This is a genomic window from Desulfosporomusa polytropa (genome assembly GCF_055380075.1).
This window is the reverse complement of record NZ_AP042400.1, coordinates 407,248-464,918: the sequence shown is the minus strand read 5'-3', so window position 1 is coordinate 464,918 and position 57,671 is coordinate 407,248. Positions and strand designations below refer to the sequence as shown.

At 46.0% G+C, this 57,671-nt stretch carries 55 protein-coding genes (1 of these 55 running past the window's edge); 8 read left to right on the top strand and 47 right to left on the bottom strand.

The features are described from left to right. Window positions 1–59 precede the first annotated feature (59 nt). The 9 genes from ACZ449_RS03750 to yqeB form a co-directional block, all read right to left on the bottom strand. On the bottom strand, window positions 60–923 hold the full coding sequence (locus ACZ449_RS03750; RefSeq protein ID WP_464259729.1) for an isocitrate lyase/PEP mutase family protein: 864 nt from the start codon (window positions 921–923) through the stop codon (window positions 60–62). 1 nt (window position 924) lies between these two features. Next, window positions 925–2,358, bottom strand: coding sequence for a glutamate mutase L (locus ACZ449_RS03745; RefSeq protein WP_464259728.1), 1,434 nt, complete (start codon window positions 2,356–2,358; stop codon window positions 925–927). A gap of 22 nt (window positions 2,359–2,380) precedes the next feature. Next, window positions 2,381–3,514 (bottom strand): PrpF domain-containing protein, encoded by a 1,134-nt coding sequence (locus ACZ449_RS03740; RefSeq protein WP_464259727.1) that lies wholly within the window; start codon window positions 3,512–3,514, stop codon window positions 2,381–2,383. Then, a complete protein-coding gene (locus ACZ449_RS03735) occupies window positions 3,514–5,361 on the bottom strand; it encodes a cobalamin-dependent protein (RefSeq protein WP_464259726.1) in 1,848 nt (615 codons plus the stop codon). Before ACZ449_RS03735 ends, ACZ449_RS03740 begins: the two co-directional genes overlap by 1 nt. Before the next feature lie 24 nt (window positions 5,362–5,385). Further along, complete coding sequence (locus ACZ449_RS03730; protein ID WP_464259725.1) at window positions 5,386–5,886, bottom strand: LeuD/DmdB family oxidoreductase small subunit; 501 nt, start codon at window positions 5,884–5,886, stop codon at window positions 5,386–5,388. 1 nt (window position 5,887) lies between these two features. Further along, on the bottom strand, window positions 5,888–7,093 hold the full coding sequence (locus ACZ449_RS03725) for an aconitase/3-isopropylmalate dehydratase large subunit family protein (protein ID WP_464259724.1): 1,206 nt from the start codon (window positions 7,091–7,093) through the stop codon (window positions 5,888–5,890). Between the two features lie 38 nt (window positions 7,094–7,131). After that, the gene (locus ACZ449_RS03720) at window positions 7,132–7,800 is read right to left on the bottom strand and encodes a class I SAM-dependent methyltransferase (RefSeq protein WP_464259723.1); all 669 of its coding nucleotides are present in this window, start codon (window positions 7,798–7,800) and stop codon (window positions 7,132–7,134) included. 448 nt (window positions 7,801–8,248) lie between these two features. Beyond that, window positions 8,249–9,844 (bottom strand): sigma-54 interaction domain-containing protein, encoded by a 1,596-nt coding sequence (locus tag ACZ449_RS03715; RefSeq protein WP_464259722.1) that lies wholly within the window; start codon window positions 9,842–9,844, stop codon window positions 8,249–8,251. Between the two features lie 4 nt (window positions 9,845–9,848). Further along, window positions 9,849–10,754 (bottom strand): selenium-dependent molybdenum cofactor biosynthesis protein YqeB, encoded by a 906-nt coding sequence (gene yqeB, locus ACZ449_RS03710; protein WP_464259721.1) that lies wholly within the window; start codon window positions 10,752–10,754, stop codon window positions 9,849–9,851. 175 nt (window positions 10,755–10,929) lie between these two features. Here yqeB and ACZ449_RS03705 point away from each other — a divergent pair, with 175 nt between their 5' ends. Continuing rightward, entirely contained in the window at window positions 10,930–11,817 is an 888-nt protein-coding gene (locus tag ACZ449_RS03705; RefSeq protein WP_464259720.1) for a LysR family transcriptional regulator, read from the top strand. Window positions 11,818–11,888: 71 nt separating this feature from the next. Here the strand turns inward: ACZ449_RS03705 and ACZ449_RS03700 are convergent, their stop codons facing one another. From ACZ449_RS03700 to ACZ449_RS03545, 32 genes are all read right to left on the bottom strand, one after another. Continuing rightward, window positions 11,889–12,740, bottom strand: a complete 852-nt coding sequence (locus ACZ449_RS03700) for an FAD binding domain-containing protein (protein WP_464259719.1) — start codon at window positions 12,738–12,740, stop codon at window positions 11,889–11,891. 35 nt (window positions 12,741–12,775) lie between these two features. Beyond that, complete coding sequence (locus tag ACZ449_RS03695; RefSeq protein WP_464259718.1) at window positions 12,776–14,191, bottom strand: L-serine ammonia-lyase, iron-sulfur-dependent, subunit alpha; 1,416 nt, start codon at window positions 14,189–14,191, stop codon at window positions 12,776–12,778. A gap of 45 nt (window positions 14,192–14,236) precedes the next feature. Further along, a complete protein-coding gene (locus tag ACZ449_RS03690) occupies window positions 14,237–15,133 on the bottom strand; it encodes an NAD(P)-dependent oxidoreductase (RefSeq protein WP_464259717.1) in 897 nt (298 codons plus the stop codon). A 54-nt stretch (window positions 15,134–15,187) separates the two neighbouring features. Continuing rightward, window positions 15,188–15,781, bottom strand: a complete 594-nt coding sequence (locus ACZ449_RS03685; protein ID WP_464259716.1) for an amino acid synthesis family protein — start codon at window positions 15,779–15,781, stop codon at window positions 15,188–15,190. A gap of 19 nt (window positions 15,782–15,800) precedes the next feature. Continuing rightward, complete coding sequence (locus tag ACZ449_RS03680; RefSeq protein WP_464259715.1) at window positions 15,801–16,646, bottom strand: UPF0280 family protein; 846 nt, start codon at window positions 16,644–16,646, stop codon at window positions 15,801–15,803. Then, window positions 16,633–18,156, bottom strand: a complete 1,524-nt coding sequence (locus ACZ449_RS03675; protein ID WP_464259714.1) for a DUF362 domain-containing protein — start codon at window positions 18,154–18,156, stop codon at window positions 16,633–16,635. Before ACZ449_RS03675 ends, ACZ449_RS03680 begins: the two co-directional genes overlap by 14 nt. 29 nt (window positions 18,157–18,185) lie before the next feature. Beyond that, a complete protein-coding gene (locus tag ACZ449_RS03670) occupies window positions 18,186–19,349 on the bottom strand; it encodes an amidohydrolase family protein (protein WP_464259713.1) in 1,164 nt (387 codons plus the stop codon). Between the two features lie 32 nt (window positions 19,350–19,381). After that, window positions 19,382–20,362, bottom strand: coding sequence for a xanthine dehydrogenase family protein molybdopterin-binding subunit (locus ACZ449_RS03665; protein WP_464259712.1), 981 nt, complete (start codon window positions 20,360–20,362; stop codon window positions 19,382–19,384). Next, a complete protein-coding gene (locus tag ACZ449_RS03660; protein WP_464259711.1) occupies window positions 20,359–21,612 on the bottom strand; it encodes a xanthine dehydrogenase family protein molybdopterin-binding subunit in 1,254 nt (417 codons plus the stop codon). The genes ACZ449_RS03665 and ACZ449_RS03660 overlap by 4 nt, the downstream gene beginning before the upstream one ends. Further along, window positions 21,605–22,099 (bottom strand): (2Fe-2S)-binding protein, encoded by a 495-nt coding sequence (locus tag ACZ449_RS03655; RefSeq protein WP_464259710.1) that lies wholly within the window; start codon window positions 22,097–22,099, stop codon window positions 21,605–21,607. The genes ACZ449_RS03660 and ACZ449_RS03655 overlap by 8 nt, the downstream gene beginning before the upstream one ends. A gap of 320 nt (window positions 22,100–22,419) precedes the next feature. Further along, complete coding sequence (locus ACZ449_RS03650; RefSeq protein WP_464259709.1) at window positions 22,420–23,217, bottom strand: methyltetrahydrofolate cobalamin methyltransferase; 798 nt, start codon at window positions 23,215–23,217, stop codon at window positions 22,420–22,422. A 60-nt stretch (window positions 23,218–23,277) separates the two neighbouring features. Next, window positions 23,278–23,916, bottom strand: coding sequence for a corrinoid protein (locus tag ACZ449_RS03645; RefSeq protein WP_464259708.1), 639 nt, complete (start codon window positions 23,914–23,916; stop codon window positions 23,278–23,280). 39 nt (window positions 23,917–23,955) lie between these two features. Continuing rightward, complete coding sequence (locus tag ACZ449_RS03640) at window positions 23,956–25,479, bottom strand: sodium:solute symporter family protein (protein ID WP_464259707.1); 1,524 nt, start codon at window positions 25,477–25,479, stop codon at window positions 23,956–23,958. Beyond that, window positions 25,480–25,752 (bottom strand): hypothetical protein, encoded by a 273-nt coding sequence (locus tag ACZ449_RS03635; protein WP_211289662.1) that lies wholly within the window; start codon window positions 25,750–25,752, stop codon window positions 25,480–25,482. Between the two features lie 98 nt (window positions 25,753–25,850). Further along, a complete protein-coding gene (locus ACZ449_RS03630; RefSeq protein WP_464259706.1) occupies window positions 25,851–27,299 on the bottom strand; it encodes a trimethylamine methyltransferase family protein in 1,449 nt (482 codons plus the stop codon). Window positions 27,300–27,656: 357 nt separating this feature from the next. Beyond that, window positions 27,657–29,744 (bottom strand): methyl-accepting chemotaxis protein, encoded by a 2,088-nt coding sequence (locus ACZ449_RS03625; RefSeq protein WP_464259705.1) that lies wholly within the window; start codon window positions 29,742–29,744, stop codon window positions 27,657–27,659. Window positions 29,745–30,240: 496 nt separating this feature from the next. After that, complete coding sequence (locus ACZ449_RS03620) at window positions 30,241–30,684, bottom strand: YmaF family protein (RefSeq protein ID WP_464259704.1); 444 nt, start codon at window positions 30,682–30,684, stop codon at window positions 30,241–30,243. 90 nt (window positions 30,685–30,774) lie between these two features. Continuing rightward, entirely contained in the window at window positions 30,775–30,909 is a 135-nt protein-coding gene (locus ACZ449_RS03615) for a hypothetical protein (RefSeq protein ID WP_464259703.1), read from the bottom strand. Window positions 30,910–31,089: 180 nt separating this feature from the next. Beyond that, on the bottom strand, window positions 31,090–31,563 hold the full coding sequence (locus ACZ449_RS03610) for a protease inhibitor I42 family protein (RefSeq protein ID WP_464259702.1): 474 nt from the start codon (window positions 31,561–31,563) through the stop codon (window positions 31,090–31,092). A gap of 35 nt (window positions 31,564–31,598) precedes the next feature. After that, window positions 31,599–31,778 carry a hypothetical protein gene (locus ACZ449_RS03605; RefSeq protein WP_464259701.1) on the bottom strand — a complete coding sequence of 60 codons (180 nt, stop codon included), beginning with the start codon at window positions 31,776–31,778 and terminating at the stop codon, window positions 31,599–31,601. Window positions 31,779–31,821: 43 nt separating this feature from the next. Then, complete coding sequence (locus ACZ449_RS03600) at window positions 31,822–32,214, bottom strand: DUF3592 domain-containing protein (RefSeq protein WP_464259700.1); 393 nt, start codon at window positions 32,212–32,214, stop codon at window positions 31,822–31,824. Between the two features lie 164 nt (window positions 32,215–32,378). Further along, the gene (locus tag ACZ449_RS03595) at window positions 32,379–32,828 is read right to left on the bottom strand and encodes an OmpH/Skp family outer membrane protein (protein WP_464259699.1); all 450 of its coding nucleotides are present in this window, start codon (window positions 32,826–32,828) and stop codon (window positions 32,379–32,381) included. Window positions 32,829–32,845: 17 nt separating this feature from the next. Further along, window positions 32,846–33,142 carry a hypothetical protein gene (locus ACZ449_RS03590; protein WP_464259698.1) on the bottom strand — a complete coding sequence of 99 codons (297 nt, stop codon included), beginning with the start codon at window positions 33,140–33,142 and terminating at the stop codon, window positions 32,846–32,848. Between the two features lie 14 nt (window positions 33,143–33,156). Next, the gene (locus ACZ449_RS03585; protein WP_464259697.1) at window positions 33,157–36,672 is read right to left on the bottom strand and encodes a two-partner secretion domain-containing protein; all 3,516 of its coding nucleotides are present in this window, start codon (window positions 36,670–36,672) and stop codon (window positions 33,157–33,159) included. 142 nt (window positions 36,673–36,814) lie between these two features. Beyond that, window positions 36,815–38,515, bottom strand: coding sequence for a ShlB/FhaC/HecB family hemolysin secretion/activation protein (locus ACZ449_RS03580; RefSeq protein ID WP_464259696.1), 1,701 nt, complete (start codon window positions 38,513–38,515; stop codon window positions 36,815–36,817). A gap of 100 nt (window positions 38,516–38,615) precedes the next feature. Continuing rightward, on the bottom strand, window positions 38,616–38,972 hold the full coding sequence (locus tag ACZ449_RS03575) for a hypothetical protein (protein ID WP_464259695.1): 357 nt from the start codon (window positions 38,970–38,972) through the stop codon (window positions 38,616–38,618). A 150-nt stretch (window positions 38,973–39,122) separates the two neighbouring features. Beyond that, window positions 39,123–39,797 carry a response regulator transcription factor gene (locus tag ACZ449_RS03570; protein ID WP_464259694.1) on the bottom strand — a complete coding sequence of 225 codons (675 nt, stop codon included), beginning with the start codon at window positions 39,795–39,797 and terminating at the stop codon, window positions 39,123–39,125. Continuing rightward, window positions 39,794–41,464: a sensor histidine kinase gene (locus ACZ449_RS03565; RefSeq protein WP_464259693.1), complete on the bottom strand. Its 1,671-nt coding sequence runs from the start codon at window positions 41,462–41,464 to the stop codon at window positions 39,794–39,796. Before ACZ449_RS03565 ends, ACZ449_RS03570 begins: the two co-directional genes overlap by 4 nt. Before the next feature lie 66 nt (window positions 41,465–41,530). After that, on the bottom strand, window positions 41,531–42,097 hold the full coding sequence (locus ACZ449_RS03560) for a hypothetical protein (protein ID WP_464259692.1): 567 nt from the start codon (window positions 42,095–42,097) through the stop codon (window positions 41,531–41,533). Window positions 42,098–42,230: 133 nt separating this feature from the next. Further along, window positions 42,231–42,674 (bottom strand): hypothetical protein, encoded by a 444-nt coding sequence (locus ACZ449_RS03555; protein ID WP_464259691.1) that lies wholly within the window; start codon window positions 42,672–42,674, stop codon window positions 42,231–42,233. 345 nt (window positions 42,675–43,019) lie between these two features. After that, window positions 43,020–45,506 (bottom strand): LuxR C-terminal-related transcriptional regulator, encoded by a 2,487-nt coding sequence (locus ACZ449_RS03550; protein WP_464259690.1) that lies wholly within the window; start codon window positions 45,504–45,506, stop codon window positions 43,020–43,022. Window positions 45,507–45,955: 449 nt separating this feature from the next. After that, the gene (locus ACZ449_RS03545) at window positions 45,956–46,840 is read right to left on the bottom strand and encodes a LysR family transcriptional regulator (RefSeq protein ID WP_464259689.1); all 885 of its coding nucleotides are present in this window, start codon (window positions 46,838–46,840) and stop codon (window positions 45,956–45,958) included. 72 nt (window positions 46,841–46,912) lie between these two features. On the opposite strand from ACZ449_RS03545, the gene ACZ449_RS03540 reads away from it, so the two are divergent. The 4 genes from ACZ449_RS03540 to ACZ449_RS03525 all read left to right on the top strand — a co-directional run bounded on the left by ACZ449_RS03540 (window position 46,913) and on the right by ACZ449_RS03525 (window position 50,097). Then, on the top strand, window positions 46,913–47,071 hold the full coding sequence (locus tag ACZ449_RS03540; RefSeq protein ID WP_464259688.1) for a hypothetical protein: 159 nt from the start codon (window positions 46,913–46,915) through the stop codon (window positions 47,069–47,071). A gap of 36 nt (window positions 47,072–47,107) precedes the next feature. Beyond that, window positions 47,108–48,082: a phosphate acetyltransferase gene (pta, locus tag ACZ449_RS03535; RefSeq protein WP_464259687.1), complete on the top strand. Its 975-nt coding sequence runs from the start codon at window positions 47,108–47,110 to the stop codon at window positions 48,080–48,082. Window positions 48,083–48,144: 62 nt separating this feature from the next. Then, window positions 48,145–49,092: an NAD(P)-dependent oxidoreductase gene (locus tag ACZ449_RS03530; RefSeq protein ID WP_464259686.1), complete on the top strand. Its 948-nt coding sequence runs from the start codon at window positions 48,145–48,147 to the stop codon at window positions 49,090–49,092. A gap of 144 nt (window positions 49,093–49,236) precedes the next feature. Next, on the top strand, window positions 49,237–50,097 hold the full coding sequence (locus tag ACZ449_RS03525) for an EamA family transporter (protein WP_464259685.1): 861 nt from the start codon (window positions 49,237–49,239) through the stop codon (window positions 50,095–50,097). 224 nt (window positions 50,098–50,321) lie between these two features. Here ACZ449_RS03525 and ACZ449_RS03520 read toward each other — a convergent pair whose 3' ends face one another. Both ACZ449_RS03520 and ACZ449_RS03515 read right to left on the bottom strand, forming a co-directional pair. After that, window positions 50,322–51,644, bottom strand: coding sequence for an MFS transporter (locus ACZ449_RS03520; protein WP_464259684.1), 1,323 nt, complete (start codon window positions 51,642–51,644; stop codon window positions 50,322–50,324). Window positions 51,645–51,768: 124 nt separating this feature from the next. Beyond that, window positions 51,769–52,956, bottom strand: coding sequence for a mandelate racemase/muconate lactonizing enzyme family protein (locus tag ACZ449_RS03515; protein WP_464259683.1), 1,188 nt, complete (start codon window positions 52,954–52,956; stop codon window positions 51,769–51,771). Between the two features lie 562 nt (window positions 52,957–53,518). Between ACZ449_RS03515 and ACZ449_RS03510 the strand changes: the two genes are divergently transcribed. The 3 genes from ACZ449_RS03510 to ACZ449_RS03500 all read left to right on the top strand — a co-directional run bounded on the left by ACZ449_RS03510 (window position 53,519) and on the right by ACZ449_RS03500 (window position 55,475). Beyond that, the gene (locus ACZ449_RS03510; protein ID WP_464259682.1) at window positions 53,519–53,737 is read left to right on the top strand and encodes a helix-turn-helix domain-containing protein; all 219 of its coding nucleotides are present in this window, start codon (window positions 53,519–53,521) and stop codon (window positions 53,735–53,737) included. 375 nt (window positions 53,738–54,112) lie between these two features. Then, a complete protein-coding gene (locus ACZ449_RS03505; RefSeq protein ID WP_464259681.1) occupies window positions 54,113–54,499 on the top strand; it encodes a helix-turn-helix domain-containing protein in 387 nt (128 codons plus the stop codon). A 310-nt stretch (window positions 54,500–54,809) separates the two neighbouring features. Continuing rightward, on the top strand, window positions 54,810–55,475 hold the full coding sequence (locus ACZ449_RS03500) for an oxidoreductase (protein ID WP_464259680.1): 666 nt from the start codon (window positions 54,810–54,812) through the stop codon (window positions 55,473–55,475). A 502-nt stretch (window positions 55,476–55,977) separates the two neighbouring features. On the opposite strand, the gene ACZ449_RS03495 is transcribed toward ACZ449_RS03500, so the two are convergent. The 4 genes from ACZ449_RS03495 to ACZ449_RS03480 form a co-directional block, all read right to left on the bottom strand. Then, window positions 55,978–56,382, bottom strand: coding sequence for a hypothetical protein (locus tag ACZ449_RS03495; RefSeq protein WP_464259679.1), 405 nt, complete (start codon window positions 56,380–56,382; stop codon window positions 55,978–55,980). After that, on the bottom strand, window positions 56,375–56,968 hold the full coding sequence (locus tag ACZ449_RS03490) for a GTP-binding protein (protein ID WP_464259678.1): 594 nt from the start codon (window positions 56,966–56,968) through the stop codon (window positions 56,375–56,377). The genes ACZ449_RS03495 and ACZ449_RS03490 overlap by 8 nt, the downstream gene beginning before the upstream one ends. Window positions 56,969–56,988: 20 nt before the next feature. Next, complete coding sequence (locus tag ACZ449_RS03485; RefSeq protein ID WP_464259677.1) at window positions 56,989–57,351, bottom strand: hypothetical protein; 363 nt, start codon at window positions 57,349–57,351, stop codon at window positions 56,989–56,991. A 110-nt stretch (window positions 57,352–57,461) separates the two neighbouring features. Beyond that, window positions 57,462–57,671, bottom strand: the 3' end of a protein-coding gene (locus tag ACZ449_RS03480; RefSeq protein ID WP_464259676.1) for a cobalamin B12-binding domain-containing protein. 420 nt of this gene lie beyond the right edge of the window; 210 of the gene's 630 nt are visible here — the last part of the coding sequence; the start codon falls outside the window, past its right edge; the stop codon is at window positions 57,462–57,464.

The following is a 57,671-nucleotide window of genomic DNA, read 5'->3' as shown; positions in this document are numbered from 1 at the left end:
GCGCCCGCTTTTTGCGGCAGGCGTAGAGACCGATATTCATCAATACATTCTGGCAAAAATTACTTCACATATACTCTTTCATACTCTCTAATTTGCGGCAATCCAATCAATTCGTTAAACTCGGTAAACTTAATCATTTCGTCCATCATACCGGCTGTTGTACCTGTTTGCTTCAGATTTTGCATCAAACGGGAAATAGCCAGACATACGCTATATGTTGAAGCCGTGGGATAGATGACAATATTAAATCCAATTTTTTCAAGTTCTTGGTTTAGCAGTAACGGGGTACGGCCTCCCTCAACCATATTTGCGAGTACCGGCACATTGAAAGATGAAGTTATCAGCTTCATTTCGTCAATGCTCTCCGGTGATTCTACAAATAACAAGTCTGCTCCCGCTTCCTCATAAGCTTTGGCCCGGTCGAGTGCTTCGTTAATTCCATGAACTGTCCGGGCATCAGTACGGGCAATAATAACTAAATCTTCATCGCGTCTGGCGTCAACGGCAGCCTTAATTTTACCTACCATTTCTTCTTTGGAAACAACTTGACGTCCAGTCATATGACCACACTTTTTGGGTGCAACTTGGTCTTCAAGCTGAATCGCCGCAACTCCGGCTTTTTCATATTCACGTACTGTACGCATAACATTTACCGCATTGCCGAAACCGGTGTCGGCATCAGCAATTACCGGAATGCTGACAGCCTCCACTATATTAGCGGCGCGAGCTACCATTTCAGTCATTGTCAACAGGCCGACATCAGGTTTACCCAGATGACTGGCAGCCTGTCCATAACCTGTCATATATACTGCCGGAAAGCCGGTCTTTTCAATTATTTTAGCCGTTAATGCGTCATGAGCTCCAGGTGTAACAATAATATTTTTCCCAGCTAGTAATTGTCTTAAAATAGTAGTTCTTTTCATACTACACATCCTTTTCTATTTTGAAATGTTTTTTTGCAAATTGTAAACTAACGTCACCGTATTTTTGGCCCAAAACGCCAATGGAATATAGTAGGTATTGCTCGTCAAAAATAAATACAGGTTCTATTGGCAAAAGAGAAATACCAGGGTTTTTAAAGGCTTGTTTAACCACAAATTGCTTTTCTTCCGGCGTACGATGCGTAAATAGTCCGCCAACAGCGAAAACATGCTTGACCCGCCGCAAATCTCTTCCGATTGGAATACCCGGTATAATCCCCATAACTGGGTTAAACTCTTGTGAAATATAACCCGCGTGTCGTTTTAATGCCACCTCAATAGCACAAATTGCTAAAGCCAGATCAAAATCTTTTTCCTGTGGAGACTGGCTTATATGTCCGGGGTTTTTTTCCAGAAAAACAGCATAATTGATTAATTGCTGCTCCAGTTCTTCGCCTTTATAGCCGATTTTACTTAGAACACCTAGTGGGCCGATAGTCTCAACAATGCCAGTCGCACTGATGCGTAAGCCAAGGTTACCTTCAACCGTGCGGTACGAGGGCTGTTTTTCGTTATTGATGACCAGCCCTTTTTCCTCAATGGTAAGTTTTTCGAGCCCCGGCATGACGGAATGAATATCGGTAGTCGCTCCGCCAATATCAATGACTAGGATATCCCCGATGCCCTCTTGTTCAAACGTTCCTTTAGCTAGCAGTTCTGCGCCCAGAAGCACCGCCCCCGGAGTTGGCGTGACCTTTTTGTCAGATACAACATTGAGCAGTTTATTTAAACCCTTTGCTACAGTAATTTGCTTGATAAACTGCTCATGAATCGCGTCCCTGGCCGGTTTGACTTTTAATTCATGAATGGTAGGCATAACATTCGGAACACGAATATTCGCGACACCACCGCTTGTTAATATCTCAGCTACTTCACCCTGGGCATTTTTATTACCGGCAATAATGATAACAGCGTTAATTTTGGATTTTACAATAATTCTCGCATTTTCAAGCATGGAATCCTGATCGCCACCGTCAGTACCGCCTGCCAGCAAGACAATATCTGGCTTTATTTCCCGCAATACCTGCAAGCGAAATTCAGGCAAATCCTCGCAACTGACGATCTCGAGTACCCTGGCACCCGCACTCATGGCTACCTCTTTGGCAGCCTTAGCTGTTACCCGTGGCATATATCCAAGAGCTACCATCCGCAGCCCCCCAGCTGCACTGCTGGTAGAAAAAGCAGCCGCCTCGCGGCAAACTTCCACTCCAGTTAATGCTAATGCCTGTTTAGCTGCCAATACTCCTATTTCAATATCATCAATCGTTGTCAAAGCCTGCGCTCGGGCAACAAAATCAAGTACCCCATCTGCCAACCAGAAAGCAGTCAACTTCGTATAAGTACTTCCCACATCAAAGACGATTATATTTGCCTGCACAGCTTATCACTCCTACTTTGGGCTACCCATTGCGCACAAATACATATCCTTCTAAAATACGGCGAGCCGTTCTGGCAAATGCTGCCCGTGACAAGTTACCATTCTCAAAAGCCGCTTCAATCTCAATGACCCCGGCAGGATGTCCAATCCGGATTATGTCGATTGATTCAATATGTGGAATAGCCTCATGCACAATTGTACCGGGGATTTTGGCCGCTGCCCCGGTGCAGGCGGTTCCGGTTCCAGGATACGTTTTATGAAGTACCTGCATGAACATCATTCTTGATAAGAAATCAACCTGCTCTTTTTTAATTGTTTTCCCTGTTGTAAAGTCAATATAATCCGCGGCAGGAGCGACAAAAGCAACCATCGGAAATGCCGGACTTTTGGCTGTTGCAGTAGCAATATCAGGTGCCATGCCGATCATTACCGTGGCTTGTGCACGGATTTCTTCCATTAGCGCTAACAGCTTCGGATCGCCATTAATCTCCTGCGGCGTTTCACGGCCTGTCATGCCTACATCTTTGGCACGTACGAATACGCAAGGATTGGATACATCGACAATAGAAATCTCTAGCTGCCCCACACTTGTTTGAATGGTATCCACTGGCTTGCCGGTAGGCAGAAGTTTGTTGGTTACAGAACCGACCGTACCCGAAAAATCCATCATAATTCTTGCCCCAGTTCCAGGGACACCGTCTATTTTACAGTCACCGTTTACCTTGGCACGGCCGTTCTCTGTCGGCACTTCAGCGATTAATATTTTGCCGGTGTTGGTATTGTGAATTCTCACTGTCGTAGTCGGTTCTGTGGCAGCAACAAAGCCTTCATCAATAGCGAACGGACCGACACCGGAAGAAATATTACCGCAATTGCCGGAGTAGTCGATGTAATGGGTATTGATACTGACCTGACCGAAGGTATAGTCCACATCAGCATTCGGATGGGACGAGGGGCCAATGATGGCAACTTTGCTAGCCAGCGGATCAGCTCCGCCAAGACCGTCAATTTGACGCACATCCGGGCTGCCGAATATTTCCAAAATCATGTTGTCCCGCTGTTCCTTATCTTGAGGCAGATGATTCGCTTTCAGATAAATTCCCTTACTTGTACCCCCACGGAGAATAACGCAGGGAATTCTTTGCATTTCATTCATTATAAACCCTTCCTCTCCAATGCTTTTATTGTCCATTCAACGCATTTTTCCGGATCAGTCCCCGGCCCAAAAAAAGCTTCCACTCCCAGGAAAGCGGGGCCTTCCTTAGACATTTTTTCCTCAAACAAGGCATGCTCCTCTTCTTTTTCTGCAATCCTGCCGCCGGCAAGGAGAACAACTTTATCACTCATACCAAGCTCAGTAATACGTTTCTGCACCCGCGGGAAAAGCTCTCTGCCCAGTCCTAATAAGTTAGCAACACCAATGATCTCAGCCTTGGCTTCAGCGGCTACTTCGGCCACCGTTTCAGGAAGATTCATACCGCGTAAATATATGACTTCATAACCCGCAGCTTCAAAGGCTTCCCGAATCATGTTAATCCCCATAACATGCGCATCTGCACCAACTGTTGCCAAAACCATTTTCTGTTTACGGGTGGGTTTTTTATCTTCCGGCACTACGACTGGCTCACTGGTTACAGCAAAACGCTCAGCAGCGAGGTTTAGCGGCGTAAATCCAGGAACATATCGTTTAATTCCGTCTTTATCCCGGTGAGTTTTTACATAACGTTTGAGATCCCATCCCCCGGCGCGTGGGCAGTCCATAATGCCAGCCTTGCCAGCATGAACAATCTTGTTAATCAGTTCGTCCTTATCGTATTTACGCCAGAAACTCTCCCTGATTTCATCTGGAGCAAGGGTGCGATTCACGCCGAGAACGCCTTCGAGCACAGCCATAGCTTCGCTTAATATTTCATTTTTGCGTTCCTCAATATAAGGATCGCGGATATCAACTTTAATAGTGTTTTCAAATACATTCTGTGTTCCCCAAATTGCTTTGGCCATAGAAGCACCAGTCGGTATCCCTACAGATTCTGCAGCCTTAGGACGATAGAAATGTGCTCCGCCCAGTTTAGCGCTGATTGCCATCCGAGCAAAATGCGCAGACTCAGCAACTAGATCACCCGGGGGATTTTGGAAAGTCTCCGGTACGGCGATAAGACTCTTACTCCACATTGTTTCTTTAAAGGCTTTCATTGTAGCTAGATCTGCCAACAAATTTAAACCGGTTACGTTCATCTGTACAGCGCTAAGCTCTGCCGGTAATCCAGCCAAAATACCCAAACCCTCTGCCAGCAGACACATAGCCAAGGCCATTCCATCTGTACCGCCAATATTGTTAAGATGTTTATGGGAATCGATCTGCACAAACATGTTATGCTCGCCGCAAATCTCGAGAGCCCGAAAACCATTAATCACCTTGGTCTTATAATCATGGATGCCCCGGCCGCCGTAATGTACATGGATAACTGGACCGATATCTGTACCGTCAAACCCGGCAAGCAGCGCGTTAATGATCGATAGGTGAGGCGTATCGCCAGTAGCATTGATCCGCATCGGATGGATCGAACCACCACCCAATTCAACTAGCTTTCTTTCACCAAAAGGTGTAATACCGCCTTTACCGCGCGATTGCTCAATTAACTCCCGGCCATTAAGCGGGTCAATATGTCTTGTTGCTTCAGAGTGTACAAAGTGAAACAACTGAATACCCAGTTTTTCGGCCATATTATACATTTCCAGCGCTTCTTTATAAGTCTCCTCTGCCGTGTTGCGACCAAGGATCGGGTTCTGTACCGGCATACCCGTTTTTTCCGCTTGTTGGGCTAATTCATAAATCCGATAACCGCTGCGCAGAACTCCGCAAACTTCGCGCGGATAAGGAACAGGGAGCCCGACAATTGATCCGTCTTTGCCAATTGTCGGCATGGGAACACCAAAAGTCTCAGCATATGCTTTAACTCTGTCATAGTCTTCAGTAATAATTTGAATTGTTTTTTCTTGCATTTTGCTTGGCACCTCCTGCTTAAGTTAGTTAATATTTCCTAATTTCAACTCTTGCCGCACCCGATTTATTAATCCGCCAGCCTTAATTGTCATCAGTACGTTATTAGATAACGCTTGGCCGACTAGGGTTTGGTCTCCTAGGCAAATAGTGCCTTGTTCGATATCAACCTCAATCACATCTCCCTGTCTAACGCAGTCCCGAATGTCGGCAAGCATGACCGGCAAGCCGATATTAATAGCATTGCGACGAAAAATGCGAGCAAACGACGAAGCAATAACCAGACCTACTCCCGCCTCTTTTAAGGCCACAGGAGCCTGCTCCCTGCTCGATCCACAGCCGAAGTTCTTACCGGCAACAATAATATCGCCTTGCTGTACCATCTTGGAAAAATCAGGGGTTTTGCTGCCAGCCATAGCATAACGCGAAAGTGTGGAAAAATCCTCTGCCATCGCATAACCAGGCAATATTTGGTCAGTATCTACATTATCGTCAAATATCCATGCACGACCTTTTATTGTACTCATTTTATATCCCCCCCCATTGCGATAAAGTTCCCGGACTGGTGATTTTACCGCGTACAGCTGTTTCCGCTGCTGTTGCCGGAGAAGTCAAGTATATATTGGCGGCACGGTGTCCCATGCGTCCAGGAAAATTACGATTGGTAGTCGATACTATCACATCGCGCTCAGTTCCTAAACCCTGATGCGCACCAAAGCAGGGTCCGCAGCCGGGATTTGTTATTACAGCACCGGCATCGCGTAAAATCCGGCACCATCCAGCCTCTTCCATGCTGTTTAATATGTTTCTCGATGCAGGAATAATCAATAGATTTACATCCGGATGAACTTTATGGTACTTTAATACATTGACTACTTTTTCAACGTCATTGAGACGCCCGTTTGTACAACTGCCTACAACAACCTGAGTTACCACTACATCACTGAGTTCAGCTACAGGCTGGACGTTTGCCGGAGAATGGGGACAAGCAGCTACTGCTGCTATTTCGTTTAAGGACAGCTCAACACTTTCTGCAACGGTATTGGCTTTTGCTTCCTCACTGAAGCAAGCTATCATTGCCCCCATTTCAATTCCCATGTTACAGATAGTCATCCGTTCCTCTATACTGATGCCAGCAATCCCCTGCCCAGTGAAGACTACTGCCTTATCAGTAAGACCATCAACACCAAAGCGTTTGATTAGCGTAAGGACAATATCCTTACCGCTGACATATGGTTTAATCTGTCCAGTCATATGAACCTCGACTACTAACGGCACTTCGAGATCAATCGTCCCAGTTGCCATCGCTGCCGCTAGTTCGGTAGACCCAACCGGGATAGCAATAACACCATAACCGCCGGCCGTACAGGTATGAGAGTCAGCACCTACCAAAATTTGTCCGGGCTGCAGTCGGTGGCTTTCCGACAACACCTGATGAATAACGCCCTGCCCCTTATCATATAAAGTTATCCCATATTTTTGGGCAAAGTCTTTCAGTATCCAATGCATAGTTTTAGCTTGAACTGTAGCTGCAGGGAAGATATGGTCAATCACCATGACTATCTTATGGGAATCAAAAACATGGTCAATACCAATCTGCTCGAATTGTTGAATAGCCATTGGCCCGGTAACATCGTGCGCAGCAACCAAATCCACCTTACATCGTATCTCCTGCCCCGCCGTTACCGTTTCTAAGCCTGCCGCTTTTGCCAAATACTTCTCAATAAAATTCACGTACAACTCCCCTTTATTTCACAATTGCAACAGTAAGCTCATTTGATACCATAGAAGCCTGCTTGCATTCCAGAAACCCAAAAAACTTCAACAGTCGAAAACCCAGTTTCCCTCAATAACTTAAGATGAGCATCAATGGTTATCGGCAAAAGTTCACTTCCATACCGCCCGATATGTTTATCTACGGCATCAGGTCTTTTTCCGTTCTGAATTTGGGCCGTACGCCAGCGTTTAAGACCGATTTGGATTGCGGCTTCTGTATTTGGTTTAATGGTTTCAAATGTAACATATATCCCTCCTTGTCTAAGCTTATCAAAACAATTTTGCGTGGCTTTTCTACGGCCTTCTTCGTCTAAATAATGATGAACCATAATGGCGGTAACAACATCAAATTTGTTAGGATAATCTAAAGCCTCGCTACCTGATAAAACATAGGTTATTTCGAATTGTTTCAGTTTTTCAGCCGCAAGCTTTACCATTTCTTCTGCTGGATCTGCAGCTACAACCCTTAATTGGCCAAATTCTTTAATTACCTTTACCAAGAGCGTTCCTGTGCCGCATCCGGTATCAAGCCAGGATTGCGGCTTTGAAATGGCTTCCTTAACTAGATACAAAGTCTCGTCATGGAACATATGGTATCGCGGAATAGTCTTACAAACGTTAGCATCATAGTCAATGGCCGCCTGGGAAGTTTTATTATCTTGCATAACACATACCTCTTTCTTAAAACTCTGTATCTACCAGTGCAATTGCAGTCTCTCTTACATTTATGACAAATAAATAGTCATTCAGCCAGCAATGTACACACTGCTTGTACTTTATAAAATATACTTGCAAGAACTGTACCAATTGTTAAACGACAGTTTCAACGCTATTTCTAGTAAATAACTTTAATCGATATTCCTGAAAAATAAACGTTTCAAGCTGTTACATGGGTTATTGTTGTAAAAGTTGATTAGCGTCCTTACTATTGCAACTCTGAAAACCATTTCATAACTGCAATGGTTTTCGCTGATGATCTGGAGCAAAACCGTAGATAAAAAAACAAACTGCCAGGTTACCCCGAGCAGTTTGTTTCATAAAATCTCCATGTTTTCATGATATTTTAGTCTTACTAAAATATTCTGCCATACTATTCTTACCATGAATAATTCTTTATGTCAGTGGAATATTATATTCCCGCATCTTTCGCCACAAAGTAGTATTGCTAACTCCAAGCCGTTGAGCCGTATGACAACGGTTATTGTCCGCCTGCTTTAGTACCCGTAAAATAGCCTGTTTTTCCGCAGCCCTCAAGATGACTGCCAAATTGTCATCTTCACTACTCACCGCTTTTTTATTCACCGCTAACGAATTATAGAGATGGGCAGGAAGATGGCAAGCCTCAAGTCTTTTTTCTTCGACATCCACCATATTCAGTGCACTTTCAATGCAATTTTGTAATTCCCGAATGTTACCCGGCCAGGGGTAACTCAGGAAAATATCACATACATCCTGAGATATCTCAGTTATATCTTTCCCAAATACTGGGTTATATTTAGCTATGAAATAATTAGCTAAGCGTAAAATATCTTTACCCCTTTCACGCAATGAAGGAACGCGAAGTTCTATTACATTAATACGGTAATATAGATCCTCGCGAAAACGTTTTTCTTCAATTAGCTGTTGAAGATTTTTATTTGTTGAAGATATAATGCGCACACTAATAGGAATTGGCTTAGTACTACCTATTCGCGTGACCTCACGCTCCTGAATTACACGCAATAGCTTTGCCTGTAAGTCCCAATCCATTTCACTTATCTCATCAAGAAATACTGTTCCTGTATTTGCCGCCTCAAAAACTCCTATATTACCGTTTTTCTTGGCGCCAGTAAATGAACCATCCACATAGCCAAATAGGTTGGCTTCTATCAGCGTAGACGGTAAGGCGCCACAGTTAATTGCGATAAAGGGTTTATCACTGCGATCACTAGCATTATGGATTGCTTGGGCAAACAGTTCTTTGCCTGTACCGGTAGCACCATAAACTAAAACGGATGAAATGCCTTTTGCCACATAATTAACAATATTCTTGCATTTTTCGATAGCATCACTCTGACCGATAATATCTGCTAATGTATATCTGGCATACTGATATTTTTTAACTTCATTGAGCAGCTTTTGTTTTTGTGATACTATAGCCTGATTGTTAAACCCCAAACCATATTCCTCAGTAATAGGAATGCGTACCGCAGTGACACCATGTAGGGAAATAGACTCACCGATAACAGGTTTCTGGCCCTGCATGGCAGCATATGCGGCTTGACTAATTTTCCCGATGAGTTTTTCGCTCTTACAGCCGGTATGGTCTGCCGTTTCTAAACGACGTCCAGCTTGGTCAAAAAGTACGGCATCACCGCCAGCAACCTTGGCAATCATCGGCAACGCTTCCGATAGTGCTTTACGCAGTTTATTATTACGTTCTATTCGCTCTACGTTGCTGCAGCAAAGCACGTAATCGCCAATCGGTAGTGCCCAAGCTTCGGCTTCTTCGATAAATTGCGATGCCCCAGATACCGGTTGCTGCTGTTGACCGGCCTGCCTAGCTATTTCATATACTTCGCCCTGGTATTGGGCTATTTCTTGTCCATGTGTATCAACACTTCTAAGCCTGCGCCCCATCTTGTCAGTCACAGTGGCAAATCCCCCTGTAATACGAGCGATAAAAGGCACCGCTGCATACAGATGATCCAATAGTTCGTTATTATCCATTATTTCACCTGCCATTGAAATAATTACTTTTATGTCCACTGCAGTCCATTGGTAAGTTAGAGACCGTATACGCTCCGTTATTCCCCATACTGTGTAACAAGGCTTCTAACACTCCGCCGCTAATTGCTCTGGCTTTATCCGATATAGTAAAACAATGTTCGCGGCGGCAGCGGGGATCAATATCACCTAATTTCATACCAGTCTTAACTGTAAGACCAGTTTGCAATAAACCACGCAATATGCCGGTAATTGCAACTTTAACAGGAACGCCGTCTATATAACCGACAACTTCACCAGCAGCTAGTCTGTCACCTATTTCCCGGCACCCAATAAAATTGCCGGAATTTTGAGACTTTATTAGCCGCTCGATAGTGAACCCCCCCACATTCCCCGGAATACCAGTATTATCACTCGCTGCCCCCTGATAAATAACTCTCCCCAAGTTATGGCCTCGGTTTGTTTCCACTACGGCATGTACATCCAGACCTGCAATAAAGCCAGGTCCAACACCAATCACTATTGGTGCATCAGTGATTTGAGTACCAATGTTACGTTTGGCGATAATCGCGTCAACTATCGCCACCGGTTTAAGTTTGTCAATAACCTTTTTTACTAAAAACGGTTCTGAAGCCAAAAGCACAGGAATTTGACCAATAGACAACACTTCAGGCACTTCATCGAGGGTAACCACCTTAGCAGTCACGCCTTCCACTGTCATCGGTGAGTTTTGAATGACTGACTGAGCAAAAGATACCGTCCTGCGCACAACTGTCGGCTTATCTAATTCCAGAATTACTGCGCGGAAGTGAGTTTGATGCAGGCGGTTGGTAATGCCAGTAGCTATGTCACCACCACCTTTCACTATGACTATATCTCTCATAATTGCATACCTTTCTAACTTAATTTTCACTGTACTGCAACACCTGAAAAGTATCTGTATAGATCCGTTTTTATATTTCCATGGCTACTGCCAAACTTATTGCTTTACTTTATAGTATAGGTGTAAACTAGATACAGGAAAAGTGAATATTTATAACGCAGTAGTTCAGAATATTTCATCTATAGCATAGGAGTGTGGAATTGCTTTGAGCTTGAATAAATACGAGGTTTTTAATTCGATTGTAACCTTAGGCAGTATGTCCAAAGCGGCAGAAGCTCTTAATTTATCCCACTCTGCAGTTAGCCATACTATTTCCAGCCTGGAAAGCGAACTAGGCTTTTCTTTGCTTACCCGGAGCCGCTCAGGTGTAGTCCTAACCAGTAATGGAAAACATCTACTGCCATTTATAAATGAGCTTTTGCACAATAACGAACGCCTAAGAAAAGAAGTGGCCGCCATCAACGGTTTAGAAATCGGTACCGTGCGTATCGGCTCTTTTACCAGTGTCTCTAGTCAATGGCTGCCCGGAATCTTTGCCCAATTTCACCAGTACTATCCTTCAATAGATGTTGAGTTATCTGACGGAAATTACGATGAAATTGAGAACTGGATAGAAAGTGGCCGTATTGATTTTGGCTTTGTCTCTTTGCCAACAACGAAAACCTATGAAGTTCTTCCACTAAAGAAAGATCCGCTGCTATTCATTCTGCCTCCCGAACATCCCCTAACCCAAAAATCCAGGTTGAATTTTGATGATATTGCAGAAGAGGAATTCATTATGCCACATTGGGGTAGTTACGATGATTTAGGCAGGATTTTGCGTGATAATGGAGTGAATATAAGAAAAAAATATGAAGTATCAGATGGCCGGACCATTATATCCATGGTAAACAAAGGCTTGGGTATCAGTATTCTTCCCGAAATGGTCCTAGCCAACAATACAGAAGATATTCGCACCATATACTTAGATCAATCCTATTACCGAAAAATAGGTATTGCCGCCTACTCACTAAAAAACTGCTCCCCAGCAGTGAAGAAGTTTATTGCGTGTACAAAATCATGGTTAAACGCTCACAATCTGCTCGATTTTTAAAACATATCAATTATTTCTAAGGGTCATCCTTTGCAATTAACAAGGGATGACCTCTTTTGCTTTTCCTATTTTCACATTTGACCAGAAGCGAGACTAAGTGCCCGACGAACCAAGGCTTTACCGGCTCTCTTTTTATATATGGCCGAAGCTCGTTGGCCTAATGTCGCACTAATTTCTTGAAAAGCAGCTTCTACACAGATGTTGAGATTGTCAGCAGTAATCGTCCTGCCTAACCAAGCCTGCTCCGCACTGCGCACTCGGAAAGGGTTAGGCGCAACAGCCCCCATTGCAATCCGGCAATCGGTAACATACTCATTGCTTGTTACGATAGCGGCTACACTGATCCGGGAAATAGCCAGTGCGTTGCGGCGAGCTAGCTTAACAAAAATACTGCCTGCACCATCAGGAAGAGCTTTAAACGAGATTTCTTTAATAACCTCATCTCCACCCAGTTTGGTCTTACCCATTCCCAGGAACAGGTCTTCGAGTGGCATTTCCCGCTCACTGCCATTAGATACAATTTTTACGGATGCATCAAGAGCAATGAGAGCTGGTACCGTGTCTGCAGCAGGAGAAGCATTACAGATATTGCCGCCAAGCGTTCCAACATTACGGATTTGCGGTGAACCGACGGCAGCCGCGGCTTGAGCCAACAGTAAGGCATTCGCGCGAATAAGCGGCGATCGCTCAACCTCTGTGTGGGTGGTCATTGCTCCAATTACTATGGTATCGCCGCTCAATGTAATGCCTTTCAATTCTGGAATTTTATGCAGCGCCACAATATAGTCGTAGTCCAGCTCGCCCTCCTGTAGAGCAATCACTAAGTCTGTGCCACCAGCTAACATTTTAGCTTTCTCTTTCTTTTCGGCAAGAATAGCAAGCAGCTCTTCCAACTGTTGGGGCGCGTAATACGAACACGACATGGGCATCATCTCCCCCATCTTTTTCCACTCTTCCTTTACTCGACAACCTCAATATGAAGCTTACGGGCGGCAGCTTTCGCTTCAGTTACTGACGGCAGCGCATTTTTGATAACAAGGCGGCCACCCCCTCTGTTTAGGGCCTCAATCATTGCATTTTTCCGGGTTGCATAAATTGTGACCCGCTGCAATTGCGGTTCATCAACCTCAACAATCTCTACATGCAGTTTGGAGTCTATCACTTCATTCATAATCTTCCGATACAGCTCGGCGTTGTCAGTGCTTGCCCCATGCATTGCTGCCATAAGTATCCCTGGAATATTGATTCCCCGGCGGGCAAATAGTTCTGGATATAATTCCACTTTCACACCGGTAATTTCGCCCTCAACTAAGGCATGAGCTATCCGTGCTGTATTGGTTGGCGAGCCTACCGCTTGACTACTGCCGCCAACGACGGCATCACCGAAAGGCTTAATGATTGAATTGGCTCTGCCAGCTAAAGCACGCGCTTCGGTTTGAGCCTCCTCTATCGTGCTTTTAATCCGTTCGGCATCCTGATCCTTGGTTTCCTGACTAATAAAGTATTCGACCGCCTCATTCGTTTTGAAAAATGGTTCCATATACTTAATAACAGTAGGCACAATATGCTTTGCAGACAAGGGATGCACCGCGGCAGCCATGGCTATCATAACATCTGGCGGAACGGTTACGGGAATGTTGGTCTTAACGACCAGATTAGCTGTTAAATGTCCAATTAGTACTCCCCCGCCAAGATGAGCGGCGCACAACCCGGCAACCATAACCCGGGGAGTGCAAGGGGTAGCAATGGTCGGCGATAAAGCTAACGAAATGGCTTGCCCCACCTGGTCAGGTGTTGCTTCAAGCATTTCAGCGACTACGGCTGCCGTAGCTGCGGCGCCAGCGCCAAATCCTTCCATATTACAACCAGTTGTTGATTTTCCAGACCGGAAAATCACACCGATTTTTAATAATAAGGCTACTAACCTAGCCACTTCCTGCTGATCTTCCAACGTATCCAATAACGCTTTGACCAAGCCGGTGTAGGTGCAGGAATCGCCAGTTCCTGCACAAGGCATAAGCCCTACAACATGATTTCCTACCTGCGCGGCAAGGGTATACTTTAGAATTTTGTTAACAAACTTGTCACCAATTATGGTAACTTCTTCATCGGCCAGATCTTGTCCGATTGTACCCATTAAAAAACTTTTGCCTGAAGTCAATCCCATCTCCATGGCATACAGGTTGTGGCAAAATGTTGCCATAACCGAGGAAGTTACTTCTTCCCTGTTCATTTTATTGGCAGCCATTGCTTCCTCAATGACAATATCGCTTACTCTAACATTAAGTTCTTTGGCCAACTCAATGCAATCACCGATTGTCAGACACCCGGGAGTATATCCCTTTTTGAGCATTAAATCGAGAAATTCATTCAATATACCCACCCTTCCCCACTACAACCAACAGTCTGTAAATACAATTTATTTTTTAGTTCTAACACTAACACCGACCATTTCTTCCAATAAGGTAATAACAGCAGAAATATCCTTGCGTCCTAACCCCTTGACTTGGGCCTCTTCATAGATAGCCTGCGCCGCATTCCCCACTTTCAGTGGCATGCCAAGTTCTTCAGCAGTCTGAATAGCCATAGCCAAATCTTTATGTTGCAAATCAATAGCAAATCCTGGTTCAAAACTTCCTTGTAAGATAAAGCCTGGAACTTTGGCTTCCAGTGCATAACTGCGGCCTGAACTGACACTGATGACTTCCAGCATAGTATTAGGATCTAGGCCGGCTTTCGCACCTAATGTAAGGGCTTCAGTCACCGCAACCATGTTAATGCCTAAGAGCAGATTATTAACAAGTTTCATGGTATCCCCAGCGCCTACCGGCCCTACATGATAGATTTTTTTACCAATAACATTCAGTAATTCCCGGCAATCCTCCAGAACTGCCGCTTCACCACCCACCATTATCGTCAAAGTTCCGGCACTTGCTCCAGCCACACCGCCGCTAACCGGAGCATCCAGGTAATGTACGCCTTTAGTGGCAGCCAGTTTAGCCATCTTTTGGGTGTGGCCAGGCGTAACACTGCTGAGATCAATAATGATTTGTCCTTGATGACTGCCTGCGAAGAGACCAGCCTCTTGAAGCAGGACATTTTTAACAATCGCCGCATTGGGTAATGACATGAATATAATGTCTTTGCCACTAGCAGCTTCTTTGAGGTTTGCTGCCCCCTGAGCTCCTTGGCTGATCAGTTCCTGCACAACCTCCTGGCAAATATCAAATACGGTTACTGAATACCCGGCTTGCAGGAGGTTTTTGGCTATAGGTTTGCCCATGGCTCCCAAACCGGCAAATGCAACACTTTTCATAAATTTTCTAATCTCCTAAACATTATTCTTGCTAATCAATAATCCGCTAAAACTTTAGCGCAAGCCGTCTTCGCCTTTTATCTGGTCAACGGTTAATCCCCCGACCCGGGGCAGCGGTCTGCCACCATTGGTCATAACAACACATAGCATTATTTCATTGGCTCGTGGTGCATCAGGAATACGGACTTCCATAGCATCAAAATGTGACCGCACAAATGCGGCATCTTTGTGTCCCAACGGCACATCAATTGCAGTTCCGGCTGATCCCATTTTTTTGGCTGAAGGTATCAGCGCTTTACCGCCGCCAATATTTTCCCGCATCGGCGTACCAAGTTTGGGATGAAGCAAGGCAGCTGCATGTTCCAGTTCACCATTTTCGCCGACAATGGCCGCCTTACCATAGCTTTCCACTTGCTTCCCGTCCAGCCCTAAGGCTGCTACCGCCTGCTTGGCAAGCATATCTCCCAGTTTGACACTAGCATCCGTAAGTGGCGTGAGATCTTCCACATACCTGCCGGCAAAAGGATTAGTAAAAACAGCAACAACTGCTGCTTTTTTAATGGGTGTAACTAATTCCCGACTGGCTTCTCGCCCGGTTTCTTCAATAATTGTTACGATTTTGCGAATTTCCAAGCCTTCCATTTTCATATAATTCCCTCCCTCTAAATTACAACTGGCTGATAAAGTTTGCGGGCAGCATTATGCCGCGATTATACACAAAGAGAGCTGCTCCGCTAATATGACCACTGTGATAAAACGTTAGCCCAGCTTGATAACCATTTAACAACGCTTTCTCTACAACCTCAGGCGGCAAATCATCAACCCCGCACACCACCTGATGCTCCCCAATATCCGAATCAGGATCAATATTTTTGGCAAATTCCAATTTGATAGTAGGATGGGGAGTATAGACAGCGTTAGCAACCGCTGTTGCACACGCGTCAGCCATTGCCGCCTTGGGAGCGGCAACAGTAACCGCGGTCGCAATTCCTTTGGTGAAGCTCCGTCCACCTAAACCACTTGTCGCAATTCCACCCACTCCGTCATTTGCTGTAATACGTAACACATGTGTATAGTTGCTGCCAATTACAGGTGCTACCCCTACTGTCACCGTTTCCTGGCCGCTAAGTCTTACCGCAATATCGCCTCCATTATTGACAATTACTTTAGTTGCTCCAGCTGCAGCCACCAGATAATCGGCCACCATATCAGCTATAGTTCCAGCCACAGCAGCTAACGGCGTAAGAGTAACATCGCCTGACTGCCTGACTGCAGTAATCATTTTTTGTAAGACCTCAGGATAATCGCTATACTCGCAACTTGTTACAAGTTCTGACTGTGGCTTTCTGGCAATATGTTTATATCTAGCCAAACCATCTAAGAGCGTAGCAGCATACTTTGCACCGTCAACCGCTGCCGGTTGTAGTGGCTGTCCGTCTCTACTGGCCTGTATCGTCATTTGCATTGGTCCATAATCCAGCGTAATTGCTCCTGATTCTTTATAAACGCTCATTTTTTTGTACCGCAACAACCTTAAGCAGGTCGGACAGCGGCTGAATGCTGGCAACATGACCACCGATTTCCTCATAGGTCTTGCGGGTCAGGGTATACTCTACCGGAGCTACCGTAGCCGGTGTCGGCACCCAGGTAAATGCCTTAGGCACTACCTTTCCTACGTCTACCATAAAGTTGATGCCGCCACCTGGCAGGATAAATACAGGCGCACCACCAATGGTCATTTTGGCTTGACCGGCATGTATGGCCTGGGACAATTTTACCGGATAGGTAGTCACTCCGGCACGGGCACTGCCGCCTGTGCCGCCAACATATACCGCTGAGACAACAGCATCTTCACAGTTGGAGGCAATTAAATCAACAACCGTTTGCACCTGTGGTGTCATGTCAATTTCTATTACTGACCCGTCGGCTTGTACTTCCACTAGACCGGCCTTCTGGCCTGTAGTCTCAGTAACAAGAATCTTCATGCCCGGCCGGGCAATGTTCATGTCGATTGATTTTACCGCTTTCACTGGTTCATCAATATGGGTCCCGCCCCAGCCATGGCCATGTTCACCAAAGTACCGGCCCCGGGTGCTTTTGCGTCCATTAGGTATAACACCACTGTACTGCATCCCCACTTCTTCTCCCGCCCGGTGTTCAGACAATAGCCCGATAACATGGTGGTCCAGAACAATTGCCTCATCGACAGCCCCTGCCATAGCTTTGGCAAACATGCCAACTGTCGCGCTGCCACAGCCTATCCGCATTTTTTTCTCAGCTATTCCACCAATTATCGGGGGATAGCCAACCTGCAGCTCCAATTTACTGCCTTTTTCCACTTGCAATTTGACACGCTCGCCGTTGGCTAATTCAACAATGGTACGGGCGGCGGCAAAACCAAATCTGCCACTTAAGGTATTGGCTCCGCCAATAGACAGCATTTTAGCACCATACTCTTCTGTATCCACCATACCGACAACCATGCCATCCCTGAGCACCTTAGCCCCTTCTTCTCCGATATGGGTATTGGCATCAATTTTAACCTTGATACCGCTATAACTAAGTGGTGCTTCAGTTACTACCGTTACTACCTCGACACCGTCCACAGCAGCAGACACAATGTGCGGCGCTGGCTTGCAACAGGGGTACTCTGTACCGGAACCGACTGCAGTAATCAACGGTTTGTCCGGTATTTGAGAATCTGGCAGGCCGGCATGCGTGTTTTCTAGCACCAACGGCCGGTTACGAACAAGTTTTCCTTTATTATTGGAATACCGGCGGCAAGCCCCTTCAAAGCCTAATTGAATTTCGCACTGGATAGGACAGGAATAACACATCACACCGCCCTGGGTTTGCGCATCTTTAGCTATGGCTTGACAGGGACATACCCGCACACACATACCACAGCTGGAACAATGCTCTTTCACCACGGCAATTTTATTGACAATTTCAATGGCGCCAAGGGGACAATGTTTGGCACACAACTTACATCCCTTACATAATTCATCGTGAATAACAATCATCGCAAAGACCTCCCTGTGCTGTTATGGCCTCAGATAATTACTTTACCTGCAGGAGGCGGCGTATTTCTGCTCTTAGTAACTAAAACTTTACCATCAACGATTACCAGGGCTACCCCGGGCAAATCTCCGGCCTCCATGGCAGTAAGAGCATCCTCACCTACTGATCCCATCGGTTTATCAATGATTACCAGATCAGCCTCTTTACCTGGCGCAATACTACCAGTATTTAATGAGTAAACCTGCGCCGTATTGCCTGTGGCCATAGCAACAGCCTGAGCAGCCGGAACCCCCGACAAGCTTGCCAACTGGGTAATCGTCCGTAGAATTCCTAACGGTATGACGCCAGTACCAGACGGAGCATCATTACCAATAATAACCCGGTGTAATTGATTCCGCTTTGTTAAACGGCGAACTACCAGATCGGCAGCTTTCGGATTGCCGCATTGCACAATTTCGAGCGCGAAATCGGTTTGTTCAATCAGCTTGTCAATCTCTAACGGAGAAATAGCGGTTGGTCCACCATTAATGTGGGAAACTACATCCGGCGCAACCTGGATCACATCATCAGCCGTAACAGTGGAACTGCCGGGAATGGACGTGCCGCCGGTATGCATCATGACTTTCATTCCCAGCTTTTTGGCCCACTTGACCATTGGTACCGCATCTGCCGGTTTTTTGACAGAACCAAGGCCAACTTCCCCCACAAGCCATACACCGGCAGCGGCCATTTCAGCAAAATCAGCTTCGGTAAGCCCCTGTTCCAATATTACGGCACCCCCATGTACCTTTACGCCGCCAGGGCGTTGTTTGGCAAAGGACTTAGCCGCCAGCACTGCCAGTGCTTTTACCCCCGCAGGGTCAGTTGGTCGTCCCGGGGTGTGACATTCACCTGCTGAAATCATGGTAGTCACTCCGCCATGTAATGAACTATCAATAAAATCACTCATCTTTTGCCGGGGAGTATAGTCGCCAATAACTGGATGCACATGAGAATCGATTAAACCAGGCATTACTGTCAGACCGCCGGCGTCAATAACCTTGCACCCAGGATACTTGGCAAGCAAATCGTTAGTGCCAATTTCGTAGATTTTCCCGGCCTCAACGTCAATAACAATAGTATCACTGTCCAATATTGGCTGGTTAATATCCCCTGACAGTAATGTGCCAATATTGGTTATTATGGTAATAGTCATAACCCTATCACTCCTTTATACAATTGCTTGTATTATTCAGCCTCATGTAAAGCACTTAACACTTTTTCCGGTGTTAGCGGCAATGAATAAATCCGTACCCCAATCGCATCATACACGGCATTGGCAATGGCCGCCGCTGTCGGAATGAGTGCAGGCTCACCTACGCCTTTGGCACCAAAGGGGCCAGTAGGCTCAGCAGCCTCAATAATGATTGATGTTATTTCAGGAACATCCAAAATGGTAGGAATTAAGTAATCAGTAAAATTCGTGTTTTTTATCACACCATTAACTGTTGTGATTTCTTCCATCAGTCCATAGCCTAGCCCCATTGTCGCTCCACCTTCAATTTGCCCCTCGACAAGTGCCGGATTGATGGCCCGTCCAACATCATGAGCTGCCCATATTTTTAGCACTTCCACCCGTCCAGTTTCGGTATCGACTTCCACGTCGACAACTTGGGTAGCAAAAGCATATGTTCCGTAAGGAATACCATATCCTGTTTCCGGATCAAGTGTGGTGGTAGCAGGATTAAACCAGCCGCTTCCCAAAGTCAGTTTTCCTTGTTTACGACAGCTGCTTATTACCGCTTTGATTGTTAATCCGGTTTGCTGCCCATTCTCCCAGACAATACCATCCTTAAACATAATGTTGGCCGGATCTTTCCCCAGCATGATTCCAGCTTCAGCTAGTGGAACTTTTTTGGCATCAATAGCTGCCAACACGGCAGCATTACCAGATATATAAGTCTGGCGGCTGGCTGAGGTTGCACCGCCTTCGGGAGTAACAAGTGTGTCGGCAGAAATAACCGTGATATCTGCCGAGGATATGCCTAATTCTTCAGCAACAATCTGCGCCATCACAGTACTAGAACCCTGCCCGATATCAGCACAGCCAACCTGGACATTTACTGTTGCATCATCCAGCCACTCAACAACAGCACTGGCCGGATTGGGCAAGGCAGTGTTGCCAATTCCGTACCACATACACCCTATTCCCGTACCACGTTTCTTCATTTCATTGCCTCCCCTTGCGCCCTGCCTACTGCTTGTTCCAGTGTCGGCATAATGCCCACACTATGGTTAAGCACCTGTCCGGTAGCAGTCACACTTCCCTCTTTTAGGCAATTCATCAACCTGATAGCATATGGCGACATTCCCAGTCGTTCGGCCAGCAAATCCATTTGAGATTCATGAGCAAAGGCCATCTGCGGCACCCCAAATCCTCGCATTGCCCCGGCAGTTGGGTTATTGGTATAGACGGCATACGCATCGGCATAGACGTTTGGTACTTCATACGGACCGGTGGCATGCACGGCCGCCCTGATAAGTACTGCCGGACCATATGAGGCGTACGCTCCGGTGTCACCAATAATCACCGTTTTTACAGCTGTCAACTTGCCATCTTTCGTAGCGCCTGACTTATAGTCAATAATATAGGGGTGGCGCTTAACTGATGTACTGATGGATTCTTCCCGGGTATATACCATTTTTACAGGCCGTCTGGTGTAGTAGGCTAATAGCCCCAAATAACACTGCACGGAAATATCGAGTTTTCCGCCAAAGCCAGCACCAGTCACAGCCTGTATAATCCTCACCCGGTTTATACCAATATCTAAAGTCCGGGCCACTTCTCGCCTATCAAAGTGGGTATTCTGCGTTGCCACCCACATTGTCAGCAGGGAACCGTCATACTCGGCAATGCCAGCCTCAGGTTCGATGTAGGCATGTTCCACGCGCTGGGTAGTATACCTATTTTCGACAATAACATCAGCTGCTGCAAATCCGGCTTCGATGTCACCTTTGCGAATTTTGCGAATAAGTAAAATATTTTTCTCGTGAATTTGCGGCGCTTCCGCCTGCATTGCCTCGTTAACGTCAAAGACTGCCGGTAACTCCTTAACCTGCACCTTGATCAGTTTTAAAGCCTCATTGGCTATTGCTTCCGTTTCTGCTGCCACCAACGCCAGGGCATCACCTACCCGGCATATTTTATCTTTGCACAATACTGGCTCATCTTTTAGCACAATCCCCGTACCATTAGGTCCGGGAATATCATCAGCAGTTAGAATTTTTACAACGCCAGACAGCTTGGCAGCTGCACTAGTGTCGATTGATTCAATAATGGCATGAGGCACCGTACTTCTAAGTACTTTGGCAATCAACATGCCGGGGCGACTGATATCGGCGGCAAATAGCGCCTGACCAGTAACCTTGTGTAAGGCATCCGGTTTAACAATTGAGACTCCTACACCATCCTTACTCATGGCAACATTCCCCTTTACAGCCTTCACTAACTGCTGCTACAGCCTCAACAATTTTCTTATATCCTGTGCAGCGGCAGACATTCCCTGACATAGCCACCTTAATTTCATCTCGGGTTGGCTCGGGATTTTCATCAAGTAAGGCTTTCGCCGACAATATCATTCCCGGAGTACAAAAACCGCACTGCACCGCCCCATGGTCAATAAAGGACTGCTGCAAAGGATGTAATGCGCCGTTATTGGCTAATCCTTCAATCGTAGTTATATTGCAACCGTCCACTACTAAAGCCAGCACTAAACAGGAGTCCACTGCTTTTCCGTCCAAGATAACGGTACAAGCACCGCATTCACCCACACCGCAGCCTTTTTTAGTCCCGGTCAAGCCCAAATCATCCCGCAGTAAATCAATTAACAATCGATCTGCCGCCACTTCTGCTTTGATTTTTCGACCATTTAGCATAAATTCAATCAGAGTCTTCGCCACTGTCATAACAACCAACCCTCCCCATAACAACCTAGCTTAAAATTAATGCAATTTTCGCGCCAATTTAATCATTATTCTTTAAAATATTGATTCCCGCCATTTTATCCAGTGTTATACGGGTTAGTTAAAAAGCAATTACCCTGAGTGCAGTGCCTTGCTATTTCAATGTTGAAATACATTTGGCAAGAAACTTGGGTTATCAGCAGTTATCTCTGGCAAATTCTAAGTTTGAAATGCCATTTCAATTATGAAAAGCCGCAAATAAAATTGTAACGCTAAGCCCCGATTATCGTGAGACTTAGCGTTACATGGCAAACAATTAATTTTTACTCGTAGGAGCCGTTTCTATAGGCCACTAAATAATCTCCACAGTATTCATCTTGGCCTAGTAAAGCTTTAGCCGCATAAATGAACCCCATCATTCCTTTGTCTGTTGGATTTAGAATATACCCATCCATACCTAGTGCCATAGTTTGGGTGACAAATAACCTATTCAAGATTTTTCGTCCGGGAAGGCCAAAAGATACATTGCTTAAACCGCAAGCGAAATGGACTTTAGGATAATCCCGTTTTATTAATTTGATTGTTTCCAGAACTTCTAACCCGGCTTCACCAACAACACTAATCGGTTTGACCAGCGGATCAAAGTGAATATCGTCCTCTGCAACTCCGGCTGCCGTAAGTTTGGCATATAGGCTTTTTACTACTCGCATACGATCATCTGCTGTATTCGGCATTCCCGTATCATCCATGCACAAGGCAATAACCTTAGCCTTGTACTTGAGTACCAAGGGTAGAACCTCTTCATACCGTGCCTTCTCATCGGTTATTGAATTGACCATAGGTTGACCACATTTAGCCAATGCCAGGCCAGCCTCTACAGCCTTAGGATTGGGACTGTCAATACAAAGCGGAGTATCAACGGCCTCCTGAATCGTTTTTACCAACCACTCCATAATTTCTACTTCATTATGCACTTTGTTCCCGCAATTTACATCAATGTAAGTAGCTCCTGCTTCCATCTGCTCTATGGCAACTTTTTTTATATATTCGGCATCACGGTTGTCCACTGCTTCACTAATGGCTTTGCGGCTTGTATTAATAAGTTCACCGATAATTACCACTGCAATTTTCTCCTTTATGTTTAGTCAATAAACCAACGCAACCGGGAATGATTGTACATGTTATGCAAGCATTTTCGTGGCAATTTCTTTGGCAGCAATGGCATCAGCACAAAATGCATCAGCATAAATTTCATCAGCAAATTCCTGGGATATAGGGGCACCGCCTACCAGAATCTTAACGTTGTCTCTAAGACCGGCAGCCTTGATCGCTTCGACGGTATCCTTCATGGCCATCATGGTCGTAGTTAACAATGCTGACAAACCAACAAATTCCGGCTTGTGTTCCTTAATAGCTTCAACAAATTTCTCTGGTGAAACATCGACACCAAGATCAATTACATTAAAAGAGGAACTTTCTAAAATGAGAACTACTAGATTTTTTCCTATGTCATGCAGGTCTCCAGCAACAGTTCCAATGATAACGGTGGCTAGCTTTTTCAGGCTACCGCCACCAGCCCCTAACAATGGTTTGAGCAATTCCATACCACATCCTAGCGCTTTGGCCGCCCGTAGTACCTCAGGCACAAACATTTCTCCAGCCTTAAACTTAGGTGCTACTATATCCATCCCGCCAAGCAAGCCTTGGTTAATAATATCATCTGCTTGTACCCCACTATCAATTAATTCTTGGGTTATTGCTTTAACACCCTTTAAATCACCTTTGAAAACCGCTTGTGCTAATTTGCTAAAATCGCTCATTATAAAATCCTCCTCCAAGTATATTTATGTTTTATCTACTTAGTCCTCATAGTATTCAGCTTCCGCTTTTGCTAAAGCACCGTAAAACTCATCAAGTACCTCTTTATCAGTCTCTTTGGTCATATAGCTTACCACTACCATTAGAACAGCGGAGGCCACCATACCGAGCACCCCATACCAGCTGTCACCCATACCATACTGGTAAGTAAGCAATACCCCGATGACACCTACAATAGAAGCAGTCAAAGCGGCTGGTGCCGTAGCCCGTCGCCAGTAGAGCGCCGCTACCAATACAGGGAAGATCGGCATAACCAGGGCAATGGCAAACATAATCAACGTCCACATCAAATCCGGGGGATTAAGAGCCAGCCATAGCGCCATCAAACCTAACCCAACAACAGCTAAGCGAGCAATAGTAATATGAACATTAGGACTAACCTTAAGTTTGAGCAGCCTGGTAAGAATATCCTCCGATATGATCGAACCAGCTACCAAGAGGTGTGATGTGGCGGCAGATAAGCCTTTGGCCAACGTGCCCCAAACGAACACTGCCATTAATATCGCTGCAACAGTAGCTGATTGCGGTGAAATAATCTTAGCAAGTAATAACGGAATAACCAGCTCGGTATCACCACCCTTTAATCCTGGCAACATGGCAATAGCGGCAAAACCGATAAACATAACACCAGTCCAAACGATGGTTTGCAAAACAGGCTGTAAAACCATCAGACTGCGCTGGGTTTGCATGTCCTTGCCAAAATATCCGGCCCTGATGAATACATCAGGCAACATGATTGTCCAACCAATAGCACAAGCAATTGGATAACCGAATCTGGCGGAATAAGGTACCCACTGTTCAGGACCAGGATAAGAAAACCAGGAGTTAGTATGTTCCCAGACACTGGCTGTTGCACCAAAAACATCGCCACCAAAACCGTAGGCAATGGCACAGATACCTATGGTCCACAATGCAACCATGAATATCCAGGCTTGGACTGTGGCCGCCCACGCCACCGATTTTACGCCCCCAAACGGAATAAATAGTAAGGCAGTCAAACCAACGAATATTACTGCGCTAGTCTGGGTAATAGCTCCATTAGTAGCAACGGTAGCTGCCTTACCGCAGGCAATATAGATAGCAGCGGCATAAGGCATAGAAACACAGAAGAACACTAATGCCAACACCAGCCGCAAAGTTGGGCTGCGGAAACGGTCAATAAAGATGTCAGCCTGAGTTGTATAATTCCGTTGGGTATTTAACAACCACACTTTATTCATAACAAAGTAAGTAAGAACCGGGAATAACGGGATATAGCTAAGCTCAGACATATAGTAACCAAAGCCGCCGCGGTAATAACCACCAGGTCCTGCAAAGAACACCCAGGTGCTCATGAGAGCAGCGATATAGGTCATACAGAGGACAAACCAGTTAATTGTGTTGCCCGCAGTATAAAAATGCCGAGCAGAGTTATTCTTTTCACGCCACCATACATAAACCCCAAAAGCGATAAGCGCTCCCATGTAACTGATATATAACGTCCAGGTAGTAGAAGCAGATAACATCTATATCCCTCCCTTTGAAATGGGCTCATCTGTGTTTATGCTGTCTGCTGCCTGCAGGGATTGGTCAGGTCTTTTCCTCAGCCTTCGTTGTTTATGCAGTATTGCCATCCCGCCATATACAATAATCCACAGTGGCAAAATGGTCAATGCTCCATGCCATAAGGCGGCGTTTGCATCCCCATACACTGGGAATCCTGGCACGTTATACAGTGCATAAAATAGTACAGTTAGACCCAACCACCACTTTTCTGTTGTTTTATAAGACTTTTTCACAATTGCTCCCCCCCTTTTTTGAACTCCCCACCTATTAATTATCACCTCGCAGTTACCTATACATATCACTTATCACAGATAGAGCAGTGCCTAATCGTTTATTTACCGACAAGCTTGGCATCTGCTTGCTTCATAATTTCGTCCATATTGCTAAGAACATCACCGGCTACAGCTATCGGCTGATAGTTTTCCTTAATGGCCTGATAAACATCTTTGGCCCGGTCAAGCATGTCTTTGCTGCCAGTTTTTACCCAATTAGGTCTGGAATCGCGATTAAATGTCGGCAGCCGTAAAGAATCCCGGAAATGCTCAAAAGTATGGTCCATATCTACAAAGGATTCTTTGCCTGTCAATTCCATCATTTCATTCCAGGCAAGCATATCATCGTTAATCTCCAAACCACCTAACAGCTTCTTGGTCATACCAAAAATGTCGTTGTCGATAATAAGTTGGAGCGGGCTAATCGTCTTTGCTACTTCGAGCTGTCCGGCCCCTCCCAGTACAGATGCGCCAGACAAAGCCAGCATATGGATCAACGATGTTCTTTCGACCATTGACTGACCATCTAAAAGAAAGCTATCTGTTCCTGAACCATAGCTGTGAGCGCAAATACCATATCCATCTTCAAACAATTGCATCGCAACCATTCTTCCCATAGTTGTTTCGATTGGCGATTGCAGAGTATAGGTTGTTAACATATCCATAGCAAATAATAACGGTGTGGCAATAACAGGCAAGCCTGGTGCAAGAAGCTGGGCCATAATAATTTGCGCCATAACCTCGGTAGATGCCAGCAAGGCTATGCCCTGCGGCGTAACAGGCGCATTAGCACCAGCTGCAGGTAGAGAACAAGGTTGGATAGGCACTCCGTTAATACAACATTGATAAAGAGCCTCCATATCCATGTATTTATATTGAAACGGCGGAACCGAGCAAGTGATAAAACTAATAATCGGTCTCTTCTTCAGTTGTTCTTTTCCGCCTACCCGGGCAGCCGCCAACTCAATTAGATATTTTGCGTTTGCGGCTTCGTAGGGCTGCACCCAAATGTGTTTCTTGCTGTGCTCAAGAACAGTTCGTAATGTGTGAATATCGATAGTTTCGCCAGGAACCGATTTAATTGACGTGGATGGGAGTGCACAAAAATTGATATTATCTAAGGAATTAATAAGCTTTATCCAATCAGCTACCTCTTCGATAGTGATATTATGATACTCGTCATTTTCGTTTAGATAGTTCATACCGCCTGTACAAGTTCTAGTATAAAATTTACCATCAGGATGGGGGAAAGTTAGATCGTATTGGGGATCAGGAGCCGCTAATGTAAAACTTTTAGGTATACTTTTCAATGCTTGGTCGATTACTGATTTAGGAAACTTTACCGTGCCTGAACTGGCGTCAACCTGAGCACCAGCATCTTTTAATAATCCCATTACTGTAGGATGGTCGATCTTAACTCCCTTAGTTGATAAAAGTGTTTCAACCTTTTCCTTCATCACAGCAATTTCATTTGTCGATAAAATTTTTGTATTAAGTATTCCAGCCATTTTTATACCCCCCTAGTAATTTGTCGATCTATGCCGACTTACTTTATATACTTGCAATAAACATGCCTAAAAGTGCTTATAGGAAAAATAATTGTAAAATATTCTGAATAACCCGGACGTTTCCTACTACCTTGCCCCTAATTTATTCTGAATATTTTATCACATACCTTTTTCAGTCACAATTACACATATAAAATAATGTACAACCTTTCATTATTGAAAGCTAATATTTGATTTGCCTGAATTAAACTCCCCCTTTTTCGGAATAGTTGCAAGGATTTCAGGAGTGGACAAGGTCTATTTCATTAACGCGATGGTGATTTCACTCCTGCAACCAAAAAAACTTCTCTATCCTTGTTATAACTTGAATCTATTTACAAGTGTATTTAACTCGTCAGCCATTTTAGCAAGACTATTGCTAGAATCGGTAATTCCTTGCATGGAGGCCGATTGTTCCTCCGTAAATGAAGAAATCGTATGAATATGATCTGCGGCACTCGATGTTTTTTCCTTTACGTTTTCAGACAATCCAACTACATTTTCACTTGATGCTGTCAACTGTTCAGCAGCAGCGGTAACTTCCTGAATATTATTATTGAGACCCTGTATCTGAGCAACAATTTGCCGAAAACGCTCCCCGGCAACAGTAACTACCTCTGCGCCCTGGGCAACCTCCTGCGCTCCCTGATTTATTACTGAAACTGCTACATGGGTTTCCTTTTGTATTTCGTTAATTATGCCTACTATTTTTTGCGCAGCTGCTTGTGATTGTTCTGCCAATTTACGCACTTCTTCAGCAACAACTGCAAAACCCCGTCCCTGTTCACCGGCTCGCGCGGCCTCAATAGCAGCGTTAAGAGCAAGCAGATTGGTTTGTCCCGCTATACCACTTATCACATCAACTATCCCACTGATTTGGTTAGAACTTTCTCCTAAATTTTGCACAACCTGCGCTGAATGACGAACAGACTGACTAATGATGCTTATTTGCTTATTCGCATCATCAACTGAATGACCGCCATCCTCAGCCGACTGGCTGGTTTTATAGGATTGTTCTGATAGCTCTGCAGCCGTTGTGGCAATATGATTTATTGCCACAGCCATTTCTTTCATAGCCACTACAGATCTGGTTACATCCTCCACCTGAGCAACTGTGGTCGCTGATACCTCGTTTATTGCTTCAGCTATATGAGTAGCAGCCGTTGATGACTGTGACGATGCATTATGAAGCTGGTCACTATTTACGGTTATTTTTTCAGTTACTTTAACAACTTGATTTACGAGATTTCGTAAGTTTTCAGTCATTGTAGCAAATGCTGTTATCAGTACTCCGATTTCATCGTTGGGTTTATTTGAAATCTTTATTGAAACCAAATCCCCTTGAGCAACCCTGGTTGCAATAGTCGCTAATTGTGAAAGTCGCTTGATGATTTTTTTGTTAATTAGATAATTCAAGCAGAATATCAGTAAAATCACAACAATTAATATTAAAACCAGATCTGTATATAGTACATTATATAAAGCACTGTAAGCCTCAGAAATCGGATACATAAGGATCAAATATAACCCAGTTTCTCCTATTGGCGCATATACAGCAAACATATTCTGGCTATAAAGTTTTGTGATACCGGCTTTATCAGCTTGAATCACTGTTGCGCCAAATTTTCTCAGCTCATCATCTTCAGCTTCCGTTATTTTGGCAGATAAGTCTTGAGCAGAAGTAACTGGATTGTTTTGCTTTTCCATACCAGCTTGCTGCTTTCCCCGATAGTTTCCAATATAAAAGCCTTCTTTGGTAACTACATAGGCAAACCCCTGTTTACCGACTTCAACTGTATTTAGCTGCGCCTTGAAACTATCAAGTGTAAAGTCAGTTGTAGCCACTCCAATCTTGCTACCGTTTTTAATTATAGGTGCAACGCAGCTAACCCATATTTTGTTTTTATCAAACGAATCGACATAAGGAGCTGTGTATTTGACAGGACTATCGGCATTGATGCCCAGTTTATACCAAGCTTTTGAGAAATAGTCGGACTTCCCATCGCTGTAGTCCCATGTCAAAGTTGCATTGCCACTTTTATCCTTGTAGATATAAGGCCAATAATATTTACTATTGGCTTTATATCCATATGGTTCAAAAGAGTAACCGCTGCCAGCAATGACACCGCTTTTCGTAACTATCTTATTTGTGAAACTGAAGATTACCTCTTCGTTATCCGGCTTTATCCCAATAAGATAAGATAAATCAACAGCATCATTTGCGACTTCTTTTAGCGGAAGATACAGTTTATTTGCCTCTTCTTCAGCCTGAAGGATTAACTGTTTTTGAATCTGTACTGAGGAAAATTCATTAAATTGAAACAAGGAAGTCCCTGCTTGCACACCGAATGCAAGAATCGTTATAACTGATATCATGATAATTAACTGCGTCCTAATACTTTTCACGCTACTCACCCTCTTAATATATTTGTATTTCTCTCCTTATGAATGCTCCCTTATTAATAGTTAGCATCATTCATGCCAACACTATTTTGCTCAGTGCCACACCAGCACTTAACTTGTTGCGATTACTATCAATCTCGTGCCCACTTCGCTCAACAAAAAAGCCGGGCAAGGTGATGGCAAATGCCACCCCAACCGGCTCATTATCTATCACTATTCAATTGATACCTCGATTAACAAAGTTCCAATCCTATTTTTCAATAAGTCCTGGTTACTTCTCTTCCTACAATTATTTGTCCTGCTATACGCTTACGAACCCTAACAAAACCTTGATCATTTGCTCGTCTATTTCACCCTACTTTCTTGTATTAGATTTAATGGTAATTTTTGAAAAAAACAGTGAACTCGTTTCAGCAAGGCTGAAACGAGTTCACTGGAATATATCACTGACAACTACCGCGTACGATGCTCGCCCGTTAAACTGCCAGTTCAATTCATTTTAAACAGGATCGAGGTCTTTACCATCATCTTCGCGCTTACAGTCCTTATGATCGTGGTCACAGTCTTTATGATCACAGTCACATTTCTTTTTATCTGGCGCAGTGTCTGTCGTACTGTTGAAGGAATGTGTATGCCCAAGTACACAGCTTGTTTCACCGCAGAATTGATGTGTGTGTTCATCTCCTGCCACTTCAATAGCTGGCCCTGTAACCACATCAACTACGTGCCAATGAATTGGTCCGCCTTTCGGATCGGAAGTAGTAAGAACACAAATACGATGAAAATGACTGTGGCCTGAATAGATGGCCGGACCTGTTGTTCCCAGAATGCCATGTTGGTGATCGCGGGCTACATCCGCGATAGTGATAAAGGCATGATTGTGCTCTATGCTTTCGCAAGTGGGCTCTACATAATAATGCTGTATCTGAATTTCTTCACTCAAAATTTTCACCTCCTTTATCAACATAATATTCATTATATTTAGGATTAGTGATTACATAATGCCTCTTTATTGTATAAATATATACTTTGTTTAAGGTTCGACTCGATCTTTGCCTCCCTGCTGCCTGAATAACAAAAATTCTTCCAATACCTCCCCAAAGCGCTGAATGGTGTCCGTTGTATCTTTTCCCTCTTTATACAGCCGATCAAGTTCTTCAAATCCCAACTGCTACACGCCACCCACACTGTTTCGGATCGATTGTTGATTAGTTTCTTTCAGATGGCTTAGGCACCGCCAACGCCTGCTGCGGAGTAATAAGCACCACTAATAACAATCCTAGGAATATTTTTACCATAACACCCTTAATCATTTTCATCATTTAACACTACTCCAGTCTAGCCGCAGCTACTCTTTGCTAACTTTGACCTCGCAGTTAATTGTCTTAGCTGCCATATTAGCCGGTTGCCAACTTTGCCGCAGCGAAAAAGCAACAGTTTCCTGACCGACAGTGTCTGGTTTGGCTTGAAGAATATATACCGTACGCATTTTACCGCCTGCCAGGTTTGGCGTTTCCATCACCGAATAACGATTTTCGACTTCAACCAACTGTAAATCTTTATTGAGCAATTCCCATTCATAACCAGTACCGCTGGCCGCATATAATTCGACCTTGAAAAAATTGCCCGCTTTGATATCAACAACCAATCCTTCGTTGGCTGCATCGTCGGCATCCGCTTTAACCGTCATGGCTATTGGCGGCTCCTGAACAGTCATGTCTTCCGCCAATGCCACTGCTGCTACTATACCCCAGATAAGAAATGAAATGCTCAGCATGGTAAACACATTCTTGAGCATTTCTCCATATGGAATTTTCACCACATCCACCACCCTCCTTTCGTTTTATATTTTAGTCGTCAAAATATGCTGGTACCATCACCAACAAAGAGTATTCGATAACCACAAAAACCAATGATGACAAATAATATTACAGCAGCCTCCATAGCGTCGGAAGGCAAAAACTCTAGAATAGCAATAACTATTAACAGATAACCCAGACATAACAACCAACGTAGACCTCGCAATAAACTAATCATATTGTCACCTCATTTATGTAATACTAACTATAACTGATTTCCTCTAACTAAAATCATATAATACACCAAATATAAACATTGCTAATCCTACAATAATCATTCCTACCATAGCAGCTTTTCTTGAATAATCATTTTTTACGGTAAACAGCTCTGGTTTTTCTTGACTATAAACAATCTGAATCTCACTTCCTATTGAGTATTTTTGTCGATTGTATCCTGCCTGTTCTGTTGATTGGATAATTTTTCCATTCATTAACTCATATTTAGCAACCATGATATACATGGTAAGTCTATTTATACTCTCATACTCATTATATTTAACAACAGTTGCTTTAGTAGCAACAACATTTTTGAATAATCTAATTTCCCTTTTCAGCGATAATAGCCCTGTTAAAAATGTAATAAAGCCTATGCCAGAAAAAATCATTAAATCCATTTTATCACCTCTCGCGTACAGTGATCTCACAGCCCCGGTGCTGCTGACGTCTACCGTCAAATACAACAGCCCGCGAATTGGCGGGCGTCAGTTGTAACTATTTGTATTGGTAGGCGATCCGCGACTTTGCAAATCCATCCATTTAAGATTAATCGTAATGCACTCTATTTTCCGGTAATCTTTCTCAACACATCTGCAGTAATATCTACACCACCGCAGACAATTTCATTTTTCCCGATTACGATTGACAGTCCTTTTTCGCTTGCCACTTCATTGGCAGCAGCCACAACCTTAGCCGAAATTGGTTTTACAAGTTCCAGCCGTTTTTGCTCCACCCGCTGCCCGATCTGACGATCAAGGCCTTGTTTTTCCAGCTCGTTCAGGCTGGTCGACTTTTCGGCGAACTCTTTTTTCGCTGCCTCCTGTTCGGCTTTCAGGTCTTCATTGGCCTTTGCCGTGTCCGGGTGATGGTTGACCAGATAGATGAAGTCAACATAACCAACCTGCGAAATGGCTGGCGCAGCCTGGACCGATGATACTCCGATTACCAAAACGATAAATAGTGCCGTGAGAATGGCTCCTAAATAAATTCTCTGTTGTGTAAGTATTATCATTCCCTCCTTCGTGTCTACTACTCTTTTCTAGACTGGCTATCCGCCTTATTCTCCGACAGGTTGACGACGTCTGCGGCTTCCGATAAGTTCTTTTTCAGCACACCGATGTCGATGAGCTGGCTGACGATATTTTCCTGTACCGCCAATGACTGAACAAAACCTTCCAGCGGCATGATGATCCGATTACTGATATCGACTACCGGCTGGCCGGTGTCGCTTTTCAGATGAGGCTGCACCGTCATCAGGTCGATGCGCACGAGGTTACCGGTAACGTGGACGGAACTGATGCCGTCGGCGAAGATTTCCTTGTTCATCGCTAGCCCCTCCCTTAGTAATCAGTCTGCTCGGAATTAGGCAAAAGGGTTAGCGGCGCATAACCGTCCAGGTTAACACCTGTCAGCACAATTCTGAGTATTCCCGCGCCATCGTCGTTACTGATCAGGTAGCCAGCCGCCGGAACCAAGCGGCCGGCGAGCATGCCATTGGCAGATTGAATGGCCGTAGTAACCGCAGCGATATAGTGGGCTGTTTCTGGTGTCGGTGCCGGTATTGGCGTCGGTGCCGGTATTGGTGTCGGTGCCGGTATTGGCGTCGGTGCCGGTATTGGCGTCGGTGCCGGTGTTGGTGTCGGCGTTGGCGTTGGTGTCGGCGTTGGTGTTGGTGTTGGCTGGCTGATGGTCAGCGTGCCCGGTCCGTAGCTGATATCATAGCCCTGCTGACCGGAATAGAGGCCGGTGAGGCCATAGCTTCCCGCGCTGCTGTCGCTGCCGTAGGAAAGCGTGCCTGACAGCAGGCTGAGATCGGTGCCGGGCGAATAGGTCACGTTGGTGAGCGGGCCGCTGTAGGCGGCGCCGTCATAAGTCTTGCTTACGCTGTCGGCGTTGACGGTGGCCTGCGTCAGTAAGGAGCGCAGGAGCGGGGCGGTCTGGCCCGCATAGATGCGCCAAACCGTGTTGTCGCCACCGACGTCTGATATATCCCAACCAACAAAATTGGCAGCCTGTTTCATCTGCTCATCGGTCAGGCCGGTGGCCGTAGCAAGAGACCCGGTGGTCTGGGCATCGATACCGTCCAGCCCGCTGTTGTTGGTGGTATTCCAGTAGGAGCCGGTGACGCTGCCTTGGTCGCCGAAAATGCCGGTGCCATTCCAGCCCACCAGCCCGCCGATGCCGCCTGCGCCTGTGCCGCCGATCGTGCCGGTGACTGAGCCGGTACTGTAGGAGGTCGTAATACTGCCGCCGTTATAGCCTACCAGCCCACCGATGCCGCCGTTGGTGCTGATAGTGCCATCGACCGGGCCGGTACTGTAGGAGTTGGTGATGCTGCCGCCGTTGTTATTTCCCACCAGCCCGCCGATGCCGCCCGTGAGCAGAGTGTTGTTGATGATGCCCCCGACTGAACCGGTACTGTAGGAGGTTTCGATGCTGCCGCCGTTATTATATCCCACCAGTCCGCCGACGTCATAGCCAGTACCGGTGACTGAGCCGGTGCTGTGAAAGGAGTCTGTAATGCTGCCTGAGTTCCATCCCGCCAGCCCGCCGACGGTATTGGCGCCGTTAACCGAGCCGGTACTGTAGGAGCTTGTGATGCTGCCGTCAATATAGTTCTCTCCCACCAGCCCGCCGACGTAGATGCTGCTGCCGGTGACTGAGCCGGTGCTGTAAGAGTTGGCGATGTCGCCATCATTCTTGCCGGCAAGTCCGCCGACATAGGAGCTGCCGGTGATGCTGCCGCCCACCAGCCCCACATTGCGGATAGTCCCAGTCCCGGCGGAATAGCCGAACAGTCCAATATTGTCGCCCCCGGGTCTGTTAATCTTCAGCCCGGTGATGGTGCGGCCGAGGCCGTCAAAGGTGCCTCTGAAGATGTAGGTGCTCGAAGACGAAGGGTCAAAGCCGATGGGGTTAAAGCCTGCGCCGCCGTTCCAGTTTACGGTGCCGCTGGCGTCGATGTTGTCGGCCAGGGTATAGTTCATGCTCAGCATATTGATCTTACCCACCAGAATGCCATCCAGACCGGAGCCGATGCCCTGCAGGCCGTACACGTCGCTGATTTGGTAAGGACTGCCGGGGCTGCCGTCACCCGCTGTCGCCCGGATGAAGGTGCCGCCGCCTTCGATGCGGAAGTCGGTGGCGCTGAAGGCGGGCAAAACGCTGGCGATCTGACGCCAGGTGCCGCTCTGCAGAGCGAAGGTTTTGACACTGATCGCCGCCGGGGCGGTGATGATGCCGCTGGTTATGCCGTCGCCAATATTGCTGGTGCCGGCCTGAAGCGTCAGACCGCCGTGTGGAGCGGTGATGGCGGCGTTAATGTCGATATTGTTATAGGCCGACAGGGTCAGGGTGCCGGTACCGGTAGACCATACGATAGGGGCGTTGATGATAATATCGCCATTGCCGACGCTGAAGTCGAAACTCGGCCCGCTGGCCATAGTGGCGGTGGTTATAAGCGTGATGTTGGTGCTATTATTCAAAGCGGTGCTGATCGTGCCTGCTTGCGCCATATTCACAATTAAGTTCATCGGGTCCAGGAGCCAGCTGCCGTTTTTGCCGTTCACCGCCCCGGCGTTGACCGCGCCGCTGACCTGTAAGGTATGCCCCGAGGTTTCGACGCTGCCGCCGTTGCCGCTTTGACTGCCGCCCCTGGCGGTGATCGTGCCGGCGAAATTGGTCGTGTCATTGGCCCAGACAACCACCTGGCCGCCGTTGCCTGTCGTGACGGCATCGGCGGTGATACCGGCGCCGGCAGCTACAGTGGTGTTCGTCGCGGCATATTCACTGCTGCCGCCCTGATACGCCCCGCCGATGAGGGCGCTGCCGCCGCCGGCATTGCCGGAAACGTCAATACTTGAGCCGGAAGCCAGGGTAACGGTATCACCCAGCACCTTGACGGTGCCGCCGATCTGGCCGGCGGCTTTGCCGCAGGCGTCAAGGCTGCCGCTATTCGTCACCGTGCCGCCTGCCAGGCGGATGACGCCGTTGACATTGTTTACGCTCCGGGCCCGGATGACGCCGCTGTTGTTGACCACGGTGTTTAAGAGAGCGTCCTTGGTGCCGGCGCTCATGATGACCAGGCCGCCGTCGGCTCTAATACTGCCGGTATTGACCGCGCTGCCGCCCAGCGCGCCGGTGTCCACGGTGACGTTCAGCAGCTTGTCGCCGTTAAAGTCGAGGCCGACTTTGCTGCCGGCCGCCAGGGCGGTCACCCGGGCGGCGATGACGCCTTCGTTTCTGACCTGTGGCCCGAGGAGCACTACATGGTCGTCAGCGGTAATGGCGCCCTGGTTGACGACGCTGCCTGCGTTCGCAGCTTTGCTGAAGGTGTAGTTGCCGGCCAGAAAGTCGCTGTCGTTGATATTGAGAGTGGAAGCCACGAGGCCGCCCACATTGACCTGGGCGCCGGGAGCGAACAATATGCCGCTCGGATTGATGAGAAAAACTCTGCCGTTGGCGGATAATGTGCCGTATATATGGGAGGCGTTATTGCCGATAACCCGGTTGAGGGCGACGGAAGTTGCCCCCGGTTGGACAAAATTCACGGTCTCGCCTTTGGCGATGGAGAAGCTCTGCCAGTTGATGATCGCTTTATTGGTCGATTGATTGACAGTCGTGGTCGAGCCGTTGGTCGTGATAGCCGCCGCGCCGCTGGTCACCGTGCCCCCCGCCGGGTTGGCCCAGCCCACGTTGGCAGCACTCAATAAGATTGTCGCCGCCGCCACCGTGGGCAGCAGCGTTTTCGCCAGCCGAGATGCTGTATAGGTAATTTCCGTCTTGATTTCTTCCGCCCGGTAGGTCACCCAGCCGGGTTTTCCTTTTAGCCAGGTGCGCCGCCATTTTCTTTGCATCTTCGTTACCTCCTCCTAGTTCTCAACCGGATGTAAAATCCGCTACATTTTTTTCGATAGCCCAATAAAACGTGCCGTTCCTGCGAGTCATACTGTGTCGGCATTGCCCCAACTCCTGTCCGCGCTGCTGCGTTTCATGTTTTTAGAAATATTTCACACCCTGCAGCCAGAAACGGCCGCTCTTGTCGCTATCGGCGGTGGCCTGCTCGTTGCCAATTTTCCAAGCGTAGTCCATACGGATGGCGAAGTCCCGGTCCCTTGCCCATAAGAGTCCCAGACCTGCTGCCATCAGGCTGCGCCGGTTGTCGTCGCTGCTGTAGGGATGCTTGTTCACCATGACGTTGCCGTAATCGTAGAAGGTGTTCAGATAGAGGTTGTTCGGGCCGCCGGACAGGCCCGGCAGCCGCCATCTTAGTTCTCCTGTCAGCTTATAGCCCTGATCGCCAGAGCCTTCTCCCTGCGGATAAGATCTCACGCCGTCAGCCCCGCCGAGATAGAGTTTTTCCGAAGAGTCGAGGTTTTTATCGGCCAATTGGCCGGTGAAACTAAAATTGAAATTGAGGTTTTGGGCCACATATTGCTGGCGCTGGTAGGTGAGTATGGTTTTGCTGAAGTTGCCGCTCGTCTGGGCAGTGGAGGCATCGCTTACCCGTGCTGCCGTGTCATTGATGTCGAGATTGCCCCGGTAGTGGGTGAGGCTGAAGGCGTTATTGCCACCCCCCAGCCAGGTATCGGCAAAACTGCCGAACAGGCCCAGGTTCCACAGGCCGCTGCTGCGCGGCGCGTAGCTGCCGTAGCCGGCAATGTCGTCCTTAAGGTGTTTGACGTCATAGCCTAGGGTGCCGTAGAGGCTGAATGACCGACTGCGGATGAAGGGGTAGCTTATGGAGTAGCTGGTGACGGCCGCCCGGCCGGTGGCCCCGAGGTCGGCGTATTCTTCGCCCAGTGTATAGCCGACGTGGGAGTATTTCACTTCGGCTTTGGCGCCGTCATAGCCGAGAGGTGCGCTGTAGCCGAAGTTGTAGTTGTTGATGCCGTCGCTAGTCGTGAGGCCGCCGATAGTTAGTGCGTCGCCGTAATGATCGCTGAAGTTGTTGACGGTGATTTGGGTACCGTAACGGGTCCGGCCGGTGTAGCGATTGCCCCAGTTATCGGCATAAACTGCGCCGCTGGTTTTGTCTGTGTCGCTGGTTTCGAGGATGAGATCGGCGGTGCCGGCTTCTTGGCCTGGCGATAGAGTAGCCTTAACAATAACGCCTGATAAATCATTCATTAAAAGCAGGGCCCGCTCTAGCGGCGAGCGGGTGATGACCATGCCAGGTTTGGCACAAAACAGCATGGCTTTGAGGCGTTCCGCACTGATATGGCCGTTGCCGTTGATTTTCACCTGACCGTATTTGCCGGGAACAACGGCGATTTCGACGATGCCGTCTTTTACGTCCTGAGCCGGTATGTAGGCGAAGGCGACTATGTAGCCTTGCTGGCGAAGATACTTAGTTATGTGGGCGGCGAGTTTATTGAGGTCACTTAAGGTTATTTCCTTGCCGGCTTTATTTTTGATGAGGTTTAAGAGTTCGCCTTCCGGCAGCGGAGACTCGCCGCTAATGCGAAAACCCTTGACCAGAATTTTCTGCTGACCGTCAGCACTGACTACTGGCTCGCGCTCTTCGACGGTTATGCTAGGCGCCTTTTGTACCGGCGCTTGAACCGTCGGCGGCTTGACGCCTTCCAGGGCAGTGCCGCTGTTAGGCGGCCCAGCGGCGTAAGCCGGACAGGTCGCCAAGACGATTATGGTGAAACCGGTGATTACTTGTTTTTTGCCACTTAAAATTTTACTTTTCATCGTTTTCCCTCTCTCTTGGGTTGATTCTTCTTTCTATCAATCAATAGCAGCGTAATCCAGGATTAGCCGCGCCGGTTCCTCCCCGGAGATAGTGCCGAGCTCAGGTTCCGGGGGCCGATCTGCATTGTTCCGAAATCAAATGTTTTTGGATCATATTTTGCAGCTCGTCGACATTCCGTACCTGGTCCTGCGAATAAACCATCGTCGCGCCATTCTCGGGATTTACGGCAATAACAAGAGTAGCCGGATAACGCCTAATCAGCGTTTCAAACCCATCCCGGCCGGCAGCACTGTCGACTATAACCGCCGCCGGTTCCACGGTTTCCATCATTTGCCCGGCCTCCGTCGTATCAATGGCCGTGATGACCCGAAAATCGCTTTTATTTCCCAGAGTTAAAGCCAGCCCGTCAATTAATACCGATTTTCCGCACAGAATTACCGGCTGCTTTTCCGTCACTAGCCACCGCCTCCTCTTCTTTCCATGTCACCCACAGCATAGCAAATTATGTAGTGTTTGGTAACTGTCACAAGTGACAGGAAACATAGAAAAAATTAAAAACCGAGGGTTTTATTTTCCCTCGGTAAATGTGGTATTGCCGGACAAGTTTTATTGAGCCTTATTTGTCCCCTCTGCTAAGTTGGCTTGGCTTGCGTAGGCAATGGCCTGCGCCCGGTTTTCCAAATGCAGCCGCTCCAGGATTTCGTTCATATGAAATCTCACGGTTCTGGCACTGACTCCAAGCAGTTCGGCCACTTGCTTGTAGGTTAGGCCTCCGGCTATAAGAGTCAGAACTTTTTCCTGCCGTGGCGTCAGCGACTTTCTGGCACAATCGCCATTGGCCGGCGCTCCCGCTGATTGGCTGCCCTTGCCGGGAGCAAATTCCTGCAGCAATCGCTCGGCCAGGCCCGGTGAGAAAGCAGTTTCTCCTTTCGGCAATCCTGCCAACAAGTCCAGTAATTCCATCGTTTCCAGGTTCTTGAGCAAATAGCCTGACGCGCCACTTTTCATTGCTTCAAATAATGATTGGTCATCATCATTCATTGTCAGTATCACAATCTTGATTTCGGGAAATTCAGTTTTAATCAGGCGGGTGGCGGTCAGTCCGTCACAGCCAGGCATCCGGATATCCATTAAAACCGCGTCAGGCCGATGTTCTCTCACCGCCGCGACAGCAGCCGCGCCGTCCCGGGCTGTGCCCACTACCGTCATTTCAGCGGCCTCAAGCAGGACTTGCAGACCGTCGATAAATAGAGGATGGTCATCAACAAGCAGAATTTTCATATCGCACTCTTTTCCTGCGTTTTTATTAGCAGAACCTCGACAGTTACCACCGTCCCCTGATCAGAAGCCGACCGTATTTTGCAGGTGCCGCCAATTTCCTCAGTTCTTTCCCGGATAATTCCAAGACCAAAGCTAACTGAATTTCCCTGGCTTTTTTTCGCATCAAACCCGCTGCCGTTATCCGCTATCGTCACCGTCAGTCTGTCATCGCCTACGGCAAAGGCAACTTCAGCGCGGGTGGCGCCGGAGTGTTTTCGTGCATTAACCAGAACTTCCTGGATAATCCGCAAGAGTTGCACTTCAGCCTCCGGCGCAACCCATTGCGGCGGCCTTGACTCCGGCCCGGTATAAATAGTGGTGATAGCGGAACTTTTTTCGAACTGGCTTAGCCATGTCCGCAGATTATGAAAGAAATTCCAGTCTTCGGCGGTAATCTTCAGGCCGGTAATGGATTCACGCACATCGGTAAAGGCTGCGTCGGCGGCATTGGTCAGACGTTCCAGGTGCCGGTCCGCATCCTCAACCCGTCCTTTTTGCAGCAAGAGCCTGATTGCCTGGGTAAGTGTCTTAACATAGCCGGGAAACTGTCCCTGGGCATCATGCAGCTCCCGGCCCAGACGATTCCGTTCTACCAGGATGGACAACGCTTTTTGCTGCTCAACCATTGTGGCCTGCGCTTGTTTTTGCTCAGTAATATCTTTGATTATTATCGTTTTGCCGAGCAAATAGCCTTGCGGATTTTCCAGTAGGGTTGCACTTATTTGATAAAAGCGGCGTTCATTGGCAAAGTCCCGGGCCGCTTCCAAAGTCTCCAAATCGTGGTTATCGCCAATTCTGGTCAAAGCCGGCCAGCCGGCAAAAATCTCGGCCGCCTGGCGCCCGACAGCTTGGGATACCGCTATGCCGAGCATCGCGGCGGCGGCAGGATTCAGTTCATAGATATAGCCCTGGTTATCCACTACCGCAAAACCATCGCCCATATTTGTAATCACGGCATCCTTGGCAATGGGTATAATGTTGAGGGTCCGCCAGTGGAGCAATGCCCAGCACCAAATCAGAGCAGACAGCAAAAAACCCACCGGCAATAGCATTGGGGCGTACACCCATTGACTGAAAAGGCCGGTGACTTGCCCGGCAAAACTAAAAAGCGGGCCAATCGCTATGATTACGGCCTGCCTGCGGCGCAATCCTGACGATTGTCTGATCCACTGAAGGTTAATACACCAGCAGACCAGTGCCAGTAAATAATTATAGCCCAGTATCAGCCAATGCAGTATTCCGCGCGCCGTAAACCAGCCATGCCATTCGTTGGTGAAGATGAGCAGGATACCCACTGCCGGTGCAAAGATAAGCATCCCCAGCCTGCGCCAGGTCAGCCAGCTTCCCTGGCCGGAAACTTGCAGGATAAACGCAAACCAGCTCGGAATAAGGCTAACGCCACCCAAAAAGGCCAGTTTATTCCAGACAAGCTGCCAAAATAAGCTGGAGCTTACAGAAAACATGACAATACAGGTTAACCAAAGAATTCTGGCTCCCAAAGAAGCTATCAGGGGCAGGACACCTGGTGTTTTGCGATAATGGCACAGATATGCCGCCAATGCCACCAGGATTATAATTACAAACAGATGCAGTCCGATACCGGAAAGCCGGGGTAAAGCTATTTCCATTATGGAGTATCCTCCTGGAAACCAAGGTATTTTTATGTATGTTCTTCCCAATCCTCGCTGCAGGCTTTATAACCTGGCGGCAATCGTCTTGGCAATCCGCTCCATCATTTCCACCGATATGGGATACTGCCCGTCGTCGACATATCTGGTGACAGTGATGGTGGTATCACCTTTGCGAAATCCCAGCATCCGGGGCGGATTTTCGTTCTTGGGTCCCCAAAAGGCACTTTCCATCGTTTTATAGTCCTGTGATCTGAATTCACTGTAAATTTTTTCGTAATGACTGCCAGGTAAAACGGTCACGGTAAGAACGATGTGACCTTCATCGGTGGTGGAAAAAGTAAGGTCAGGCTTGCCGTTGAACTTCATATCCGCATAGGTCATTTTGAACTTAGTACCGGTTATGTTTATCAGGTCTTCCACCGTAAGATATTTACGATAGTCTTTAACTGCCGCTTGGGGCGCAGGGGCAGCTGCCGGCGGTGCTGCAGGTGCCCCTCCTGCCGACGTTTGGCTCGTGGGCGGCTTGGCGACCGGCTTTTTGTCAGGCTCATCAGTCGCGCCGATATAAAAGAGAGCCGCAAAAGCAACGATAATTCCGGCAGCAAACCCCAGAATCACTTTTTTGTGCATGGCCATTTCCCCCTCTTCCTCGCTTCTCCGTATCCCTTTCCTTTCCGGAAAACGGCAAAGCCTCACTGACATTTTCATCAGCGGGCCTTGGCCGTTTGCAAAAACCGCTCAGACAGTCCCGTTCTTTACGGACTTATTCCGGCGACCAGTACAGTAATCCATCTTCCAGCTCGTATTTTGCGAAAAATTCTTTTCGCATCCTAGGTCCTTCCGGGCAGGGTTGCCCGTCATAATAGGAAAACTTATTACCATTTACCGTACGAGTCACTGAACTTGGTATCCCTTCGCCGCCCCACGTCGCTTCCGACGTCTTCACAAAAAGATAAATAGTGTTTTTGGAAACGGACGAATCGACATTAATCCGCCGCGTGCTGAGCGGCTGCACTTCCCACCAGCCATGGCACCGCCACCTGCCGGCTACATCGTCGTAATCGACCACCGCCAAATGCATCTTATCATTGTAGGGATTCCGAATATCCATCTTGTAGGCCAGGACGGAGGAGGGGACAGCGCTCATTACTATCATCACCAATAGTATGACGCCGAGCAAATTACCGAAGATACCTTTTGGGTTCATTTCTTATACCTCCTTGTTTGGATTGCGTTTATTTTGTGATGATTTCCATAATCTCGCTGATGGCAATTGATATTCCGCCCGGCCAATGTATCGCTTTGCCGTCGGTGCTCGCCGAGTTAAACACCTGCCTGTTCTGAGTTCGGAGAACCGGGCGGTATGCAGCCTGGTGCTCATGTCGATAGTCACTGAATGGCTATTGTCAAAGCGGACTGTAACCTGATAATCAGCCCCGATGACTATTTCTTTGATTTTCCCCATAAGAACACCTCAAAACGCCAAAAGGCTAACTCACCTTAATCATAAGGGAAGTTAGCCTTGAGTGATACTATACGAAAGTATATTCTTTTAACCTGTTTTTTGTTCGATCATTATCTTAGTCAGCGCTGTTCTGCTGCTGATGCCCATTTTCGCAAAAATACTCTGCAACGCTTTTTTTACGGTTATTTCGGCTATATGCAATGCTTTTCCGATAGCCTGGTTTGACAATCCTGATGCAACAAGCTCTGCGATAGCGACTTCCCGCTCGGTAAGCATTGACTTGCTGTCACGGCTGCTTAATTCTGCCGACATCGCTTCCCGACTTTTGGCAATTAACGGGAAAAGCGCACTTATCCGGCCAATAAATTCCGGGTAATGCCCGTTCTTTTCCAGTTGAGCGAGCATATCGGCAATGTACTCGCCATTCTCCACAAAAGGCATAATAACCTGATCGGGAGCGGCGACATTGAGCGCTTTCTGGAGCGTTTTCCGCGCGTCCTCCTGCCGCCCCAGTTTGAACTTGGCTGCGGCCTCATAGATATATGCATACACTTGTCCCAACAGATTCGGAAAAACGCTTGCTATACCGATGAACTCTTCGGTTAAGCCGATTAGCTTCAAGTATTGACCGCTGATTAACAGCGCCTTACCCCAGATAATATTAAAAAAAGCGTAACTGGGGAATAAGATTGAACTATCCCGCAAATCACCTTTCTCAATCCATGTGGGGACCTTTTTCTCCTGATTTAGGCACGAATATATGAATCCCTCACACATGTCCCAGGTATGAATATACGGGTATAATCCGCGCTCTTTGATTTCCTCCCGCGTTTGCCACAGGATATCCGTCACCTGCACCAAATCCCCCCGCAGAGCCGCCAGCCGCATTTGGAGAAACAATGCACATAGTACTATCGACATTTGGTCCTGGGACTGGGCAATATACAAGGCTTTGTGGGCCGCGATTTCCGCATTTTCAAAATCGCCGGTGTGATAATACCACTCGGCCTGCATCACGTATTCTGCTCCGGAACCGTGCCCGGCTGTTAACTGGTAATAATACGGCATAGCCACGATGATTTCATTGACTTCCTGCTCCAGTTGCCCACTCTCGCGATAAAACATATATAGCACAGACGGCGAACCAAATGTCCATGAACCATTTCTGTCAATGAACTCCGACGGCCCCTTCAGCAGGCCCCCGGCCCTTTGGTGATGTTCAGACATCCCTGTTATACTATTATACTTGGCAAAACTGCACAAAAGTTCGAATTCTCCCGCCAACTGAGCTTTCGCCTGTTCCTTTTCCCCCGGCAAAAATTCGATGTAGCCGGCAACTTGTTCGCATTGCTGCGCAAACAGCTCCATTTCATTAAACGAAAACAGATTAATGGCGTAAATCAGACAGGCCCACGGATGGTCTCTTTTTATCTCCATGGGGCACTCGCTGAAATACCTGATCAACCGGTCTTTATGTTCGTTGGTTATGCAGTTGCCTTTATCAAGTTCAATAGCGGTTAACAGACTGTCGAAATCGGCGGCTTTGTAGAAGCAATTCATGGCATGGATATATTCTCCGATACTTACATGCCATTTCCCCGCTGCCTTCCATATGGCCTGCCGCCTGTCCGAACCCTGCCTGTCAAATATTCGCCTCAGGTAACTCGTGAAGATGTTATGCATGTAATATTTTTGACCGACATGATCGTATTTGATAAAGGCATTCCCGGCCATGAGCCGCCCCAATAGTGCCTCAGGATTCCCCTTGTTCCACATATATTCAGCCTGTTGCGAGGTAAAACTGTCGAAAATGCAAATGCTGAGCAAAAACTCCTGGACCTCGACAGAACAGCGCCGATAGACCACCTTTTCTATCAGTTCATATAGGCTGACCTGCCATTCAATCCGCTTATCCTGCTGAAAACCCAGTATACAAAGATATACGGCGCTAATCCAGCCTTCAGTATAGGCGGCCAGGAAATCCGCTTCCTTAGTGCTGAGTCTGACTCCGTTCAACCGGCAATACTCAACGATCTCGGCTCGCGAAAGCTCAAAACTGCTCTTTTCGATAATGCAGCAATATCCTTTGAGCACGAGCTCGGTTGTATTCTCGCCAAAAACACTGCGAGATACAACAACGATATGCAAATTGGGAATCTCGGACTTGACCAATAGCTCGATAAATGTGTCGATATCTCCAGAAGACAGTAAATGATAATCATCTAGCACGATGACCGTTCTTGCCGAAAACTCAATACTCCCCACAATACGGATAGCCTCATCCAAAAATACGCTGTTGTTTGGAACCCCCACTCCCGCAAATCTATCGGCAACCATTGGATCTAGTTTCCCGAGCAAACGGCTTAACCCATTCCAAAAACCGCTTGCCGAATCATCTATCAGCGTTTGCCACAGTACTTCGGCTTCACTGCTCGATAAATATTCCCTCACTGCGGTAGTTTTGCCGTAGCCCATCGGCGCTTCCACGACCGTCAGCGGATACTCCCATATATTATTCAGGACTTGGACTATCGACTTGCGCATATAAAGTGTCTTTGCTTTTTGTCTGGGCATTGAAGCGCCTCCCGGGCAATTACAATTAGGGTTCACCCGAACCCCATGATTTTGGCTAGCCATTCCGGCTCACAGGCAAAAATAAATGAATCATATATATCAAGAAAATATTTCTATATGTTCATTTCGACAAAAAATAATTAGCCCCTTTTTTTGTAGGAAGCTCGGGGACATTCATTTTGCTTCCCTCGCACTCACACCTAAAAGTAATTAGTCCTGTTACTCTGGCATTGCTGTTAGGTTTGCTTTTACAGGGTTCATCGTTATCTCAGGACACGACATGAAAGACCTTAAACAACTGTTGGAGCAAACGGAAGGCAAAGGCAATCTATACGCATGGCGGATTTGCCGGTCGGATAAACTGGGGTATGCATCACAAAGGGAAATCATCTTTAAGTTTCAGTTTGCAGGCCCAGAATCAATTGCAGCTATTATCTCGACTGGTCATATCATTGTATTCCAAATATATCTTGCAGATAGTTATCAAGAATACGAAGGGGCTCGTGTAAAGCCTGGTTCGGAAACTTATGAGTTACCTTATAGCATATCCTTGGAGGCACCGGTACCGATAGTTTCTGAAGAACAAAATCTCCCATCCGCATCATATGTGCGCCAATCGAGGTGGGAACTATCGTCCATTGTCTTGCGTCCTTCAAAAAAGTAGTGATGAGTCCCGCCGTGTCCAGATGAATACGGGAAGGGCAAAGAGGATCCCACCACTGGTCATGTCTGAATTGAAACTCTCTGTTCCAATTTATGAAGACTTCGTGCTCTGCCGCCAATTCTCCCATTTCAACAGTATCTCCAGCTTGTCGCCCCGACACAGCCAGGCGCAACAACACCATTTCTTCAGCAAAAAACGGTTTAACCGTGACACTAGGTGACACTATTTCTCGCACCACAAACGCCACATCCATCTCGCGTCGCTCAATACTATCAAATGCTTCCTGAGTATGTTGAGTACGAATTTGCAGTCGGATCGGCGGGGTATGCTGATTTAGCATGCTATATACCGGAGGCAAAACAAAGTGACTTATGCTTTCGGCAGCGCTAATTGCCAGACTTAACTGCGAACCGCTGACCTGTAAGATTTGAGTTTCCCTCCAGAGAGCATCCCATCTTTCGGCAATGCTAAAAAAGTTCTCTCCTTTTGGTGTCAGACGAATTTTGGCTGCCCCTTTTCTTCGCTCAACCAAAAGACCACCCATTTCCTGCTCCAAGGTCTTTAACCGATAGCTTACAGTAGCTTGGGACAAGTGCAGCAATTCAGCTGCCTTGCTTATACTCTCGGTCCGTACGATAGCTAAAAACGCTTCAATCCCAGCAAAATACATAAAACACCCCTCAATATATAGAAAAATTTAATATAGTTCACAAAATATTTGAGTTTTACAACATTATTCTTTATGTTTAAAATTATCATTATTAGAGATGATGGTCAAACGTTTTTTCACTGGAGAAATCATCTGACAGAATTGGCTTTTGTCCTCGTCCTGACTGCTGCTGTTAGCCACGCTGCACTCTTTGTATTTTATTTTGCAGCCAAAGGCGATCAGATTGGCTAAATAAAATCCAATACGTAAAAAATGGAGGTGCATAAAATGTTTGAAAGTATGATTGAAAAATTAAAAACCAAACAGCAAAAACTAGTATTTACCGAAGGTTCCGATCCTAGAATTCTTGAGGCGTCAAGCCGTTTAAAAAAAGAGAAACTCCTCGAACCGATACTGTTAGGTAATCCAGAAGAGATACAGATGGTATCGCAACAGTATGGTTTTCTTATAAGTGAAATTGAAATCATAGAGCCCAAAACCTATCCGGCGATAGAATCCATGGTTGCGATGATGGTTGAACTTAGAAAAGGAAAAATGGATAAGACCACCTGCCGAGAGTCTTTGATGAAAACGAATTACTTCGGTACGATGCTTGTAAAAATGGGGTATGCTGACGGCCTTTTAGGTGGTGCAACCTATTCTACTGCCGACACCGTTCGCCCGGCACTTCAACTTATAAAAACATCACCTGGGAATAGAATTGTTTCAAGCAGCTTTATTCTATATCGCAACATAGAGAATGTTGAGGAAAAATACGCGATGGCCGATTGTGCTATCAACTTGAATCCCAGTGAGGATGAACTTGTCGAGATTGCTGTTGAAACGGCAAAAACAGCAACAGTCTTTTCCATTGATCCAAAAGTTGCTTTATTATCGTATAGTACCTTAGGCTCAGGCACAGGAGAATCAGTTGATAAAATGCGAAATACAGCCACCAAATTAAAGAGTATGAATCTTGATTTTCCAATTGACGGTGAGCTACAGTTTGATGCCGCCCTTTCCAAAGATGTTGCCAAAATAAAAGCGTCACACTCTCCTGTCGCAGGGGAAGCAAACACTTTCATATTCCCAGATATTAATGCCGGCAATATTGGTTATAAGATAGCGCAGCGTCTCGGAAACTTTGAGGCATATGGTCCGATCCTTCAGGGGCTTAATGCACCGATCAATGACCTTTCAAGAGGTTGTAATGCAGATGAAGTTTATAATATGGCAATTATTACGGCTTCTTTAAAAGGATAAAATTGCAAACATCAAACGGGTTTTCTTCGAAGCGTGGTATAGACATGAAAGGTGGTTTAGCAATGAATATTCTCACCGTCGGCTATTTTAGCGAGACCTCAAAATCAAATATTGTAAGGCATTTTCCGGAAGACTGGGACATTGTAATTGTCCCGCCCGGAAAAGAAATGCTGCATCATATTGAAGATTGCCAGGTAATCATACCGGAACATATAAAAGTGGACCGCAGCCTGCTTTCTATTGCAAAAAAATTAAAATTGGTCCAGACAGGTGCAGGATTTGATAATGTAGATATTGATGCCTGTACGCAACTCGGCATTTGGGTGGCCAATGCTGCAGGAATGAATGCACAGGCAGTGGCCGAGCACGTAATGGCCCTGATATTGTCTTATTATAAAAACATACCGTTTCTTGATTCTTTCATGAAAAACAGGATGGATGAAAAGCAATTGGACTATACAGGGAGTGAATTAAAGGGTAAAACGATTGGGATTATCGGCTTGGGCGCCATCGGTAAAAAAGTAGCTGAGTTTTGCAGGGTTTTTGATATGAATGTGCTGGCTTATGCTAGAAATACCGCTCAACAGTCTGACGGTTTTGTGAAAATGACGGATTTCGATACTCTTGTAAGCGCATCGGACATAGTAAGTGTACATATGTCCCTGAATCAGCAAACCAAACAGCTGATCAACAAAGCAGTATTCAAGAAAATGAAGAATACCGCACTTTTTATCAATACAGCCCGCGGCGGGATTGTCAATGAAAGAGACCTGATAGATGCATTAAAAAACAGGGACATTTCAGGTGCATGCCTGGATGTGTTTGAATCTGAACCGCTGCCAATTGACAGTGAGCTCCGGAATCTGGGTAATGTGATACTTACTCCCCATACAGCAGGCATGCCTGACGGTCGCAAATTCCATAAAAAGAGATATGATTTCTTTGTGAATAATATAAAACGTGTAGAGAATGGTGAAGAGCCTGAAAGCAAGCTCAATCAGTTATTATAGTTTTGATACAATAAAAATAAGAGCTCTTTAGGCTATTATCAAGGAGAGTAGGAAAATGAATTTAACAATAAGCCTCAGGGGAATCATCGCGATTTTCGTATTCCTTGGCGGTCTAGAATTGATCGCGAAACAAGTAGGCAAACAATGACCGGACTGGCTTTATTTCTACTCATTTGTGCTGCCTTCTTCCATGCTTCCTGGAATTTTATATCAAAGAAGGCTTGTGGCGGAGCAATTTTCGTTTGGCTATTCAATGCAACCGCCTCTATTGTATATATTCCCATTGTCATTGGCTCAATGTGGGTCACCAAATCCTTCTTTTCCTGGGATTACACGATTTTCATGCTGGGCAGTGCTTTTCTTCATGTTGGGTACTTCATTCTATTAAATAAAGGATACCATGCTGGTGACCTTTCGCTAGTTTATCCTTTAGCCCGTGGCACAGGTCCGTTAATTTCCGTACTTGCAGCCATTCTATTCTTGGGAGAACATCCTTCTTTACTCGCCTTAATGGGTACGTTGTTGATTGCCATTGGCGTATTTCTTTTGTTGGGCAACCCAACAAAATACGTTAAAATAAACGCTGCCCAACCAGTCCTTTTTGCCGTTTTAACTGGCGTTTTTATTGCAAGCTACACACTCTGGGATAAGTATTCAGTCAGCAATATGAATATTCCTCCGATACTAATGTATTGGGGAGCTACTGTCGGCCAGGCTTTTTTACTGCTCCCCTATGCCCTGAAAAATCGCGAAGAAGTAGTAAATCAATGGATAACAAACCGCCTCTCAATTATTGGTGTCGCAATTTTGTGTCCATTATCGTATATTCTTGTCCTCACCGCTATGGTTTTCACACCAGTAAGTTACGTTGCCCCTGCTAGAGAAGTTAGCATCCTAATAGGGGCCATAATGGGTGCGCGATTTTTGGCTGAAGGTGACGTAAAACTTCGCATAACTGCCGCTACGGTTATTTTGGCCGGATTAGCCTGTATATCGATAGGTTAATAAGTCAATTAAACTTACCCCTCCTTATTTTATCTAGAGGCTTCTATGCCCTCCTGTAATCACCCATGAACGGGAATTTTACAGGAGGAAATTAAAAAGGATCACATATGCAGGTTTATTTCTACCCTACACATGCGATCCAAATCGATTTTTGCAACAGTATCAAGATACAGAAAGCAATGATTGTCAATAACCCTGTCCCCTAACGACACTTGGTAAAATTCTTACATTGTGGTGGACGCTTTAGTCTCTGCTCTCCTAGTATCGCCAGGGATAGGCATGGTAACCATCAATAAGAACGATATTAAACACAACAGTACCGAGAAGACGAGCACACCGGTAATGCCAAACTGTGTTGCCACATAACCGTTTATATAATTCGTGCCAAAGCCGCCGAGACTTGAGCAGGAATTAATGACGGCAACGCTTACCGCCAGCGCCGACGGTGGTAAGAGCATTCCCGGCAAAGCCCAGAAGGGTCCGTAATAGCAGTATGTCCCTATTCCATAGAAAGCTAACGCGATCATTTTTAATGGCAGCGAATCAACCAGCGCCATAACTAAAAAGGCAATGCCAAAAATCAACATCGGCAAGCCGGCATGATATCTCCTTTCATTGGTCTTATCCGAATGCGCCCCCCAAAGCGGCATAGCGATGGTTGCGCAGATGAAAGGCAAAGCCATCACAATCCCTACTTCCGTATCCGAAAGGGAACCGGAAAACTCTTTGATAATGCCGGGCAGCCAAAAGGCAGCCGCTTGCGCCGCCCCCTGCACAAACCCATATATGCCAGCCAGCCGCCACAACGTTCCATTGGAAAAAATTTGGGCAAAGCTTAACGACCCAACCTTATCCTTCCCGCTCTGTTCTTTTTCAAGCTCACTAATTAGCCATTCTTTTTCTTCCTTATCAAGCCACTTGGCGTCCTGCGGCGTGTTTATCAGAAAGAAAACCGCCAGTATCCCTAAAAGCGCGGTAGGAATGCCTTCTACGGCGAACAACCACCGCCACCCGGCATAATCAAACCAGCGTAAATGCTCGATGATCCAGCCGGATATCGGGGATGCAAGCGCTGAAGATAGGGAACCTGCCAACATAAAAAAAGCCGTAACCTTCGCCATCTCCCGGGATGGAAACCAGCGGGAAAAATAAAATATCATCCCCGGAAAAAATCCGGCCTCGAATATGCCCAGCAAAAACCGGCAAATTAAAATTTGGGTAACATTCTGCACAAAAAAGGTTGCCGCAGTAACAACGCCCCAGCCGAAAAGAATAAAGGCGATCCATCTATTTGCCTTGGTACGCTGTAATATCATGTTGCTGGGAACCTGAAAGAAAAAATACGATACGAAAAACATAGCGGATACAAAACCAAAATCAACGGCGCTTATGTTTAAATCCTTATTCATCTGCAAAGCGGCAAATCCGACATTCAGACGATCAACAACATTAAAGAAATAAAGAAGAAAGGCAAAAGAAACAATATGCCATCTGACTTTTCGCATCGTGCGAGTCGCTAGATCCGGTACGGCTACAGAATGATTCATATAACGCGCTCCTTTTCGCTATTTGTCAAAGAACTCATTACCAGCATCTCCATTTCGCCAAGCAGCGTGAGTAGTATAAGAAGCTGAAATGGAGATGTTGGTATTTTTTTATTGAAAACCCTTTTTATCTTACAACGGCGGTAATCGCCTTTTTCATGGCTTCTTCTGTCAATTCCTGACCGATACCGGGAAGATCGGGAATTTCGAAGTATCCGTCTTTGGGCTGATAATCATATTTACACAAACCAATGTTTTCCGGCAAAAGCGCCGCGGCGTGATGCTCATGAATCAGGAAATTAGGAATCACCGCTTCCAGTTGGAGTGCGGCTGCCGTAGCAATTGGTCCGCCGCAAATATGCAGTTGAACGCCGATATCATAGACATGAGCCATATCGCAAATCTTCTTGCCCTCTGTGATTCCACCGCAATTGCCGAGGTCCGGCTGGATGACATGCAAGGACCGTTCTTCGAAAAACGGACGATAGCCCCAGCGGGAGTAAATTCTCTCGCCACTGGCGATGGGGATTTTGACATTCTTGGCGATTTCTTTCATGGAACCGGAGTTAAGAGGCAGCGTGGGCTCTTCATAATAGAAGCAGCGCAGATTTTCCAGTTCTCTTCCCAGTTGAATCGCTGAGTTGGTATCTGTTAACGAGTGCAGTTCGATGATAATGTCCAGCTTCGGCCCGCCGGCTTCCCGAATCGCCTTCACCCGGTCAACCGCTATTTTCAAATGGTCGTATTCCAAAATGCCGTAATTTGACCACCCCATCCATTGCCCCTTCAGGTCAAAGCCAACAGGATCAACCTTTACACAAGTGTAGCCTTCGGCCATCGCTTTTCTTGCCGCCTCCGCATACTGTTCCGGCTTGACAAGAGCCGCGCACTTCGGCCCCCAGTCAAATTGAATTTGGCTGGCGTAAGTGCGTAATTTATGATTTGTCTTGCCGCCTAACAACTGATAACAAGGTACCCCCAAGGCTTTCCCTTTAATATCCCAAAGAGCAATATCGATGGCGCTAATCCCGGCAAAAATCACGGTGCCGCCACCCATACCCCAAAATGTCATACGGAAAATTTTCTCCCATATTTCCTCATTGTTCATCGGGTCCATACCAAGGATTAATTCGGCAAAATCCTGTACCATGCCATAGGCCGCTTTACCGGCTTGTCCATACGCCAGCCCGATTTCGCCGTAGCCCGAAATCCCTTCGTCCGTATTAATGCGGACAACCGTAGGATTCCACGGGGTATTTTCAACCGATGGCTTTCCTGTGGTTAAATAAAAAATATCCACACTTGTGATTTTCATAATCTTCACTCTCCTTTTATTTATAAAGAGCCGTCTATCCATGTTCATACTATCAGTCCCATTTTCACCCCCATTGATAAAATAAGTATGAACATTTCAGGGCAGCGCCTTTTCCGCCCGGGCCGATTTACCTTTTACGGCAGATACAGTATAATAAAATTGATTAATTTGGTAATTGTCCTTTTACCTGACTGCGCGCCAACGCATTTCAGGCATGGCAACTAAACAGCATTGAGGAGACAGGTCTCCTGCTGTCCTTTTTGAATGTCCTCGATATTTTGTGTCATTTTCAACTCAAAGTGCCGTTATGACACTTTTTGAAGCAGACTTTCCCCTTGGTGGGCAGCTTAAATGAATAAGCCGGTATAGGTTACCGACAGCAGCATTTCTGCCGGATACTGCTGCTTCTCTGTGTCACCTCCTTTTACGGGTCTAATAGAAATGAGTAGTGATCTTTTTTCCTTTAGATGACTATTTTTGTGCAATTAAAATGCACTACGAATTTATTATAGTGCATTTTAATTGCACGGTCAACATATTTTGGGGAATTGGTGTGTGATTTATGCCTTCTTTTGGTGAACGATTAAACCAGTTGCGCAAATCTAAGAATTTAAAAGCCGAAGACTTAGCCGATATTGTTGGAGTCAAACGCCGGATTATATTCATGTACGAAAAAGACGAGGCCAAGCCAAGTTTTGACGTTCTCATCGCTCTGGCAAACTATTTCGATGTTTCGCTGGATTATCTTGTTGGCAGATCGGATCAGCCAGAGCGACGTTAACGGAAAAGAGCAGTCCATTTCCGTTCTTTTCAGTCGTATTTACGTTTTACAAAGGATACGCTATAATAATGTAGTTAATTACACAAGACAAGGCTTGACTCATATCGTTTCCAACTACTTCTTTCGCAGTACAAAAACGACATATAAACGTTTTTTCCCAAGTCTTGCACTGGCGAATATGCTTCGCCCGTCGGGCAACTTATGCTGTATTTGTCTGCTGTCCATTATTTATTGGCTTTACCTCCCTTCGCTTGTGTATATACGTGGTATTTAGGGAAAACATTAAATTGTATATTTGTACACAGGTTGATTATATCTCATATTTGAGAAATTGTCAATATATTTTGTTCATTTTTGAGAAAAGAGGGGTAAACTGTGCAAAGTAAGTCAGAACTAGATACTTTTGGGAAAAGACTGCTTTACTTGCGACAGTCTTCTCATAAAACACTTCAAGAAGTATCTGACAGTACCGGAATATCCAGAAGCAACTTAGGCAAATATGAGAAAGATGAAGTTAATTCATCGGCTGATGCAATTATTGGCCTATGTGATTTTTATGATGTATCAGCTGATTGGCTATTAAGAGGAATTGAACCACAAACAAAAAAAGTCGAGGCCACTTTTGACCCCGACTTAAAACACATGGTAGATATTTTAAAAGAGCTTATGGAAAGCGGCAATCAAAATTTACGCGGTTGGACCATCATCCAGTTTGAAAACACCTTTAAACAATACTGCGCCGCCTATGACAAAAAAGACTAATCTCTTCGGATGTTTATAGCATAGCCACCCGTTTAATGGATGGTCCTGCTCCTAATCAGAACGACAAACCCGCTCACCCTACGTCAAGTAAGGTTGAACGGGTTCGTTTATTTTAATGGAATCTGCTTTGGGAGGGACAGGGGGACAAGGGAACAGGTCGAAACTGCTGAAAAAGTCCAGTTTTCCTAAAAATTAAGACCACGAAGCCGCATTCTACCGTACTCAAATTTATGAAAACACTACTTTTTCAGTGGTTTCCACCTGTCCCTCAGTCCCTTTTAAGATTAATTGATAGTAAGGAGATACCAAAATGAATCGAAAAGCGGTTATTGTAGGAGCTACAGGTTTGATCGGCAAAGAACTCCTACACCTGCTCCTAAGCGCTCCCGCGTATACAGCTATAACACTGCTTGTTCGGCGACCAACCGGATTAACGCATCCCAAGCTCCAGGAGAAGGTGATTGATTTTGATCTCTTGGAGCAATCAGATATTAATTTGACCGGCGCGGATGTATTTTGCACCCTTGGAACAACGATTAAGAAAGCTGGAACCCAAGAGGATTTCCGAAGAGTTGACTATGCTTATCCATTGACGCTCGGTCAAAAGGCCAAAGTGCAGGGAGCAAAACAGTTGCTAATTGTGACATCAATGGGAGCGAATCCGTCATCGCCTATCTTTTATAATAGCGTGAAGGGAGAAATCGAGAAGGCATTGCGTGAGCTTGACCTTCCTACGCTGCAAATATTCCGTCCATCCCTTTTGCTCGGTAACCGGGATGAGTTTCGAATCGGCGAGAAAATCGCATCAGTTATTATGAGAATACTTGCACCCTTATTTTGGGGGCCATTACGAAAGTACAGTGCCATTGAGGCATGCTCTGTCGCCAATGCAATGATACTAGCGGCACAAAGGACCCTACCGGGAATCCATGTTTATGAAACAGACAAGATCGCCTTGTTGAACCATAAAATATAAATCAAATTACGTAAGGCCTGGAGATACAGTTGGCAAATTGTCTCTAAATATACACCATCCAATACCAACGTCCGTGAAGTCGTTTTTGAAATTAGGAAGATAAATAAATTAGATAATAACGCGAACGTTTATCCTGGGCAAGCTTTAAATGTGCCGGTTAGGCCTTTAAGCAGATAAAAACTTATTGGCAACTAAGTAAAAAACACGGCCATTGAAAAATGCCGTATTTTTTCTTTAAAACTTCTTTTAAGTAAGGAAACAGCAGAACCGTCACCATGTATCCTATGTACCCATACCGTTGCAGTTTGCTTCAATAAATATGTTCCCGTTAATTAAAGCCTTCATAATGGTGGATTGTGGCGAACATATTAAAGAAACCCTTCTATCACTTATCGTCAATTTGAATGTCTTGGATGCACACTCCATCTACTATCCTCTTTTCTTACAATCGATTGCATGCTAAAAACCTTTAGTCTATCAAGATTAATAAGGGTGAATAGAATTATTTCAATTCAGAACAAAGAACTACTCTAGATAGCGTCGCAATGCAATTAGAAAGTGCATCCTCCAATTTTTGCTCAATCATTTCTCGCTTATAGCCATATATCAGGACATTAATATCTAAATTTATGTTACTAGCTGTAACCGATGAATCCCTTTGCCATTGGGATGAAAATTTTGCGTCTACGCTATCGAGCCTAGTAACAGATAAGAACATAAATTCTTCTTTAGAAATGCTGACAATAAGTTTTATATGTCCTAGAATTATGCCGTTATGAGACAGCGGCCTGCTAATCTGCTCAAATAGCTGCTTAAAGAGCACCTCTATGTTTACTTTTGATAAATCCTGTTTAAAATTAATAGCGTATTTTTTGCTGTAAATCACTGCGTCACTCAACTTATTCACAGGTGATTACCTCCTCTATTACTTGAGGAGACAATTTATCCGCTGCACTTACAACAATAATAGGAACACTGTCTACAATAGATTTGACATCAGCAATAACTTCTTCTTTATCAGCCCCACCAATATCAACTTTATTGATGATTACAAAGTCAGTCTTTTCTACCTGACCGGTTACCAGCGGTCCGAGTACTTCTTTTAAATCTATCCATCGTCCCATATCGACAACAGTAATTGTCTTAAAGCCTGAGTAGAAATGACAATATTCATTAATCAATTTTGCAATATTACCCGGAATCGCGATTCCAGTCATTTCGATGACCAGCCAGTCTGGGTTCAAGGTTTCATGGATTTCGCTAACAGCACTAATAAGATCGCTTGTTATTTGGCAGCATACACAGCCGCCGAAGAGTGGTTTTACTTTTATTCCACTATCAGCAAAAAGTTTATCATCAATACCTGCTTCACCGATTTCATTTTCAATAAGGGCCACGAATTCTTTTTTTGTTTCCGTAATGTATCTGGCAACCTGGAGAATTGTTGTTGTTTTACCCGAACCAAGGAAACCACCAAATAATAAAATACGCATAATTTCCCCCTGCTTCCTTTTTAGCTCTCGTTTGTTGTCTCAATTAAACAATCCTGATTAATCATCCATGAGCGTAAGCATTTTTGTACTGTAGCCGTACTATTATTTTCTACGGGAATTTCATACTCCGTTAACTTCAATATTTCTTGGGCAATGCTCAATATTTTACTTATAATATGGGGCACGTCGCTTTGCTCAGCCAGAGCTAGGCCAGATGCTAACGGGTGAGTATCTGGAGCGATTTCCACATATGGCATTAAACCAGTCTCCCACTGTAGGGAAAGATTTTCACTTATGGCCGACATGTTAGCTTGATTTTTACTCCTACCCTCGGCCTGAACTTGGATGTAATCATTCCGTATCTCCATATTTTTACTCTCCATATGTAGATCCCCTCCTGTTATAAGATAATTATCATAATATAGAAAGAAGAACTACGATAGTAGCTCTTCTCCCCAATCAGTTATATCCTATCAGCAACTTACGGTAAGAATTAGTTTACACCTGAAGCCTTCTTCGACATTTCTACGGCATCATAGGCATTTCTGCAATAACCATCAGCACTGCACCATTCAGCAACTTTAGGATCTACCGGGCCGCCGCCGACAAGAACGGTTGCTTTGGTACCAGTAGCCTTAACAGCTGCGACAGTTTCCTTCATTGCATCAAATGCAGTAGTTAACAGACAGAACATGCCAACTAC

What these genes read in the sequence shown, in the direction of transcription:
- ACZ449_RS03585 (WP_464259697.1), bottom strand. Translation starts at nt 36,672, where the DNA reads ATGCAAAGAAAATGGCGGCGCACCTGGCTAAAAGGAAAACCCGGCTGG.
- ACZ449_RS03560 (WP_464259692.1), bottom strand. Translation starts at nt 42,097, where the DNA reads ATGCACAAAAAAGTGATTCTGGGGTTTGCTGCCGGAATTATCGTTGCT.
- ACZ449_RS03670 (WP_464259713.1), bottom strand. Translation starts at nt 19,349, where the DNA reads ATGACTATTACCATAATAACCAATATTGGCACATTACTGTCAGGGGAT.
- ACZ449_RS03515 (WP_464259683.1), bottom strand. Translation starts at nt 52,956, where the DNA reads ATGAAAATCACAAGTGTGGATATTTTTTATTTAACCACAGGAAAGCCA.
- ACZ449_RS03675 (WP_464259714.1), bottom strand. Translation starts at nt 18,156, where the DNA reads ATGATTGTTATTCACGATGAATTATGTAAGGGATGTAAGTTGTGTGCC.
- ACZ449_RS03655 (WP_464259710.1), bottom strand. Translation starts at nt 22,099, where the DNA reads ATGACAGTGGCGAAGACTCTGATTGAATTTATGCTAAATGGTCGAAAA.
- ACZ449_RS03570 (WP_464259694.1), bottom strand. Translation starts at nt 39,797, where the DNA reads ATGAAAATTCTGCTTGTTGATGACCATCCTCTATTTATCGACGGTCTG.
- ACZ449_RS03665 (WP_464259712.1), bottom strand. Translation starts at nt 20,362, where the DNA reads ATGAAGAAACGTGGTACGGGAATAGGGTGTATGTGGTACGGAATTGGC.
- ACZ449_RS03645 (WP_464259708.1), bottom strand. Translation starts at nt 23,916, where the DNA reads ATGAGCGATTTTAGCAAATTAGCACAAGCGGTTTTCAAAGGTGATTTA.
- ACZ449_RS03715 (WP_464259722.1), bottom strand. Translation starts at nt 9,844, where the DNA reads ATGGATAATAACGAACTATTGGATCATCTGTATGCAGCGGTGCCTTTT.
- ACZ449_RS03600 (WP_464259700.1), bottom strand. Translation starts at nt 32,214, where the DNA reads ATGGATTTAATGATTTTTTCTGGCATAGGCTTTATTACATTTTTAACA.
- ACZ449_RS03730 (WP_464259725.1), bottom strand. Translation starts at nt 5,886, where the DNA reads ATGAGTACAATAAAAGGTCGTGCATGGATATTTGACGATAATGTAGAT.
- ACZ449_RS03680 (WP_464259715.1), bottom strand. Translation starts at nt 16,646, where the DNA reads ATGAGCGTTTATAAAGAATCAGGAGCAATTACGCTGGATTATGGACCA.
- ACZ449_RS03630 (WP_464259706.1), bottom strand. Translation starts at nt 27,299, where the DNA reads ATGGCTGGAATACTTAATACAAAAATTTTATCGACAAATGAAATTGCT.
- ACZ449_RS03735 (WP_464259726.1), bottom strand. Translation starts at nt 5,361, where the DNA reads ATGCAAGAAAAAACAATTCAAATTATTACTGAAGACTATGACAGAGTT.
- ACZ449_RS03750 (WP_464259729.1), bottom strand. Translation starts at nt 923, where the DNA reads ATGAAAAGAACTACTATTTTAAGACAATTACTAGCTGGGAAAAATATT.
- pta (WP_464259687.1), top strand. Translation starts at nt 47,108, where the DNA reads ATGTTTGAAAGTATGATTGAAAAATTAAAAACCAAACAGCAAAAACTA.
- ACZ449_RS03525 (WP_464259685.1), top strand. Translation starts at nt 49,237, where the DNA reads ATGACCGGACTGGCTTTATTTCTACTCATTTGTGCTGCCTTCTTCCAT.
- ACZ449_RS03595 (WP_464259699.1), bottom strand. Translation starts at nt 32,828, where the DNA reads ATGATAATACTTACACAACAGAGAATTTATTTAGGAGCCATTCTCACG.
- ACZ449_RS03530 (WP_464259686.1), top strand. Translation starts at nt 48,145, where the DNA reads ATGAATATTCTCACCGTCGGCTATTTTAGCGAGACCTCAAAATCAAAT.
- ACZ449_RS03545 (WP_464259689.1), bottom strand. Translation starts at nt 46,840, where the DNA reads ATGTATTTTGCTGGGATTGAAGCGTTTTTAGCTATCGTACGGACCGAG.
- ACZ449_RS03510 (WP_464259682.1), top strand. Translation starts at nt 53,519, where the DNA reads ATGCCTTCTTTTGGTGAACGATTAAACCAGTTGCGCAAATCTAAGAAT.
- ACZ449_RS03540 (WP_464259688.1), top strand. Translation starts at nt 46,913, where the DNA reads ATGTTTAAAATTATCATTATTAGAGATGATGGTCAAACGTTTTTTCAC.
- ACZ449_RS03555 (WP_464259691.1), bottom strand. Translation starts at nt 42,674, where the DNA reads ATGAACCCAAAAGGTATCTTCGGTAATTTGCTCGGCGTCATACTATTG.
- ACZ449_RS03580 (WP_464259696.1), bottom strand. Translation starts at nt 38,515, where the DNA reads ATGAAAAGTAAAATTTTAAGTGGCAAAAAACAAGTAATCACCGGTTTC.
- ACZ449_RS03490 (WP_464259678.1), bottom strand. Translation starts at nt 56,968, where the DNA reads ATGCGTATTTTATTATTTGGTGGTTTCCTTGGTTCGGGTAAAACAACA.
- ACZ449_RS03605 (WP_464259701.1), bottom strand. Translation starts at nt 31,778, where the DNA reads ATGATTAGTTTATTGCGAGGTCTACGTTGGTTGTTATGTCTGGGTTAT.
- ACZ449_RS03500 (WP_464259680.1), top strand. Translation starts at nt 54,810, where the DNA reads ATGAATCGAAAAGCGGTTATTGTAGGAGCTACAGGTTTGATCGGCAAA.
- ACZ449_RS03640 (WP_464259707.1), bottom strand. Translation starts at nt 25,479, where the DNA reads ATGTTATCTGCTTCTACTACCTGGACGTTATATATCAGTTACATGGGA.
- ACZ449_RS03720 (WP_464259723.1), bottom strand. Translation starts at nt 7,800, where the DNA reads ATGCAAGATAATAAAACTTCCCAGGCGGCCATTGACTATGATGCTAAC.
- ACZ449_RS03740 (WP_464259727.1), bottom strand. Translation starts at nt 3,514, where the DNA reads ATGAATGAAATGCAAAGAATTCCCTGCGTTATTCTCCGTGGGGGTACA.
- ACZ449_RS03520 (WP_464259684.1), bottom strand. Translation starts at nt 51,644, where the DNA reads ATGAATCATTCTGTAGCCGTACCGGATCTAGCGACTCGCACGATGCGA.
- ACZ449_RS03690 (WP_464259717.1), bottom strand. Translation starts at nt 15,133, where the DNA reads ATGAAAAGTGTTGCATTTGCCGGTTTGGGAGCCATGGGCAAACCTATA.
- ACZ449_RS03550 (WP_464259690.1), bottom strand. Translation starts at nt 45,506, where the DNA reads ATGCCCAGACAAAAAGCAAAGACACTTTATATGCGCAAGTCGATAGTC.
- ACZ449_RS03660 (WP_464259711.1), bottom strand. Translation starts at nt 21,612, where the DNA reads ATGAGTAAGGATGGTGTAGGAGTCTCAATTGTTAAACCGGATGCCTTA.
- ACZ449_RS03565 (WP_464259693.1), bottom strand. Translation starts at nt 41,464, where the DNA reads ATGGAAATAGCTTTACCCCGGCTTTCCGGTATCGGACTGCATCTGTTT.
- ACZ449_RS03485 (WP_464259677.1), bottom strand. Translation starts at nt 57,351, where the DNA reads ATGGAGAGTAAAAATATGGAGATACGGAATGATTACATCCAAGTTCAG.
- ACZ449_RS03685 (WP_464259716.1), bottom strand. Translation starts at nt 15,781, where the DNA reads ATGAAAATGGAAGGCTTGGAAATTCGCAAAATCGTAACAATTATTGAA.
- ACZ449_RS03700 (WP_464259719.1), bottom strand. Translation starts at nt 12,740, where the DNA reads ATGTCGTGTTCGTATTACGCGCCCCAACAGTTGGAAGAGCTGCTTGCT.
- ACZ449_RS03590 (WP_464259698.1), bottom strand. Translation starts at nt 33,142, where the DNA reads ATGAACAAGGAAATCTTCGCCGACGGCATCAGTTCCGTCCACGTTACC.